The sequence below is a fragment of the Pseudoalteromonas sp. P1-11 genome (genome assembly GCF_001399995.1).
GTDB classification, from domain to species: Bacteria; Pseudomonadota; Gammaproteobacteria; order Enterobacterales; family Alteromonadaceae; genus Pseudoalteromonas; species Pseudoalteromonas atlantica.
The window spans coordinates 1-57671 of sequence record NZ_LJSP01000016.1 but is presented as its reverse complement, the minus strand read 5'-3'; the positions used below and the strand labels follow the sequence as shown (position 1 = coordinate 57671).

The 57671-nt window shown below is 41.3% G+C and carries 46 protein-coding genes and 2 pseudogenes (1 of these 48 running past the window's edge); 21 read left to right on the top strand and 27 right to left on the bottom strand.

Features of this window, described 5'->3' with window-relative positions; genetic code table 11:
* Together AN390_RS18040 and AN390_RS18035 are read right to left on the bottom strand one after the other, a co-directional pair.
* Positions 1–1828, bottom strand: partial view of a hypothetical protein gene (locus tag AN390_RS18040; protein ID WP_055255621.1) — the 5' portion only. It extends 263 nt beyond the left edge of the window; the window shows 1828 of its 2091 coding nt (coding positions 1–1828); it begins with the start codon at positions 1826–1828; the stop codon falls past the left edge of the window.
* Positions 1829–1963: 135 nt separating this feature from the next.
* The gene (locus AN390_RS18035; RefSeq protein ID WP_029772829.1) at positions 1964–3268 is read right to left on the bottom strand and encodes an NAD(P)/FAD-dependent oxidoreductase; all 1305 of its coding nucleotides are present in this window, start codon (positions 3266–3268) and stop codon (positions 1964–1966) included.
* A gap of 503 nt (positions 3269–3771) precedes the next feature.
* Here AN390_RS18035 and AN390_RS18030 point away from each other — a divergent pair.
* The gene (locus tag AN390_RS18030; protein WP_055255620.1) at positions 3772–5700 is read left to right on the top strand and encodes an ATP-dependent DNA helicase RecQ; all 1929 of its coding nucleotides are present in this window, start codon (positions 3772–3774) and stop codon (positions 5698–5700) included.
* Between the two features lie 45 nt (positions 5701–5745).
* A complete protein-coding gene (locus AN390_RS18025; protein WP_004586962.1) occupies positions 5746–6054 on the top strand; it encodes a YkgJ family cysteine cluster protein in 309 nt (102 codons plus the stop codon).
* A 63-nt stretch (positions 6055–6117) separates the two neighbouring features.
* Here the strand turns inward: AN390_RS18025 and AN390_RS18020 are convergent, their stop codons facing one another.
* The 3 genes from AN390_RS18020 to AN390_RS18010 form a co-directional block, all read right to left on the bottom strand.
* Positions 6118–6735 (bottom strand): glutathione S-transferase family protein, encoded by a 618-nt coding sequence (locus AN390_RS18020; RefSeq protein WP_004586963.1) that lies wholly within the window; start codon positions 6733–6735, stop codon positions 6118–6120.
* A gap of 48 nt (positions 6736–6783) precedes the next feature.
* On the bottom strand, positions 6784–7812 hold the full coding sequence (locus AN390_RS18015) for an NADP-dependent oxidoreductase (protein WP_055255619.1): 1029 nt from the start codon (positions 7810–7812) through the stop codon (positions 6784–6786).
* Between the two features lie 177 nt (positions 7813–7989).
* Positions 7990–8478 (bottom strand): GNAT family N-acetyltransferase, encoded by a 489-nt coding sequence (locus tag AN390_RS18010; RefSeq protein WP_055255618.1) that lies wholly within the window; start codon positions 8476–8478, stop codon positions 7990–7992.
* A 147-nt stretch (positions 8479–8625) separates the two neighbouring features.
* Here AN390_RS18010 and AN390_RS18005 point away from each other — a divergent pair, with 147 nt between their 5' ends.
* Positions 8626–9831, top strand: coding sequence for an anhydro-N-acetylmuramic acid kinase (locus tag AN390_RS18005; RefSeq protein ID WP_055255617.1), 1206 nt, complete (start codon positions 8626–8628; stop codon positions 9829–9831).
* A gap of 27 nt (positions 9832–9858) precedes the next feature.
* Here the strand turns inward: AN390_RS18005 and AN390_RS18000 are convergent, their stop codons facing one another.
* Positions 9859–10344 carry a hypothetical protein gene (locus AN390_RS18000; protein WP_024032946.1) on the bottom strand — a complete coding sequence of 162 codons (486 nt, stop codon included), beginning with the start codon at positions 10342–10344 and terminating at the stop codon, positions 9859–9861.
* Positions 10345–11033: 689 nt separating this feature from the next.
* Between AN390_RS18000 and AN390_RS17995 the strand changes: the two genes are divergently transcribed.
* From AN390_RS17995 to AN390_RS17980, 4 genes are all read left to right on the top strand, one after another.
* Complete coding sequence (locus tag AN390_RS17995) at positions 11034–11474, top strand: hypothetical protein (protein WP_157686055.1); 441 nt, start codon at positions 11034–11036, stop codon at positions 11472–11474.
* A gap of 178 nt (positions 11475–11652) precedes the next feature.
* Complete coding sequence (locus tag AN390_RS17990) at positions 11653–12954, top strand: S41 family peptidase (protein ID WP_055255615.1); 1302 nt, start codon at positions 11653–11655, stop codon at positions 12952–12954.
* 119 nt (positions 12955–13073) lie between these two features.
* Positions 13074–13454 (top strand): hypothetical protein, encoded by a 381-nt coding sequence (locus AN390_RS17985; protein ID WP_055255614.1) that lies wholly within the window; start codon positions 13074–13076, stop codon positions 13452–13454.
* Between the two features lie 149 nt (positions 13455–13603).
* A complete protein-coding gene (locus tag AN390_RS17980) occupies positions 13604–14485 on the top strand; it encodes an NAD(P)-dependent oxidoreductase (protein WP_055255613.1) in 882 nt (293 codons plus the stop codon).
* 394 nt (positions 14486–14879) lie between these two features.
* On the opposite strand, the gene AN390_RS17975 is transcribed toward AN390_RS17980, so the two are convergent.
* From AN390_RS17975 to AN390_RS17960, 4 genes are all read right to left on the bottom strand, one after another.
* On the bottom strand, positions 14880–15971 hold the full coding sequence (locus AN390_RS17975) for an OprO/OprP family phosphate-selective porin (RefSeq protein ID WP_055255612.1): 1092 nt from the start codon (positions 15969–15971) through the stop codon (positions 14880–14882).
* 1 nt (position 15972) lies between these two features.
* Complete coding sequence (locus AN390_RS17970) at positions 15973–16560, bottom strand: DUF4956 domain-containing protein (RefSeq protein ID WP_010556048.1); 588 nt, start codon at positions 16558–16560, stop codon at positions 15973–15975.
* 1 nt (position 16561) lies between these two features.
* Positions 16562–17479 carry a polyphosphate polymerase domain-containing protein gene (locus AN390_RS17965; RefSeq protein ID WP_055255611.1) on the bottom strand — a complete coding sequence of 306 codons (918 nt, stop codon included), beginning with the start codon at positions 17477–17479 and terminating at the stop codon, positions 16562–16564.
* A 77-nt stretch (positions 17480–17556) separates the two neighbouring features.
* On the bottom strand, positions 17557–20112 hold the full coding sequence (locus AN390_RS17960; RefSeq protein ID WP_055255610.1) for a CotH kinase family protein: 2556 nt from the start codon (positions 20110–20112) through the stop codon (positions 17557–17559).
* 128 nt (positions 20113–20240) lie between these two features.
* On the opposite strand from AN390_RS17960, the gene AN390_RS17955 reads away from it, so the two are divergent.
* Together AN390_RS17955 and AN390_RS17950 are read left to right on the top strand one after the other, a co-directional pair.
* On the top strand, positions 20241–20699 hold the full coding sequence (locus AN390_RS17955; RefSeq protein ID WP_055255628.1) for a thioredoxin family protein: 459 nt from the start codon (positions 20241–20243) through the stop codon (positions 20697–20699).
* A 139-nt stretch (positions 20700–20838) separates the two neighbouring features.
* Positions 20839–21183, top strand: coding sequence for a hypothetical protein (locus AN390_RS17950; RefSeq protein ID WP_055255609.1), 345 nt, complete (start codon positions 20839–20841; stop codon positions 21181–21183).
* Between the two features lie 93 nt (positions 21184–21276).
* Here AN390_RS17950 and AN390_RS17945 read toward each other — a convergent pair whose 3' ends face one another.
* Positions 21277–22170, bottom strand: a complete 894-nt coding sequence (locus tag AN390_RS17945) for a LysR family transcriptional regulator (RefSeq protein WP_055255608.1) — start codon at positions 22168–22170, stop codon at positions 21277–21279.
* A 137-nt stretch (positions 22171–22307) separates the two neighbouring features.
* Here AN390_RS17945 and AN390_RS17940 point away from each other — a divergent pair, with 137 nt between their 5' ends.
* The gene (locus tag AN390_RS17940) at positions 22308–23384 is read left to right on the top strand and encodes a YeiH family protein (protein WP_055255607.1); all 1077 of its coding nucleotides are present in this window, start codon (positions 22308–22310) and stop codon (positions 23382–23384) included.
* Positions 23385–23410: 26 nt separating this feature from the next.
* On the opposite strand, the gene AN390_RS17935 is transcribed toward AN390_RS17940, so the two are convergent.
* Both AN390_RS17935 and AN390_RS17930 read right to left on the bottom strand, forming a co-directional pair.
* The gene (locus AN390_RS17935) at positions 23411–24718 is read right to left on the bottom strand and encodes a DASH family cryptochrome (protein WP_055255606.1); all 1308 of its coding nucleotides are present in this window, start codon (positions 24716–24718) and stop codon (positions 23411–23413) included.
* 143 nt (positions 24719–24861) lie between these two features.
* Positions 24862–26589 (bottom strand): DUF885 family protein, encoded by a 1728-nt coding sequence (locus AN390_RS17930; protein WP_055255605.1) that lies wholly within the window; start codon positions 26587–26589, stop codon positions 24862–24864.
* Positions 26590–26806: 217 nt separating this feature from the next.
* On the opposite strand from AN390_RS17930, the gene AN390_RS17925 reads away from it, so the two are divergent.
* Both AN390_RS17925 and AN390_RS17915 read left to right on the top strand, forming a co-directional pair.
* Positions 26807–27394, top strand: coding sequence for a DUF4202 domain-containing protein (locus tag AN390_RS17925; protein WP_095206798.1), 588 nt, complete (start codon positions 26807–26809; stop codon positions 27392–27394).
* Positions 27395–27898: 504 nt separating this feature from the next.
* Positions 27899–28177, top strand: a pseudogene (locus tag AN390_RS17915) (zf-TFIIB domain-containing protein); the annotation flags it as partial.
* A 107-nt stretch (positions 28178–28284) separates the two neighbouring features.
* Here the strand turns inward: AN390_RS17915 and der are convergent.
* The 9 genes from der to ndk form a co-directional block, all read right to left on the bottom strand.
* Complete coding sequence (gene der / locus AN390_RS17910) at positions 28285–29751, bottom strand: ribosome biogenesis GTPase Der (protein WP_055255603.1); 1467 nt, start codon at positions 29749–29751, stop codon at positions 28285–28287.
* Between the two features lie 74 nt (positions 29752–29825).
* Positions 29826–31004, bottom strand: a complete 1179-nt coding sequence (gene bamB, locus AN390_RS17905; protein ID WP_055255602.1) for an outer membrane protein assembly factor BamB — start codon at positions 31002–31004, stop codon at positions 29826–29828.
* Between the two features lie 10 nt (positions 31005–31014).
* Positions 31015–31635 carry a tetratricopeptide repeat protein gene (locus tag AN390_RS17900; RefSeq protein ID WP_004586990.1) on the bottom strand — a complete coding sequence of 207 codons (621 nt, stop codon included), beginning with the start codon at positions 31633–31635 and terminating at the stop codon, positions 31015–31017.
* A gap of 19 nt (positions 31636–31654) precedes the next feature.
* A complete protein-coding gene (hisS, locus tag AN390_RS17895) occupies positions 31655–32935 on the bottom strand; it encodes a histidine--tRNA ligase (RefSeq protein WP_004586991.1) in 1281 nt (426 codons plus the stop codon).
* 396 nt (positions 32936–33331) lie between these two features.
* Positions 33332–34450: a flavodoxin-dependent (E)-4-hydroxy-3-methylbut-2-enyl-diphosphate synthase gene (gene ispG, locus AN390_RS17890; protein ID WP_055255601.1), complete on the bottom strand. Its 1119-nt coding sequence runs from the start codon at positions 34448–34450 to the stop codon at positions 33332–33334.
* 5 nt (positions 34451–34455) lie between these two features.
* Complete coding sequence (locus AN390_RS17885; protein ID WP_055255600.1) at positions 34456–35352, bottom strand: RodZ domain-containing protein; 897 nt, start codon at positions 35350–35352, stop codon at positions 34456–34458.
* On the bottom strand, positions 35349–37220 hold the full coding sequence (pilW, locus tag AN390_RS17880; RefSeq protein ID WP_055255599.1) for a type IV pilus biogenesis/stability protein PilW: 1872 nt from the start codon (positions 37218–37220) through the stop codon (positions 35349–35351). The genes AN390_RS17885 and pilW overlap by 4 nt, the downstream gene beginning before the upstream one ends.
* Positions 37221–37346: 126 nt before the next feature.
* Positions 37347–38477, bottom strand: a complete 1131-nt coding sequence (locus tag AN390_RS17875; protein WP_004586995.1) for a bifunctional tRNA (adenosine(37)-C2)-methyltransferase TrmG/ribosomal RNA large subunit methyltransferase RlmN — start codon at positions 38475–38477, stop codon at positions 37347–37349.
* A gap of 184 nt (positions 38478–38661) precedes the next feature.
* Positions 38662–39093, bottom strand: coding sequence for a nucleoside-diphosphate kinase (gene ndk, locus AN390_RS17870; RefSeq protein WP_004586996.1), 432 nt, complete (start codon positions 39091–39093; stop codon positions 38662–38664).
* Positions 39094–39310: 217 nt separating this feature from the next.
* Between ndk and yegQ the strand changes: the two genes are divergently transcribed.
* The 5 genes from yegQ to AN390_RS17845 all read left to right on the top strand — a co-directional run bounded on the left by yegQ (position 39311) and on the right by AN390_RS17845 (position 46554).
* Entirely contained in the window at positions 39311–40702 is a 1392-nt protein-coding gene (gene yegQ, locus AN390_RS17865) for a tRNA 5-hydroxyuridine modification protein YegQ (protein WP_055255598.1), read from the top strand.
* Between the two features lie 8 nt (positions 40703–40710).
* On the top strand, positions 40711–40965 hold the full coding sequence (locus AN390_RS17860; protein ID WP_055255597.1) for a YfhL family 4Fe-4S dicluster ferredoxin: 255 nt from the start codon (positions 40711–40713) through the stop codon (positions 40963–40965).
* 132 nt (positions 40966–41097) lie between these two features.
* Positions 41098–42423: a PAS domain-containing methyl-accepting chemotaxis protein gene (locus AN390_RS17855; protein WP_055255596.1), complete on the top strand. Its 1326-nt coding sequence runs from the start codon at positions 41098–41100 to the stop codon at positions 42421–42423.
* 469 nt (positions 42424–42892) lie between these two features.
* On the top strand, positions 42893–45820 hold the full coding sequence (locus AN390_RS17850; protein ID WP_055255595.1) for a TonB-dependent receptor: 2928 nt from the start codon (positions 42893–42895) through the stop codon (positions 45818–45820).
* Between the two features lie 98 nt (positions 45821–45918).
* Positions 45919–46554 (top strand): isoprenylcysteine carboxylmethyltransferase family protein, encoded by a 636-nt coding sequence (locus tag AN390_RS17845; protein WP_055255594.1) that lies wholly within the window; start codon positions 45919–45921, stop codon positions 46552–46554.
* A 1-nt stretch (position 46555) separates the two neighbouring features.
* On the opposite strand, the gene AN390_RS17840 is transcribed toward AN390_RS17845, so the two are convergent.
* From AN390_RS17840 to AN390_RS17830, 3 genes are read right to left on the bottom strand one after another with little or no spacing between them, the layout of a single operon-like run.
* Complete coding sequence (locus AN390_RS17840; protein ID WP_055255593.1) at positions 46556–48589, bottom strand: bifunctional diguanylate cyclase/phosphodiesterase; 2034 nt, start codon at positions 48587–48589, stop codon at positions 46556–46558.
* Positions 48590–48592: 3 nt separating this feature from the next.
* Positions 48593–49126, bottom strand: coding sequence for a YfiR family protein (locus AN390_RS17835; protein ID WP_095206797.1), 534 nt, complete (start codon positions 49124–49126; stop codon positions 48593–48595).
* Positions 49127–49134: 8 nt separating this feature from the next.
* Complete coding sequence (locus AN390_RS17830; RefSeq protein WP_055255592.1) at positions 49135–51195, bottom strand: TonB-dependent siderophore receptor; 2061 nt, start codon at positions 51193–51195, stop codon at positions 49135–49137.
* Between the two features lie 425 nt (positions 51196–51620).
* Here AN390_RS17830 and AN390_RS17825 point away from each other — a divergent pair, with 425 nt between their 5' ends.
* The 3 genes from AN390_RS17825 (at position 51621) to AN390_RS17815 (ending at position 54269) form a co-directional block, all read left to right on the top strand.
* A complete protein-coding gene (locus AN390_RS17825; protein ID WP_055255591.1) occupies positions 51621–52637 on the top strand; it encodes a kelch repeat-containing protein in 1017 nt (338 codons plus the stop codon).
* Entirely contained in the window at positions 52634–53350 is a 717-nt protein-coding gene (locus AN390_RS17820; RefSeq protein WP_055255590.1) for a Sir2 family NAD-dependent protein deacetylase, read from the top strand. Before AN390_RS17825 ends, AN390_RS17820 begins: the two co-directional genes overlap by 4 nt.
* 121 nt (positions 53351–53471) lie before the next feature.
* Complete coding sequence (locus AN390_RS17815; protein ID WP_004587007.1) at positions 53472–54269, top strand: response regulator; 798 nt, start codon at positions 53472–53474, stop codon at positions 54267–54269.
* A gap of 59 nt (positions 54270–54328) precedes the next feature.
* Here AN390_RS17815 and AN390_RS17810 read toward each other — a convergent pair whose 3' ends face one another.
* Positions 54329–54931, bottom strand: a complete 603-nt coding sequence (locus AN390_RS17810) for a LysE/ArgO family amino acid transporter (RefSeq protein WP_024032917.1) — start codon at positions 54929–54931, stop codon at positions 54329–54331.
* Between the two features lie 105 nt (positions 54932–55036).
* Here AN390_RS17810 and AN390_RS17805 point away from each other — a divergent pair, with 105 nt between their 5' ends.
* Positions 55037–55936 carry a LysR family transcriptional regulator ArgP gene (locus tag AN390_RS17805; protein ID WP_029774178.1) on the top strand — a complete coding sequence of 300 codons (900 nt, stop codon included), beginning with the start codon at positions 55037–55039 and terminating at the stop codon, positions 55934–55936.
* 15 nt (positions 55937–55951) lie between these two features.
* Here AN390_RS17805 and AN390_RS17800 read toward each other — a convergent pair.
* A pseudogene (locus AN390_RS17800) lies at positions 55952–57254 on the bottom strand (M20/M25/M40 family metallo-hydrolase).
* Positions 57255–57671: the final 417 nt, after the last annotated feature.

Below are 57671 nucleotides of genomic sequence, written 5' to 3'. Positions count from 1 at the left end.
TATCAATTAAAAATTGTACTGCCTCAGAAGAAGACGATGCAGCTTGTGTATAAACGTCGCGCCCATGTATATCGGTAATCGAAAAATCAAAACCCGCCTGTGCGAGTGCTTGCCAATGATTTAGCGAAAAGCGGCTTAATCGTGTTAACTCACGCGGTGGCTTAGGGTTTATGCGGTTTTGCCAAGTAGTGATTAAATCATCAGGGTTTAAGAGTAATAAAGAAAAAAGCGTATCGGTTTCGGCTTGAGTTAATACCGTACTGAGACTGTATTCATAAGCTTTTTGATATTCTTTCTTAGATAAATATTCGTTAAATGTGCTTTGGCTTCTATCGTTTGAAAGCTGGTTACTCAGACTACTCCACCAATAATTGACTAAAACAGGGTCTATATCGTGCAAAACACGTACAAAGTTAGATCCGTGCTTATTTTTAACCTGTTGAACTTTGTCATAAGCTTGCATTACTGTGTGCAGCTGCTCTGTATCTTTTAACTGTTGTTGTAACAGCTCACAGTTTTGCCTTTTATTGTTTAGCTGCGCTTTTTGCTGCTTTAAATCTACTGAAAAAAGGGCAACATCAGAATTATCAGGCTCAGTTATTTGGGGTAACGCGTTATTGTTAATTTTACTAATAGGGCTAAAGTAAGCGTATTGCGCTGGGTTGTCCTGCTTATTAATATAGGCCCCTTGCTGGTAAATAAAGTCATTTACAAAAAATACCCCTTTGCTATTTAGGTCTTCATTCGCATTGCCGCTATGTGCTTTGTAACCACGCTTTTTAAGATAATCTAAAAGCTGGGTGTGCTTAGTATCTAATGGGGCTAGGGTTAAGTTACCGCTTTTAGGCAGGTTTACAATAGCCACGTCTAAACCTGTAAATAGGCCTGGCTCGTTGGTTGGCGTAATCCCTTTTTTTTGCAGTGCTTTTACAAGAGGTAAATTAAATTTACTGACCGCAATATCGGCTAAGTTATATAAAACAGTGTTTTTTTCGTATAACGGCAGGGCATCTAGCACGGGAACTTGCTGTAAAAGCGCAATAATATACTCATTTGGAATATCGTTTTTTATAGCGGTAGCCACTTCATTCACTGTAAATTGGTTAGATGAAATTGCCTGCTCAAACTCTTTTGGCGTAAATTTATTTGCATTAAGCACAAACAATGTCGCCGGAGAAATTACCTCACTGCCTTCAAGTTTAATAAAGGTTTTAGAGTAAGTGGTAAATGTATCGGTGTTGTTTAATAAAGCATAAAGGGTTTCTTTTTGTACATTTTCATCAAGGGGTACACTCAGAGTAAGTCCTGGAGGGTTATGCTTATTATCTCCAAGCTGTTGAATCATTTCTTTTACTTTATCATTGGTGAAGCCCTTAATTGCCTCAATACCTTGCCAATTAGCTAACTCGTTTAAAGAGCTAGTAATGTTAAGTTGCTGCTTTTGCTCTGCAATAATGGCATCTTTTAAAAGGGCAATGTATGTACGCTGATTGATTTTTGATAAATCTGTATACTTTAAAAGCGTGGATACCGATGTCCCTTTTTTAAGTTCACTTACAAAAAATGAAACAAGCGATTGATTCAATGTTTGTACTTTATTGCTTTGTTGTTGTGACTGATCTCTACACAGGCTAATCTGTTTTTTTAGTTTATTAACTACCTGTAGCGGTGAGTCCTCATTTGGCTGCTTTTTATTAACTACGCTGGTCTGAGAGGTGGTTGGTTTAACTTGTTCTGCTTGCTCTACAGCTACAGAGTGCGGTTGAGTTTGAAAAAAATAAACAGCTAAAGCAGTGATTATTACAATCCCAAAAAGTACTTTTTTCATTAGCGTCAATCCCTTGAATTACAATTACATCTAACTGCATGGTACTATTTTAGATACGCATAAAGCAAAAAAGCTTTAAAAGATAATTTACATTACCTATTAAAGCTTCTTGACTATTTAGCTGCTGTTTATGTTCTAGTGCAGTTTCATTTTAGGGCGTACTACGCGCAGTACTTTTTCGCTTATCCATAACGCAAAGGTTTTTGCGCTGCCGTGTATGGCGCGCTGGTGCATGCGATACAGTGATATATACATAAAGCGAGCAATTTTACCTTCTATAAAAAAGGTATTGCTGGTTAAGTTACCCATTAAATTACCTACCGTACTGTAGCGCGATAAATTAACGAGTGAGCCATGGTCGCTATATTTAAAGCCGCACAATGGCTGTTGTTTTAACGTGGCAATGAGGTTTTTTTCTACACATAGCGCCATTTGATGCGCCGATTGTGCGCGTGGGGGTACAAGCTTTCCGTCTTCTTGGGTAAAGGCGCAGCAATCACCAATAACAAAAATGCTTTCATCTACGGTGCTTTGTAAAAACTCGTTTACTTGAATTTGGTTACTGCGGGTAAGATCAAAAATACCTAAATCTTTAATAAAGTCTGGCGCTTTTACACCTGCAGCCCATACCATTATATCGGCGTCTATGTGTTCTTCGTCTTTTGTTATAAACCCTTGTTCGGTGGCTTCTTTTACCAGTGTTTGCTCTCGTACGTTTACGCCGAGTTTTAATAACTCGCGTTTTGCGCTATCGGCTATGCGCTCGGGTAGGGCGGGCAAAATACGGGGCCCCGCTTCTATTAAATGAATATGTAAACGCTTAGACGACATATTTGTAAGGCCGTAAAGCTTTAATAATTCAGATACATGGTAAAGCTCTGCTGAGAGCTCAACACCGGTTGCGCCGCCGCCCACAATGGCAATATTTAATGATTGTTGTTGGTTGTCGTCTTGGTGAAGGCGAGTAAAGCTGTCGAGTAGAGAATGCTGAAAACGCTCAGCTTGCTGATTTGAGTCTAAAAAGTAGCAATGATCTTTTATGCCTGGGGTATTAAAGTCGTTGCTTACGCTGCCAATGGCAATAACAAGGTGGTCGTAGCGTACGCTGCGCTGCGGCAAAATAGTGTGGCCTAGCTCATCAAGGTGCGGTGCAAGGGTAATGGTTTTATTGCTTTGGTCTATATCGCAAAATGTACCAAGCTGAAAATTATAATGATGTTTTGCAGCGTGGGCTGAATACACAACGCCATCTAAATCGGGGTCAATAGAGCCTGTCGCTACTTCGTGTAGTAACGGCTTCCATATGTGGGTGCGGTTTTTATCGATTAAAAGAATTTCGGCTTGTTTTTTCTTCCCTAATTTATGCCCTAATTGTGTTGCCAGCTCTAGTCCGCCTGCGCCACCGCCAATAACGACGATTTTAGGTTTAGTTATATTCATAGCAATGCCCTTAAAAAATAATATACCCAAATAATCTGCTTATAACGCTTATAAAAAATCACTTGGGTATACAAAATTAGCTTGGCTGTTAACACCATTGAGCATCTGGTGCGTATTTTGCGCCTAAATAAAACATATGTCAGCAATTGATAAGCTTATTTGTTGTATACTAAGGTCTAAATTGCCTCAGTATGAAAAATTTAGCGCTTTACAGGGCCCTAATATAAAGGCGCTACTTTACATAAAAGACAGCTTGCTTTTAATAGGGTATAACGCTGATATTAAATGCTTTTAATTATTTTAACCTATTGATTTTAAGTAGGTTTTAGTGCTTTGTGGATTATTGCAATAAAGCCGCTAATACTTGCAATCTATGCATTATCTAAATTGCTTTTAATGCCAACAGACACTCTTATATTGAGATGCTTTGGGCTATATGCAAATATTTCATTTACGTTGCACTTTTGCTGTTAAAGCCCATTCCCTAGCCAAAAAGGATATTTATGACCACGCCATTAATTAAATCACTTGAGCAGCATTTTGGTTTTAGCCAATTTAGAGCAGGGCAACAGCAAACCATTGAGCAGCTTTTAAATGGGCAATCGTCACTGGCTATATTTCCTACGGGGTCGGGTAAGTCGTTGTGTTATCAGCTAACAGCTATGCATTTACCAAACTTAACCTTGGTGGTGTCGCCTTTACTTGCATTGATGAAAGATCAAATTAGCTTTTTAAATAGTAAAGGTATTTATGCGGCAAGCCTTGATTCGAGCCAAGACCAAATGCAAAGCAGCACCGTAATGAACGATGTGCGAAATGGTAAAATTAAAGTGTTAATGGTGTCGGTTGAGCGTTTTAAAAACGAGCGTTTTAGAGAGTTTATAAGCCAAGTTGCGCTGTCTATGCTGGTGGTAGACGAAGCGCACTGTATATCTGAATGGGGCCATAACTTTAGACCCGACTACCTTAAACTACCGCGATACCGCGAAGAGCTAAATATTCCACTGGTACTATTACTCACCGCCACAGCCACTAAAAAAGTAAAACGCGACATGAGCGAGCGTTTTAATATTGCCCCTGAGTGTATTGTACAAACCGGCTTTTACCGCGCTAACCTCGATTTAAGTGTGCTAAGTGTAAAAACGGCTGATAAAAACACTGAGCTTACAAACATAGTGCGTGCGCAAAATGGCCCAGGTATTGTGTATGTAACGCTTCAGCAAAGTGCCGAGCAAGTGGCTAATACGCTAAGTGCGCAAGGTATTAAAGCGGTTGCGTATCATGCAGGGCTTGAAGATACACTAAGGTGGCAAATTCAAGATGATTTTATGGCGGGTAAAATTAACGTTGTTGTGGCAACTATAGCCTTTGGTATGGGCGTTGATAAATCAGATATTCGCTTTGTTATTCATTACGATTTACCAAAATCAATTGAAAACTACAGCCAAGAAATTGGCCGCGCAGGGCGCGATGGCAACCCATCAAACTGTTACACCTTGGCTAATTTAGATGGCCTAAACACAGTAGAAAACTTTGTGTATGGCGACACCCCTGAGCTGAGCGGCATTGAATACGTAATTAACGATATTAAAGCCCAGCCGCAGCAATGGGAAATGCAAGAATACAGCTTATCGAGCGAAAGTAATATTCGCCAATTAGCGCTTAAAACATTGCTGGTACAACTAGAAATGCAAGGCGCAATAACGCCGCAGTACGCCTATTACGCCGATTTTAAATACAAGTTTTTGGTTGATAAAAACGAGCTACTGAGCCAGTTTGACGAGCCGCGCCAAGCCTTTTTAACGCAAATATTTAGCCACACCGATTTTAAAAAAATATGGGGCACGCTTAATTTTGACACCCTTACCCAAGCTGCCCAAGTTGACCGTAAACGCGTAGTAGCAGCGCTTGATTACCTAGCCGAAAAAAACCTAATAACCCTTGAAACCAAACGTATTACCCAAGTTTACAAAGTGCATAGTGAGGTTATAAATAACCCTGAACTTGCAAAACAATTACACAGTTATTTTATCGAAAAAGAACAAGCCGAGATTAAACGTATAGCTGCATTGGTACGCTTTTTTGAGCTACAAAGTTGCTTAAGCTATAACTTGGCGCGCTATTTTGACGACCAAAATGCGCCAGTGCAATGCGGGCATTGTAGTGTATGCCGTGGTAATGCTGTAAAACTTGAATATTCAATAGAGCCTGCTCACATTGCCGATGACGTTGTTTATCAAAAAGTGGATGAGTTTTTAGCGCACATGACAACAAAAGGTATTCACAGTGTAGGTATTGAAACCCAGTGCCGCTTTTTAGCGGGCATGAGCGTGCCATTATTTGCACGTAATAAAGTACGCCAACTGAGTGGTTTTGCGCTTTGTGAGCAGATGCGTTACAGCGATATAAAAGCAAAACTACTAGCGCGTTAAATTAGTTACTGTATCCTAGTGGCTTATTCAAAAAAGTAAGTCACTATGCCTAATACTGTTATTCCAAGTAAAACTATTTCCTCTACACCTGAGCCCGTAACCTGCGCTAATTGCCAGGCATGTTGCTGCCAATTAGAAGTGCGCATAGTGACCGACACGGGCGTGCCTTTTCAGTACATTGATTACGACAAATGGGGCAGCGAAGTAATGAAACGCGCAGACGACGGCTGGTGCCAAGCACTCGACCGCAATACCCTAATGTGTACCATTTACGAAAACCGCCCACTTACGTGCCGCGAGTTTGAAATGGCCTCAAACGAGTGTATTACAGAGCGCGAAATAGCGGGTATTTAATAAAAACATATGCACTAAAAAAGGGGCTTAAAAAGCCCCTTTGGTTTATCTGTGTTTAGTTAATTAATCGTATTTAGCTTCTAACTCATTAGCTGTATGAAATTTCTCGTGGCTTTGTAATTGCTCATCGTATTTTACAAGGTGTTTAAAGTGGGCAAGTTGGCCTGAGTTTTTAACTATTTCTACAATAAACGACATCATAATATCGGCACCGGTTAACGTGTCGCCGACTAAATAACGTTTACCTTGTAGTCGGTCGTTAAAGTAGCTAATTACTTTTACGGTTTCTGCATCGGCGTAATTTTCTAAAAACTCTGTTTTAGCGCCATCTTTTAAAACAAACATTTTAAGCAGTAGCGGTAAAATAGCTGAGCTTTCCGCAAAGTGAAGCCATTGTTGATACTCAACATATTCGGCAGTGCCGGCTTTTGGTGCAAATTTACCGTTACCGTATTTAGTAATTAAATAATCGGTGATCGCGCCAGATTCGGTAACAATTAAGCCATCGTCTTCAATCACTGGTGACTTACCTAATTGGTGTACTTTTTTAAGTTCGTCAGGCGCTAAAAAGGTCTCTGTGTTGCGCTGGTAGGCAACAATTTCGTAATCAACATCAAGCTCTTCTAAAAGCCAAATAATACGTTTTGAGCGCGATTTATTTAAATGGTGTAGTTTAATCATGTCAGTCCTTGTTGGCGTTACTACATGTGCAGTAACGCTTTATAAAATTTAAAGTGGCTCGTTAATTTTAACAACGGTTTTACCAAAGTTTTTACCATTTAGCATATCGTTAAACGCGCTAATGGTGTTTTCAATACCTTCTACCATGTGTTCGCGGTATTGTACTTTGCCTTCTTTAAGCCATTTTTGCATGTCTTGTGCAAATTCGTCGTAGCGGTGGCCGTAGTCGTCAAAAATTATAAAGCCTTGCATTTTAATACGTTTAGTAAGCAACTGCCCCATTAGCATTCCCATACGATCAGGCCCATCTGGGAGGCTGGTAGAATTATATTGCGATACTAAACCACACAGTGGCACACGGGCTGCGGTATTAAGTAGAGGTAATACGGCATCAAACACTTTACCGCCCACATTTTCATAATAAACATCTATGCCGTTATCACAGGCTTTTTCTAGCTGCTCTGCAAAGTCATCCGCTTTGTGATCAATACAGGCATCGAAGCCCAGCTTTTCAACAGCATGTGTACATTTTTCGCTGCCACCAGCAACGCCTACCACTTTACAGCCTTTAATTTTGGCTATTTGGCCAACGGTTGCGCCAACCGGCCCTGTCGCTGCAGCTACTACGACGGTTTCGCCTTCTTTAGGTGCGCCAATATCAAGTAAGCCCATGTAGGCTGTAAAGCCAGGCATACCCATAATACCGAGTGCGTACGATGGATTTTCTGGCTCTTTACCTAATTGCATAAGGCCTTCGCCGTTAGTAATGGCGTAATCTTGCCAACCGGTGTAAGCAAGTACCCATTCGCCTTCGCTGTATTTATCGTTTTTAGACTCTTCTACTTGGCATACGGTAGCGCCTACCATTACATCGCCCACATTAACCGGATCGGCATACGACTTTGCATCGCTCATGCGGCCACGCATGTATGGGTCAAGTGATAGGTAAATAGTGCGCAGCAGCACCTCGCCATCTTTAAGCGCTGGTAAATCTACTGTTTTAAGTTCAAAGTTTTCATCGGTAGGGGCACCGTGCGGGCGTGATGCTAAAGTAAGTTGACGACTAGTTGCAGACATAAAAATCTCCTCTTAAGAGTGAATTTACTTAGCGAATGTTTACGCGTTTAAAACCAGGTTGAGCCTAAACAATAATGCGCGCTAAGTTATACGAAAATAAAAATTTGTACCTTAATACACGAGCTTTGGGCGCGAGGCTGGTAATTCAAGCTTTGCAGAGTATTTATTCTAAACGGTTTATTTTAGCTTGCTAAAAATATGGCTATCGTAAAACACACCATTTTTATAAATTGCCTGTTTGAGAACAGCCTCGGCCTTAAAACCGCATTTAGTGAGTGCCTTTATAGAGCCAGTATTGCCAGCAAATACAGCGCCAAAAATACGGTTTAGGTTTGAGCTTTTAAATGCGTCATCGCAAATTTGCGAAATAGCCTGGCTCATTACTCCTTGCCCCCAAAAGTGGCTATTAAGCCAATAGCCTATTTCGCCACTGCGGCTATATTCAAATTCTCCAGGGGTGATACCAATACACCCCGCAAATTGCTCATCTACAACAATGGCCTTAACTATTCCACTTTTAGAGCCTTGGTTTATCCACCAGTCGGCGTCGGCTTGAGTATACGGAAATGGAATTTTAGAGGATAAAAAGCGCGTAACCTGTTCATCGTTTAAGGTATTAATAATATGTGGCGCGTCCTTTGGTTTAAAGTCTCTTAGGGTGATCATTGTTTTAATAAAGTGTCTGTTGCATACGGGTCAACTTAGCAAGCAATTAGAGATTGCACAATCACAAAGATTAACCGTTTACGCCTATAACTTTGTTTTAAAGTACTCTAATATAAGCAAAATATGATACCTGTTTAAGATACCTTTATGCACCCACACATAGCTGCCCTTTATAATAGTGCCCAAAAACCAAGCCGTTTAATTATAGGTTTAATGAGTGGTACCTCGTTAGATGGGCTCGATGTAGCACTGTGTAAGGTAACGGGCGCAGGTATAAATACGCAAATTGAAGTGCTGAACTTTACCACCGTTGACTATAACAACGAGTATAAAAGTAAAATAAAGCAGGTATTTGCCAAACGAGAGTGTGACTTAGAACTTGTTACCTTACTGCATCCATGGGTGGGTAAACTCCATGGCGATATGGTTAATCAGTGCTTACATACTTGGCAGGTGAATCCAGCAAGTATTGATGTAATAGCCAGTCACGGGCAAACAATTTACCACTGCCCACAGTCGCAGCATAATCATAAAAGCTTTACTAATGGCACACTACAAATTGGCGACAGCGACCAAATAGCCGTTACTACCGGCATTACAACGATTGGTGACTTTAGGCAAAAACACATAGCCGCAGGGGGCGAAGGTGCACCGCTTGCGGTATATGGCGATTACTTATTTTTTGCAAACCCCAATGAGAACCGCATTTTATTAAACATGGGTGGTATTGCTAATTTAACGTTTTTACCTAAAAGCGGTGATGCAAATAGCGTATTTAGTAGCGACATAGGCCCAGGTAACACCATTATGGATGCGTACGTACAGCAGAATTTTAAAGGCATGCACTTTGATGATGGCGCTAAAATAGCTAAAGCGGGCAAGGTAAATACAGCCTTATTAAATGCAATGTGTAGCAACACTTTTTTTGAGCTTGCGCTGCCTAAAACAACAGGGCCTGAAGTATTTAATTTAGCGTATTTGCATGCCGCTCAGCTGCAAACAAATACACAGCACTTAAGCCATGAAGATGTAATGGCAACTTTAAATATGTTTAGCGCAAGGGTAATTGCAAATGCGTTAAACGAATGCGCGCAAAGTGCTAAAGAGTGTGTGGTGTACGCAAGTGGTGGCGGTATTCATAACCCATTATTAATGGCGCACCTTAATGCGCTGTGCCCGACTATTAAAGCGTTTAAAAAGACTGATGATTTAGGCATAAACCCCGATGCCAAAGAAGCCGTACTATTTGCCATTTTAGCCAACGAATGCCTAGCAGGTGAGCAACAGCACCTAAATAATACTGCGCAGGGTATTGCTGGGGTCACTATGGGTAAAGTGAGTTTTGCTGATTAAGTTTTTATAAATTTGTATACCAACACATTAAAAAAACGAAAATAAACTTGAGCTCATATTCCGAAAGTATTTTTTAACGCCGTGTGGCTTAGTCTGGCTTTTAAGGGCTTGCTGATTTTTATAACCAGCCTCAAACGCATTTACTTGCATATCAAACTGTAAACTATTTTTTAAAGTGGCATTTAAGCCATGCAGCATCAATTGCATTACTAAGCAGTGGCTTTGGGTAATTTTACTTAATGTTAAATACACATAACCACGCTCTAAGTCGGCGTTAGTGAGTACTTTTTCAGTAAAGTATTGTGCATCACGGGCACTGGGATACGTTGCGCTCAGCGAAATAATATCGTTTTCGTGGGCGTCGTCAGGCAATACGCATTGCAGCGTTATTTCATGCATAGCACTGGCTTGCAAGGTTAACTGCTCGTATTCCATTGTGTGCCCCATAGCCGCAGAGAGAGGATCTTCAAACGATTGTAACGCAAATGTGAGTTGCGTCATTGGTGTGCTCATTTACTTCAACTTCTAGATTATAAAAAATACAGTTCGAGTTTAAATTATCACCTATTTTGATTGCAGTTTTATGACAAATTGCACTTAATCGGATAATCACTGTATTTTGATCAAAAAAGATCGCTATATGTTCTTTCTCATTCAACTTTGGAATGGTTTGTCACACATCTGGCATGAAGAGCTATATGTGGCAAGGCTTGTAGGGATGGTGCTGACGTTCCTTATTTGGGTTTTTCTCATAGACTTCTCTTCATAGGGAATAGAATTTGGTTTTTTAGGCTTTACCTAATCAAAGCATTAAATAGAGATTCTAAATTAATATTCCATACTTTATTTTTCTTGATTTAATACGGTATGGATAGCGTTTATTGTTTAAACTCGTACTAAAAGAATGTTCTGAAAGCTAAGCTATCTGATGTTAAAAATGTAGTAAGGCGTTTATCAGTGATAACCGCTCATTGATATTGGCTAAATATCGTCGTTAATTGATTAGTTAAACTGCTCTTTGCGCATATATTCATGAAAATAAGCGCTACGCGCAAATTGGGTTATTTAACTTTACCTAAAAACTTTAGAAAACTTAGTGATAGTAATACCTTAGGTAATTTGTTAAAACTATATAAAGCGTTAAGTCGGCAGAAATATGCGCGATGAGCGCACTATTAAATTGTTATAAGCCATGGGAAGATATGGAGTTTTTAATTAAGCCTCACGATGGAATTGGACCTGTCAAACTTGGAATGAATAGAGAGCAAGTAAGAGAATTACTTGCGGGCTTTTTCAGTCTGTCAGATGAGGCGAGTGATTTTTATTTTGATAGCTGTCTTCAAATTGAGTTTGAAAACGACTTAGTTAACTTTATCGGGGTTTCTCAAAACGAAAATTACCAACTTATGTTCGGTGATATTGACGTGTTTGATATTGATGGAAGTACTTTGTTTAAAGTAATTTCTGCTAATGAATCGGAGAGTCATTCATTTAATGAGTCAGAGTATATTTTCCCTGACCAAATAGTTACTCTTTGGGAAATGGATGAGCAATATGATTATATCGGCAATCATAAACGTAAAGTTTGGGCTCAGCTCGGTATTGGTACTAAATCCTACCTTAAAGTGGTAAGTGGCTTATAACAAGCAATTAAACAGGGATTAAAAACAGCGGGCTCTTCGCTTCGCTCAATTTTAGCCCACTATTTTTTAACCCGTTAATCGAGCGTTAGCAATTTAATTTAGCATGTGGAAATTTTTTTAACCCCTTTTGGTGTGTTCGGACGTTATTAAAAAATAATAATAAAATTTCAGGAAGAATATGAATAATAAAATACTAAAATCCCTCGCCATTGGCTCATTAGTTTTATGTAATTCAGTTGCTGCGGCAGATTGTCGTGATGTGTCAGAAATTATTGCTAAGCAGCTTGAAGATAACTACGTAATTCAAAATACGGCAACAAAGCTATCTAAGTTAATGCGCTCCAAGCTATTTCTCTCTGATTGCAGTCGCCTAGAATCAGCTGAAGATATAGCTGATTTTATGACTTTAGAATTAAACAAAATTGCTAATGATAAACACCTCTCTGTCGTTTATGACCCACAATGGGTAAATGAACTGAAAACATACCGTTCATCAGCACAAACTAAAGCGTTTTCGGATAGTCGAGCCATGGAGACTCCGACAGATAACTATGGTTTTAAAAAAGTTGAAATGCTTGATGGAAACATTGGTTACCTCGATATAAGAATGTTCTCTGACAGTCATTTAGGTGGTGAGACGCTTGAAAATGGGATGAAATTTTTACAGTATGCCGATGGTATCATTATTGATTTAAGGAACAATTTTGGTGGTAGCTCATTTATGGTAACTTCCTTAGCGAGTTACTTTTTTGACTTAGATACCGTCCACTTATCAACCTTTGAACAACGTGAAAACGGTGTGTTAACTCAAACGCAAGATTGGACGTCTCCATATGTTCCGGGTCCTAGGTTTAAAGATACTCCACTTTATATTCTCACCAGCAGAAATTCTGCATCCGCTGCGGAAGCCTTTAGCTATGCTATGCAAAGTTTGACTAGAGCAACCATTGTTGGAGAGGTAACTGCTGGTGCCGCTCATGGTAGAAGTGTAGAAATAGTCAATAACGATTATATTCTCACTTTACCATCTACACGACCTGTTGACCCTCGAACAAAAGATAATTGGGAAAGAAAAGGTGTAAAACCAAATATAGAAACGAACAGCGACAATGCACTCAATGTAGCTTATGCTGAGGTGCTTAATTCCTTAATCAAAAGTAATAGTAGCAACCTTAGTTTGCATCAATGGGTCTATCCATTGGTTAAAGCAAAATCCAGCCAGTACCAGCCAAGTCAGAGTGATTTCAATCAAATTATAGGTACGTATGGTAAGCGCAAAGTTTTTCAAGAAAATGGCAAACTTTTTTATCAATATTTAGATGATCCAGCTTTTGAAATAGAGCTACTTGATAAAGAAACTATTATTTTTAAAGCGTTTACTGAAGCACGGTTGCAAGCAATATATAAAGATAAAGAAGCCGTAGCATTGAAAATGCTCTCTTTTGGCGAGGATGCACGAGAGTTTCAGAGAACGATGTAAAAATTGCTAACAAGTTGCTTAAATGGACAAAAAACAGCTGGCTTTTGCTCGTTCCTCGCTAATTTTAGCCAGCTATTTTATTGCCGCTTAGCAAAGCGTTATATGCTTTTGAGGAATTCATGCTAACTATCGCTGAACAAAACAAAGAAGTGTATGTGAAGTCTTACTGTCAGAATTGGTTAAGGCTGCTCTCTCTACAAAAGTTCAGCGAAGCCCAGAAACTATTGGATTGCCCAAACAGCTACGGAGAAACTTGGACAGAAGCCAAATTGAAGTTTGCTGTACAGGAATATTACGACAACACATCGCCAGTAACATTCCATAATGTAGACCTTTCCAGATGTTTTCCCGAATATTTGGAAACCGAATCTGGACACCTAATTTTTGGTTTTTATCTTCCGTCTAATAGTGAGATTACGGATCTAACAGTGAAGTTTGAGTTTATCCCGCAAGGTAACGGATTTTATGCAGCAACTATCAACAACGTCCATGTGTTGTAAAAGGCACGCATATAACAACTCAATAAATACACTCACTGCGTTCGCTGGGACGCATACACGTGGGGCGGCTTCGCCATTATGCCTCACATGTCTGCGCCCGTTATTGAAAAGTTAGCTGCTTTGAGGTCAATCATTAGTAAGGTGTCATAGTGAGAATTTTAGTAACAGGCTCTGCCGGTAGAGTCGGGCGTGCAACCTATATTAAATTAATGTGCACCCATGACGTGGTCGGCATTGATAAAACGCCTTGCTCAACAGCCGATTACATTGGTGATATTCTTGATAGTGATCTGATTGATCGGGCTCTTAAAAATGTTGATGTCATCATTCATACAGCGGCTCTTCACGCTCCACATGTTGGTTTAGTACCTGATTCAGAGTTTCAGTCTATCAACGTAGACGCGACCGAGAAACTCGCTCTGGCTGGATTAAAAGCAGGTATTAAGCACTTTATTTTTACCAGCACTACTGCATTGTACGGCTATGCTTCAACACCTAAAGGTATTGCAGGTTGGATAAATGAAGACGTCACACCTCAACCCAAGTCGATTTATCATAAAAGTAAAATTGAGGCTGAAGCTAAGCTAGAAGAAATTTCAAAGTTGTTTCAGCTTCCAGTTACTGTGCTGCAAATGTCGAGATGTTTTCCTGAACCTGCGGATTTAATGGCAGTATTTCGCCTTACTCGTGGCATAGATGCTCGTGATGTAGCAAACGCTCATTTATGTTCTGTGGAAAAACGCTTAAGTGGTTTTAATCGTTTTATAATCTCAGGCGCTACACCTTTTCAACTTTCTGATTGTGAAGCTCTATATACTGATGCTGCATCTGTCATCGAGCATCAATGTCCTGACATCGCGCTAGCATTTAAACAAAGAGATTGGCAACTACCTCAAAGCTTAGATCGCGTATATGATTCATCATCTGCATGTGACAAATTAGGGTGGTCACCTATACATGGTTTTAAAAGCGTTTTGGAAATGTTAGATACTGAAATACCTGAAGTATTGCCAATTTTGAAACGCAGCTAACAAAGCAATTAAGAGTGATTCGGCATGGGCAGCGTTTTTACTATGCATTGCTTTTAACATTAGGCAAAGCGAGTTCGCCCTCAGTACACTCTTTTTTAAAAGTTTCATAATTTGTGCCTAAACTCGTTTGCAAGTTTAGTTTTTCGATAGCTGCCTGTATTAGCCCTTGTCCATCTTTTGTTCACTAAATGCTGGTGTTCATTTTTATTGAACGATATTAATTAGTGAACAGGTAAACTTAAATCCCTTACTGTAATTAGTCGAATAAGTACAAGCCTGATAAGTTACCTTTAGAGAGTTTATAACTGCTCAATTAAATAGCCCCTATGTTAAACGTAACGTTTAGCACAGGGCTTTGTGGTTTTAGGCTAACCGGCTTAACATGCAAAGCGCATTAAAACGAATACTGCAGCCTTAATGAGATTGCATTGCCCGATGTGATAGTACCGCCTGCATCAAAGTAGTCGGCTTTAATGTAGTCGGCCATAAACTTTATGTTTTTGTTTACGGTGTAGTTAACGCCGAGGGCGTAGGTTTTTGCGTCTTGGTTTTCTTGCTTGAGCCTAAGTAGGCTGTAGCGGCCTGTAATTTCCCAGCCTGGCTCTGAGCTTGCGCCGAGTTTTGCGTTTTTATACTTACGGTATCCGCCCGATAGTTGATAACCAAATTGCAAATAGCCGCCTTCGTAATCGTTAGTTGTATTTTCAATACTGGTTACTTGTGCTTGTTGCCACTCGGCCATCATGGTAAATCTGTCTTTTAGCCATAGTAGCTCTACGCCTTGTTGCGAAAGGCTATCGGCATTAATTTTATCGCCTTCTATTAATGAGTCGGCGGTATAAACTTCAAGAGGTTCATTTACTCTAAATTCGTTACCGTCGTACTGCCTCTCACTAAATGCTACCCCAAGGTGTAAAAGGTTGGTGTTTTGCTGCCATGGCACCCAAGTTACGCGCCCTGTAATAGCAGACGTTGCTTCGTCTTCATCGGGCTCGTAATAACCTAGCTGCCAATTTACTGAGGCTATGTCCCCGGAAAGGCTAATACCTAAGCTGCGTCCTGGTGAAAACGCTTCGCTTATCATGCTGCGTTCGAGCATTAGCAATTTACGCGAGCTAGTTAGTTTTTCTAGGCCAAAACCTTCTTTTTGTTGGCCTATGGTTAAATCGGCATATTTCCAGCCAGAGTATTCTAGGTAGGCGTCTTTTATTTCGGTTTCGCCATCGGCAAAGCCAAGCTGAAATTTACTTTTCCAGTTTTTGTTTATATCTGATTTAAAACTTAGGCGAGCGCGGCGTATTTCAGAGGTACTTTCTGAGCTGCTGCTGTCGTATTGCCCCTCTAACAAAGAGGTATCAAACTTGTTGTAGTCGAGCATGATATAGCCGCTTAGGTCTATGTCGTCGTTAATTTTGGCAAAGGTTGCGTTACTAACAAGGCAAAGAGCTGAAAGTGCCGCATAGGTAATCGTTTGTTTAGAGGTCATGTTAGGCTGCCTTTGTTTGTTTTTCGGCTAAGTAACTTACTTTTAGTTGCGCTACGTCTCTTAAAAAGTCGATGTGCTCTATATCTACGGCAACTACATTTAGGCCTGTGCGCTGTTTTAAATCATCGATTAGTGTGGCTTGGTTTTGCGGGGTTATGTTTTCTATGCGCTCGTAGCAAACGCTTTGTACTTCGTAGCGTTTTACAAATACGCTTGAGTCAATCAAAAAGGCAATTAAGCAAATAATACCATTAAGAATACTTAGCTCAATTAGGCTCATTTGCCCTACAGAGGTCAGTAAAGCAATGGCAGTAACAAGGAATAAGTAGGTCATTTCTTTAATAGAAATAGACTCAGTGCGATACCTTAGCATGGTGAATACAGCAAATAGCCCAAATGCAAATTCCATTGACATATCAACGCCGTGCAGCAAAAAGGTAATAATAAAAACGCCTACGCCAAATAAAATAAACGAGCCTGCTACCACTGCATTTTTACTTACGCGAAAGTAACAGCCATAGCAAAGTACAGCCAGCGATAGGATGTTTACTAAAAAGCGGGAAAGAAAAATAAGATCTAATTTGGTCATTTTAATTATTCTCTAAAGGTAAAGGCAGGTTAGTGCGGTTAAGGTGTTTTAAACGGGCTAAAACAGGTTTAAAGCGGTTTACTTTTAAGCGCTCGGGGTAGAGCAAAGCACAGCCAATGCAGTATTTACTAAACGAGGCAGGGAATATGTGGTGTTTGCTCATAAGTTTATAAAATGGCGAGCGTTTTGTTTTTTTACTTTGTTTAAGCTCGGCAATAAAAAAGCCCGGTAAGGTTATTTTGTTATCGCCTTTTGGGGTGTTGTACCACAGGTTAAAATCAAGCGTTAAACGCTCGGCTTTTTCTTCGTTAGCTAGGGCTATGCGGTTATAGCCGCTTTGCTGGGTTACATTTAAATGTGCAAAGCTGTTTTTCATTTGCTCTTTAATAAACGCCGTGCTGTTAGCTTGCTGGTTGTTAGTTTGCGCGAGCTTTATACGTGTTTTTACGGTGCGGCTTTGGCTGTTTTTTAGTTTTACTTCTAGGTATTCGGTGGCGGTATCAACGTAGCGCCTTTGGCGTACTTTGTAGCGATTAAGCTTACCGTTATGGTGAGCTTTATATAAATCAAGTTCGGGCGTATCAAAGTACTGATTATAGTAAGAGAATAAACGCTTGCCTTGTATATCAAGTACCCGATACTGGCCTTGTATATGAGTAAGCAGCTCAGGTAAAAACGATAGTGGCAGCATAAACTTACTGTCTACACGGTTCATTAAATTAGCGTTATTAAGATCGTTTAATCCGTAACCTTCAAACGGAATAAGTAACTCGTTAATTAAGCTTGTTAATGAGCCATGCGCATCTGGTTTTTCAGACTGAGCCTGCTTATTTTTAGTGTTTATAGCAGTAATTGCTGCTGGTGAGGTAGAAGTATCCTTTTCAAAAAGTTCATCCTTAAAACGTGCTTGAATTGTCATAATTTTCTCAGATTATTAAATTGCAAAGTAATAGAGTGCAGTGCCAGCGTGCTGACACCGCATCAAGGATGGGTTGTTTATCTAGAGCAAAATCCGCTGCCATCACCCGCTGAGGGCAATGTGCCATCAAGCTGCGCGGCCATATTTGCTACGCGGTACTCCATAAAAGACGTTAAGCCGTAAAACTGCCCCGTGGTAGAGGTTAGGTTTTGCTCAAAGTAGGTTGAGCCATAAAAGCTAGTTGGGTCGTTTTGTACGTGCTCACGAATTAAATCGGCTATTTCATTTACGCGTGCGTTAAATGTGTCGCTTGAAAGTGAGCCATTAATAAGCTGTGTTAAGTAACTGTGGTACGTATCGAGGTGGCTTTGCTCGGCAAATACATTAGCAATTAATGGGCGCTCGCTTAATGCGCCGCTTACAGGCTCATCAATGTAGAGCTCTCTTACATCTACGCTATTACAATCCATGTTAAAGGTGCCGAATGACTCGTTAAAATCCCACGGCAAAATGCTAAATACGCCATCGTCATCGTAAATATAATAGTTATGTGCAAGCGGGCCGTGGTAGCTATCTAAATTAGACAGTGAAGTGCTTACCGACATATAACGCAGCAGCGTGTCTATATCTATGGCGGTGCTTTCGCCTTTATCGAGCGATTCAACAAAGTTAATAAAGGCGCCGTTATCGGTGGTGTCTTCGTTGGTTTGCAGGTTTATATCGGTATAGCTTTGTATGTCGTCACCTAGCCATAATAAATCGCTGCCTGTGCCATCTGGCTTGTATAAATCGCCATTACTGTTGGCAAAGTGTTTTTCAACAAATTCGCCATCTACGGCTTCTACCATTAAATACAAACCAAATAGTTCGCCGTTTACATAAAAGTTAACGTAAGCATGCTCAGGCGTTGGCACACCCATTTCATCCATAAGCTCGTAGGCGATTACTTCACGCATGTACGACGGGTCGTTAAACGAGTTTTGTAGTGTGAATTTTTTTAGCCCAAAAAACTTTTGCCCCGACACATATTCGTTAATATCAACCTTAAAGCTGTAACGGTCGCTGCTAGAGTTGGCAACGCTGCTTAAACTTGAGCCGCCTTTAGTGCGAATAGCCACGCTATCGAGTGTTACCCCATTAAAGGTAATAGCGGTTTCGTGGTATTCCTCATCAAGTGGGTTATCTAGAATGTCTTGCCAGTTTTCATCGCTAATTGTAATAGAAAGCGTATTAACGGCCGTAGGTGTAAAGGCGGTTGCAACTGTATTTTCACTACTTGGGGTAGGTGTTAAAAACGCATGAGTAAAGCCTGTACCGCTACTTAGGCCGTAACTAAAGCCTGTGGCTACATCACTTTCATCCCAGTCAATGTAGTCAATTACTTCATCGTTGAGTATTAAGCTTAGCCCGTCTTCTTTGCCTAGTTTAAAAGGGACGTAGTAAGTGCCTGGGTCTTCATCGGTGGCATAAATAGTAATGTATTCACCTGCGTATAAATCTATGTCGGGCAGGGTTACGGGGTCTATGTCGTCGCTTTCATCAATAACTTGGTAGTTGGCTAAGTTAATTGTATTTTCGCTGTTGTTGTATAGCTCAAACCAGTCGTTGCCATCGTCTGCGGCGCTTGCCACTATTTCGTTAATAACGAGTGGCCCGTGGGTTGCTTGGCTGTTTGAGCTAAGCTCTGTTGGAGTGAGTACCGCAGTTGCATCGCTGCCATCTGGGTAGCGGCCATAGCTGTAACCACTCAGCGCTTGGCCTTTATTCCACGATAACTGCTCTATAATTACATTGTTACTGTAAAGGCTTACGGTATCGCTTGCGCCTAATTTAAACGCTACGCTTGGCAGGTCGCCTAAATCATCGGTGCTTGCGTAAATGCGGTAAAACTCACCAGGCGATAACGTAATATCAGGTAGAGCAAATTGCTCGTTATTGTCATCACTTAGTGTGTAGTCAGCTAAATAAACATCGCTACTGCTTGTTACATAAAGCTCTATCCAGTCCTCGCCGCCGCTGCTGTCTTTTGCTACTACTTCGTTTATACGCAGTGGTGCATCTTCAGCAATTAGCGTTGTAACAAGTGTAGAGGTATCGGCTGTTTGGTTAGCTGCACCCTCTGTTGGCGTTAGTGTTTGCGCGGTGCCGGTGCCATCGGTATATAAGCCGTAACTAAAGCCTTCAGCGGCTTCGCCTTCTTCCCAATCAAGTACAGACACCGCAGTGCCGTCCTCATATAACGTAACCGCATCGTCGCTCCCTAGTTTAAAGGTAACGTAATAACCGTTATCGGGCGGGGTGTCGGTTTCATCAATGGCTTGAATAACAATAAATTCACCTTGGGAAAGCGCTACTGCGGGTAAAGCTTGAGGCTCTCTGTCGGCGTTATCATCAACAAGTGAAAATACCGATAGGTCGGCTATATCTTCAGTGGCGTATAGCTCAATCCAGTCGTAGGTGGTATCGCTTGGGCTTGCGACAATTTCGTTAATAACTAAGCCCGTGGAGGTGGTTGTTGATGATGAGTCAGTTTGCTCTGTGCTGCTATCGGTTGTTTGCTCAGTTTCGCCACAGCCATATAAAAATGTAGTAGAGGCAATAACTGAATAAAATATAAAAGGTTTTATATTCATGTATGCACGCTTATTATTTTATTAAAGTGGGCAAACTATAAAAATAGAAGGTGCAAACAATGTGTAAACATTCAGTAATATTCAGTATAGTGAGCTTAATTACTCACTTTAAAAGTTACTTTAACCTTATGTTTAAACAATTAATTTTATTGTGCGCGTTAAGCATGCCGCTTGTAAGTAATGCCGCTACTGCGCCATTTTCGGGCGATATTACAACTGATGTACTATTAAGCGATTACGATAAGTTTAATAAGCAGTACAACGCATTTACGCCAACCGAGCAAGATATAGCCTTAATGCAAAAGCTAGAAGGCAAGGCATTAGTTGTATTATTTGGCACTTGGTGTCACGACAGCCAACGCGAAGTCCCAAAGCTTATTAAGTTACTTGATGCGTCTAAGGTAAAACTTGCAAGCGTTAAATATGTGGCCGTGGGTTACAACAAGCAAGACGACGCTGGAATAGCACAGGCGCACGACTTGCAATACACGCCAACGTTTATAGTAAAAGACGATGGTAAAGAGTTAGTACGCGTAATTGAAAAACCAACGGGTACATTGGCACAAGATTTAACGCAGGGTTTGTGAGTAGAGCTTGGGGCTGTGAGAGCTTACTGATTCAGCCTAATAGACTTATAAGTTAGCTTGTGGGCTGTTATGAATGATCTCTTAGTATTTCAATATGAGAGGTCAGGATTTTACCCCTTTGTTTTTTTAAGGAGGAAGTATGTTTTTAAAAAGTGATGTAGAAAAGCTTGAAGAAAACTTTAGGTTAGCTAAGCAGGCATTACCTGATATTGATAGTTCTAGTGGCTACCCTAATTATCCTGAAGTTATTTCTGAATTTATGAATAGTCTATGTTCCCCTCCGTGGTTAAAAATTGATTATGACCCAAAAGAAGTAAAAAATATCATTTCAAATATAGATAATGCTTCCCCTGATAATTTACGTAATATATTGACAGATGCAAATCGTATTGAACGTTTTGGTTGTGGGCAATGGGCAGTAATTTTAGGCGGAGATTTTTTTCCTTTAGTTATAGCTCGTGCTTATGAGCTCACAAAACCCTAACAAACATAAGCGATAGAGGACAAACTGTCTCACACATCACGAGTTATCAACGCTCGCTTTAACGTTTATGTAAATTTACGACGCGCGTTAAATTCACTCATTTAAAAATTGAGCACTAAATAAACTTTTTTCGAATGCTTGCGCAGCATGCGAAGACGGTCTGTCTTTATAATGCAGTTGATAAAGAGGGCGAGAGAGTTGCTCGTTATTTTTTTGGCTCAGGCGCGTTAATTTGCCTAACTGCACTAAATCTTCTGTGACTACGTTTGGCAATAAAGCGACCCCCATACCTTGAGCAACAGCCCTTACAATGGCTTCGTTGCTGCCTAATTGCATACTTTGCTCAGCCTGTACGCCATGCTCTGCTAATAACTTTACAGACATTTCTAACGTGCCAGAGCCTGGCTCGCGTAATAGCCAAAACTGCTCGTTTAACCACGCTTTTAAGTCTTTAGTGGGCTTAAAGTTGCTCGGTATAACCACACTCATTAAATCATTTTGCCAGTGCTTACTAATAATGTGCGGCTCGGTAGGTGTGCCTTCAACCAGTGCTAAATCGATAGTGCATTCAAGTAAGGCATGCTCAATTTGCGCGGTATTAGCCACTTGTACTTCTACTTTTATATGCGGGTACTGCGCACAAAATTTGGCTAAATAAGGCGGTAGCCAATAACTGGCAATGGTGGTGCTGGTGCCTATAACTAATGTACCGCGCTTAAGCCCTGTGCGCGATTTAATATCTTCAATGGCGGCTTTTTCGATAGCAAAAATACTGCGGGCGTGATCATACAAAGCTTGGCCGCCTTCGCTTAAGGTGAGCTTTTTACCCTTAGATGCACGTTCAATAAGTTGAATATTTAACTGATGCTCTAGCTCTTTTAGCGCTTTAGAAACAGCGGGCTGGCTTATACAAAGCGCTTCGGCTGCGCCTGAAAAGCTACCCAATTTAGCCACTGTATAAAACACCCTAAGTGCATGTAAGTTCATTGTATAACCTTAAATTGCATAACTCTAAATTGTATAACTTTAAGTTATCAAATCATGATTTTAATATATTGGAGTTATATTTTGAGCTTTCTTACAATTAAGTCAACACATCAATATGGTTTAAGTGAGGGAATATTATGCTTAGCGCTATTAAAAATAGTTTTCAGCCTTTGGGTATTAATACTAAGCAATACGGCGATACGCGCTGGTGGTTAGGTATGCTGCTGGTGGTTGTGTTAGCGGGGGCATCTGTTGCATTAAGTAAGTTACCTATAATGCAAAGTGCGCAATTTAGCTCCTTAACAATTGGTATTGTGCTTGGCATTATTGTGGGTAACAGTGTGTTTTCGCGTATAGCTACGCGTACAGATGTAGGCGTTGATTACGCTAAAAGTATATTACTCAAAGCGGGCGTTATTTTATTTGGGTTTAGAATTACTTTTGCGCAAGTAGCGGATGTAGGCTGGCATGGCCTATTAACCGATGTGGTAATGCTGCTTGGTACGTTTATATTAGCAGTACAGCTAGGTAAGCGCGTTTTTAAGCTTGATGAACAAACAACCATACTAATAGGTGCGGGTAGCTCTATTTGTGGCGCCGCAGCGGTAATGGCAACTGAACCAGTTATAAAAGCACAAGCGCATAAAGTATCTGTAGCGGTGGCAACGGTTGTGGTGTTTGGCACGTTAAGTATGTTTGCCTACCCAATTATGTTTGAATATATGGGTGTGAGTGAGCATGCGTACGGTATTTTTGTTGGTTCAACCATTCATGAAGTTGCGCAAGTGGTAGCAGCAGGGACTGCGGTAAGTGCCAATGCAGCCGACACCGCCGTGATTGAAAAAATGCTACGCGTAATGATGCTTGCGCCATTTCTAGTGGGCTTATCGTTTTGGCAAAGTAAAAAGCATGCAAACATAAACGCACATGGCGGCGAGCAAAAATCAGGAATTACAATCCCTTGGTTTGCAGTGTTATTTATAGTGGCAAGTGGCGTGCATTCGTTATCGGTTATTCCGCAAGGTACTACAAGCGCTATTATATGGTTTGACAATATACTACTTACCATTGCCATGGTCGCACTTGGGCTGCGTACACATGTTGGCGCTATTCGCCAAGCGGGTATAAAGCCACTGCTATTAGCTGGCTGTTTATTTTTGTTTTTAACCTTAGCTGGCTTTGCCATTAATATAGGCATTGCGCAGCTGTTTTAAATATAACCTGGTGGAGGTAGATTGGCTTAAATAGGCCAATCTACTTCGTTTAGGTGATCGAGCTGCTGTGTTTTATTACTGTGCCCGTGCCATTTATTGGTATAAATACCATTTGGATCATACTGCGCCGTTTGTTTTTGTATATTAAAGTGGCGGCCGCCACGCGGATCAACCCCCACACCGGCTATGTACTGCCAGTTGCCCCAGTTTGCTGCTACATCGTAATCAATCAATTGTTGCTCAAAATAGGCTGCGCCGTATCGCCAATCAAGGCCAAGCTCGTTTACTAAACAGCTTGCTGCAATTTGCCTTGCTCGGTTTGAAATGTAACCCGTAGCGTTTAGTTCTTCCATAATGGCATTTACAAGCGGGTATGGCGTTGTGCCGTTACACCAAGCAGCAAAGCGTGTAGGTGTAAAAGTAGTAAGCGGTTTAGTTTGTTTTTGCCCTTTAAAGCTAAACAGGTTGTTACCTGCTTTAAGTGCGTGCCATTTAAAATACTCTCGCCATAGCAATTCAAATTTAATCCAGTAAGTAGACTCGTTTGCTGTATTGCATTGCTCGTAATTTTCTACGGCTTTGTAAACTTGTTTTGCACTTATACAGCCAAAGGCAAGCCAAGTACTAAATTTGGTGGTGTTGTTAAAGCCATCAAGCTCGTTGCGAGTCGTTTTATAAGTACTTGGCATTGCGCCTGCAAAGTATTGCTTTAAATGAGCTTGCGCACTGTTAAGCCCGCCATGCATTACGCCTTTATTTGTTATACGTTCTATAGGTTTTTTTGCGCATAAAATTATTGGCTTAGGGAGCAAACCGTTTGGCAAAGTAGAAGGTGTAATGGGGCTATTGGCGGCCTCTACCTTTTTACGAAACGGGGTAAAGTGATTAGGTAATTCGCTTAAATCAAAAGGGAGGTCGCTTTGTTTATAGAGCGTGTCTTGCAGCGTTCCTGTAAATTGTGTATTGGGGCAATGTGCTTTGAGTAAGTTTATTTGGCGTTGCTCGTACACGCCAAATTGTTCGCTGTATACAACTTCATCAATATTTTGCTCATTAATACGCGCTTTTAAAAGCGATACGGGTTCGCCCTCAAGCACATACAGGGTTTGCCCGCGCTCAATAAGTGCTTGTTGTAGTTCGTACAAGCTTTGCATTAAAAACTGCTGTTTGTGTATGCCATAAGGTTTTTGTTGGTAGTTATTATTTTTAAACCAGTGCGGGTTAATAACAAATACAATATCAAGCGCGCATTGCTGCAACATAAGGTCACTAAAAATTGGGTTGTCGGTTAGGCGTAAATCGTTTTGTAGCCAATATAAAATGCGTTTGCTCATACTCATGCTCTGGTTTTTGTAATCATTAAGTTTACGAAGCAAAAGCGGGTAGGGATTAGTTTTGAGGTATTTAATGCGGTTTTGAAAAGGGCGATAAACTTACCGCCCTTTAGTGTTTAAAAGTCGTGTTTAAAAGTATTGTTTTAACTTACTGGTTTTTGTTCTGCTATCCAATCGTTTATAACGTCCTCAAGCACTGCCATAGGCAATGAGCCTTGGCCAATAACAGTGTCGTGAAAGCTGCGTATATCAAATTGAGCGCCGAGTTCTTTTTCGGCTTTTGCGCGAAGCTCTCGTATTTTTATTTCGCCCATTTTGTACGAGAGCGCTTGGCCTGGCCATGAAATATAACGATCTATCTGATCTTCCACTGCGCTTTGTGGTAAAGCGGTGTGACTGGCTAAGTAATCAATTGCTTTTTGGCGGCTCCAACCAAAGGCATGAATACCGGTATCAACCACTAAGCGCACTGCACGCCACATTTCGTAACCTAAACGACCAAAGTCACTGTACGGGCTTTGATAAAAACCAGCTTCTTTACCTAAGCGTTCTGTGTATAGTGCCCAACCTTCGCCAAATGCAGAGTGGCTAAGTGTGCGTCTAAATTCGGGGACATTTAGCTCCATAGCAATGGCGTTTTGTAAATGGTGCCCGGGTATGGCTTCGTGCAGACTAAGTGCTTCTAAATTATATAAAGGCTGCAGTTTAGGTGTTGAGGCTAAAAAGTAAGTACCAGGTGAGCGGTTATCTGGTGGTGGCATATAAAACGCACCACGACTTGCTGAGCCCTTAATAGTAAAGGTGTTACGCGGTAAGTGGCCAAAGTAAGTGGGCAATTTTCCATACATTTTTTGCGTAATGAACGCGGTTTTTTCTAGCAAGTCTTGCGCGTCTTTTGCGTAAAACTGCTTATCGCTCGCTAAAAATTCTAAAAACTCACTATAGGTGCCATCAAAGCCTACTTCATCAATAATATTTTGCATTTGCGCTTTAATACGCGCGACTTCTTTAAGGCCTAGTTGATGTATTTGTTTAGGTGTGGCGCTTGTTGTGGTGTAGTAATTAACCGTGTACTTGTAATAATCAAGCCCGCCTTTCAAGCTTGCTATGCCCGGCTGCGCTCTACAGTGTGGCATATAGTCATTTTCAAAAAAGTCGTAAAAATGCTGATACGCAGGAATTACTTTATCTTTAATTACGGCTTGGGCTTTTTGTTTTAAGTTTGATTTTTGCGCTGTATTAAATGTATTAGGTATACGCGTAAAGGGCTCGTAAAGGGCGCTGTTTTCGGGGTTTTTAACTATGTGTGCGCTAATGCTTTGGCTGTAATTTTCAAAGGTTTTACAGTAATGGGTAAATCCTGTTTTTATTCCCTCTTTCATTAAATCAATATTTTGCTGATTAAAGCGCGGGTAGTCGGCAAGGCTGATTAAAAATGCGTTGTAATCATCAGCTGTTAAAAAAGCCATATTAGCGGGTGCTTCTGCAAAGTAGGTATGCCAGCCACTTAAAAAATTTACCGGAAAATACTTATCTTGATAAAGGTAGCTTTGCTGCTCGGTTTCTCGCTCATATTTAAATAAGCGGTAGTTCATTAGCTGATCCTTGTTGAGCGTTTTTGGATCAATGTTGGCTAAGCTTTCTAGTACGCTGTTGTTATAAGCTTGGCGCTTTGCAATGGCTTGCTCGCTCCAATTTGGTAATGTGCCGTTTGGTTTCCAACCGTCTGGATCGGTTCGAAAAAATATTTTTTCAGCTTTGGCATTTTGCCAGTGGTTATCAATAATTGTTTTTAAATCGCTGTTGCTGTCGGCAAGGCATGATAGCGAGGTGGCTGCTAAGCAAATAGCTAAAATACGTTTTTTAAACATAGTGATCCGTTATTGGCGAGTTAGTCGCGCTTTTTTATTTTAATTTGTGCTCAATATAGTACCAAGTTAACTTAATCAATGCGCTTACTTTTACAACCTGTATTTATTGGTTTTGTATTATGATTGAGCAAATTTCACTGCATAACTGAGTGGCGCACTAGTTTATTGTTTTATCAGCGTTTAGAATGATAAAAACTTACTATAAAAAATGACCGTCATGTTTAATAAAGTAATCGCCTTAATTGATGAAGCAAACAACCAAGACCCAAACAGTGAGCAATTTAATGGGGAGAGTGTTCCTAAAGAGTATTTATACTCACAGCGTATGAGCGATATGCTAACTCGCTTTAAGCCTGATGCCGATGAACTCATGCAAATTGCAGTGCGTGGGCAGCATATACAACGTTGGAAGTCGCCGCGTAGCGACTTTGCAATGAACAAGCAGGGCTATCATCAATGGCGCAGTGCGCTTTATATATTTCATGCAAGTAGTGTTGTTGCACTTATGGAGCAAGCTGGATACAGCGATGCTGAGCAAAACAGAGTGTACGATGCAGTTGCTAAAAAAAATATTAAACGTAACCCAGATAGCCAATTAGTAGAAGATGTAGCAAGCCTAGTATTTATTGAGCATTACATGCTCGGGTTTGCTAATAGTAAGCCTGATTACGATGAGCAAAAATGGATAGGGATTATTCGCCGTACATGGCAAAAAATGTCAGACGACGCGCATGAGTTTGTACTTGCAGGTAATATTACATTACCAGCGCCGCTTGTTGGGCTTATTCATAAAGCACTTGAGTAAAGTAGTGTAAGTTAAGTATTAAAATAAAAGGATTTTAGAATGTTATGCCCACGCACAAATACCTCTCTTGAGCCGTTATTAATTGGCGGGATTACTGTTTTTACGTCAGCGCAAGGCGGCGTATTTTTTGATAACAGCCAAATTTTTAAGTTTAGCTCGCCTGAGTTAAAGCATGGTCAGGTTCTACTTAAGTATTTGAGTAATTACATTGAAGGTGAGGGCGATGTATCATCGCGAGTAAATTGCCCAAAGTGCTTAGGGTCTGTTGAACTTTGCGGATTAAAATTTGTTCAAACTAGGGGCTATTTAATCACGGCGCGAGGTTTGTAACCTAGTGGACTAAGTAAAAGCCAAGCAACAAAGAGTAAATAGTCCCTAGGAAGAACCCTTTGGGTAGCGCCTGTTTGGCATTAATGCTACGTTATCGCCTATTTATGGGTGCCTTGCCTAAATACCAAACAGGCTGCTGCAAATTTAACCTTGAAAGATCAACAGACCCTAGATATAGTGATGATGCGCCGGTATTTTTCACCGCTCAAAGTTGTTGAAATAGACGAGTGCCCAGGTTGCGCTGGCATATGGCTTGATAGCGGGGAGCTTGCAAAAATACACGAAAACCATTTAACACCCAAAGAGCGAAAACTGCTAGCGCATGAAATGGCCACCAATCATGGGTTTGTATCTATTAAGCCGCCAAAATCTAAGTATTACCCCAAAGCGCCTAAAAATACCCAAGACACCACAGTTGAACGGCTGGTGCAATTGGCATTACTTAATCTTTAATACCCAGCCTCAAAATAAAACACTCAATTAAACTAATTGGTATAAAGCATAAAAAACGGCGTACTAAAAAGTACGCCGTTTTTTGTAGTAAATTAACTCTGACGAATTTATTTATTACGGTTTTCTTTGGCAAAGGCACGTATTTTACGTTTTTGCGAAAGCGTTACTTTGTTAGTACGCCCTGCAAATGGGTTATCACCTTCTCTAAATTCAATTTTGATTGGGGTGCCCATAATTTTAAGTGCTTTACGGTAGTAGTTCATAAGGTAGCGTTTGTAGCTATCTGGTAAATCGTGAACTTGGTTACCGTGAATTACAATACGTGGCGGGTTATAACCACCGGCATGCGCATATTTAAGCTTAACACGACGACCACGAACAAGTGGCGGCTGATGATCGGCCTGCGCCATGTCCATAATACGGCGTAGCATTGCGGTGCTAATACGTTTAGTTGCTGACTCGTACGCTTCATCTACCGATTCAAATAAGTGGCCAACACCTGTACCATGAAGCGCAGATATAAAGTGTAAGCGCGCAAAATCAATAAACCCTAAACGGCGATCAAGCTCTGTTTTAATGCGATCTTTAACGTAATCATCAAGCCCATCCCATTTGTTCACGGCAATAACCAATGAACGACCTGAGTTAAGCGCAAAACCTAATAAGCTTAAGTCTTGATCAGAAATACCATCGCGAGCATCAACAACCAGTAATACAACGTTTGCATCTTCAATAGCTTGAAGAGTTTTAATTACTGAGAACTTTTCAACTACGTCGCTTACTTTTTTACGCTTACGAACACCTGCGGTATCTATTAAAATATATTCTTTGTCGTTACGAGTCATCGGAATATAAATAGAGTCGCGGGTGGTGCCTGGCATATCGTATACAATTACACGTTCTTCACCGAGTATACGGTTTGTAAGTGTAGACTTACCTACGTTAGGGCGGCCAATAATAGCCAGTTTTACTGGTTTATCGGCAAACGCTTGGTGGTCTGTATCGTCGCCTTCGGCTTCTTGATAAAGGTCGATTAACTCTTCATCGTCATCAGTAACGTCTTCATCTAGTGCTGCAAGCTCTGCAATTACAGGCTGTAAAGTGTGCTCTAAAAGCTGTGTAATACCACGCCCATGTGCTGCTGCAATATGGTGAATATTACCTAATGATAATTGATAAAATTCTGCACAGTTTGAGTCGGCGTCAATGCCATCTGTTTTGTTGGCAACCACAAAGCTTTTTTTCTCTTGCTTGCGCAAGTGATTAGCAATGGCTTGGTCAGCAACGGTCATGCCTACGCGGGCATCAACCAAAAACAACACAATATCGGCTTCTTCAATGGCAAGTAACGACTGGTCGGCCATTTCGGTTTCGATGCCTTCTTCAGAGCCATCAATACCACCCGTGTCTACCACGATAAATTCATAGCCATCGTAATTAGCTTGGCCATATTTTCTATCTCGTGTTAAACCTGGAAAATCGGCTACGAGTGCATCACGAGTACGTGTTAAACGGTTAAATAATGTGGATTTGCCCACATTGGGTCGCCCAACTAGAGCGATCACGGGAAGCATAAACTACCTCTTTAAAAAACAACAAAAGGCTTCGCAGTGCGAAGCCTTACAAAAAACCTTTAAGTGTTAGCTAGTTAGTTAGGGGTGTTTACCACACTAACTTCACCATCACGGGTGTATAAAATTAGCTTGTCGTCGGCTACAACCGGCTCAACAAAAAAGCCTGAGCTGTCAAATTCTTCACGAGATACTAACTCGCCAGTGTCTTTGTTTAGCCAATGTAGGTTACCTTCTTGGTCACCTAAAGCTAAGTGGCTACCTGCAACTGCAGGGCCTGTTAGGTACCAACCACGTAGAGCGGGTTGGCTCCAACGTTCAATACCTGAATTTTTATCTAATGCGTAAATTACGCCTTCGCTATCTACTAGGTAAATAGTTTGTGCATCCATCGCTATTTCGCGGTAGCTGCTGTATTCACGTTTCCATACAACATTACCAGAGCGAATATCTACCGCTGCTAGGTTACCGTTGTATGCAATAGCATAAGCGTAAGGGCCGCTAATAATTGGTTGTGTGTCTACATCAACTAAGCGCTCAAATTCTGATGCACCTTTAGCAACGGCAATTTCTGCACTCCATGCTGAATAACCGCTCTCAGAAATGAGTACACTTAATTTACCTGTTTCTAAGCCTACTAACACACCACCGTTTGCAACTGTTGGTGAGCTTTGGCCACGCAATGTAAGCGGTGGTACTTCTTGTTCGAAGTTCCAGCGTTCTTCGCCTGTATCTGGGTGCAGCGCTAATAGTTTACCCGAGCCTAAATTAACAAAAATTAGGCCATCGCCCGCAGCTGGTTTTGATAACGCTTCGCCTGGCACATTTTTACGCCATACTTCTTCACCCGTTTCGCGGTCAAGAGCAATAATAAATCCGTGCTCAGAGCCTACGTAAATTTTACCATAAGCTTGTAATATACCGCCTGATAATTTAGCTGTGCCGTTATCTGACCATGGCCAAAACGATAAGTCTTCACGTACGTCGGTTTCCCATAACGTGTCGCCATTGGTAAGCGAAAGCGCTTCAATTTGGCCTTCGCGGCTAGCTACATAAATAGTGTCTTTGTATACAGCAGGCGATAAGCGAGAAAAATAATGTTCTACACCACTGCCAACCGACTCTTGCCACACTACGTCTGTTTCAAATTGATTAATAATTTCAGGAAGTACTAACTCGTCTTCGTCATCACTTGATGAACAACCCATTAGCGTTGCCATGCACAGTGCGAGAGTTGCTGTTGTTATTTTTTTCATACCTAAAACCTTATGCCGCTGGGCTAGTTACTGCTAGGTCGTCTAATTTAATTTGTAATAAAGGGTTTGTTGTTAACCCGCCTGCATCGGCAGCTGCTTGATACGCAGTGCGAGCTTGGTCTTTATTACCTTGTGCAATGTAAATATCGCCTTTTAGCTCAGCTACATTGGCGTTATATGCCTCTGGTAGTGGCGAGTTTAATGTACTTAGGGCTTCGTCAAATTTACTTTGCGCAAGTTGAATACGTGCTAAACGCGTAATGGCAATGGCTTTAAGCTCTTCGCTTTGGGCGTTTGTAACAATCCAGCTAAGTTTTTCGCTAGCAAGGTCTAATTTTTTTGCATCAACAGCGTCTTTTGCCGCAACAAAAGCGGCTAAAGTTGCATAGCTTGTGTCTTGGTTGTTTTTAATGAATGTATCGGCTGCGCCAAGTACATCGTCACTTTGTACAAGTGTTGTATATTCGTCAGACGCTTGCTCAGCAGTTGTAATTTGGTTTTGGTTGTATGCTTTCCAACCGTATAAGCCGCCTAAACCTACAATTACACCTAGCGCAAGTGAAATACCGTTTTCGCGAAAAAAGCGCTTAATGGCTTCTGCTTGTTGTTCTTCTGTTGAATAAATGTCCATTATTACCTCTTAAGTTAGCTTAGCTATTGATAAGCTCAGCTAATAGCGCTTTAGCTTGTTCTAATTCTAGTGTGACTTGCTCTTTACGCTCACGTAAATATTTTATGGTCACAACGCCTTTTTCTAATTCATCTTCGCCAATAATAACAGCCACTAGTGCATCGCTTTTATCAGCTCGTTTTAGTTGTTTTTTAAAGTTACCGCCGCCGGCATGCACCATAACGCGTAAACCGGGTACGTCGCTACGCAGTTGCGCTGCAATGGCAGGGGCTTGTACGCTGGCTTTGTCGCCCATTGCCGCTAAATATACATCAGCATTGCGGCGAATGTCACCTACGCACTCAAGTGCTTGGAGTAACAGTACTAAGCGCTCTAGACCCATAGCAAAACCAACTGCGGGCGTTGCTTTGCCGCCAAGTTGCTCAACTAAGCCATCGTAGCGTCCGCCAGCACACACTGTACCTTGTGCGCCTAGGCTATCTGTTACCCATTCAAATACTGTGCGGTTGTAGTAGTCTAAACCACGTACTAACTTTTCATTAACCGTGTATATGACGCCAGCTGCGTCTAAACGTTCACATAAATTTGCAAAATGTTCTTTTGATTCAGCATCTAAATGCTCAGACAATTTAGGCGCATCCACTAAGATTGCTTGCACGTCTGGGTTTTTGCTATCAAGTACACGCAATGGGTTTGAGTACATACGGCGCTTTGAATCTTCATCAAGCACGTCGGTATGCTGTTCAAGGTAGGCAACGAGTGCATCGCGGTAATCAGCACGCGCTTCGTTAGAGCCTAACGAGTTAAGCTCTAAACGTACGTGTTCGTTAATGCCAAATGCTTTCCATAATTGCGCGGTAAGTAAAATAACTTCTGCGTCTATGTCGGCTGTGGCAATACCAAATGTTTCTAAACCAAATTGGTGAAACTGACGGTAGCGGCCTTTTTGAGGGCGCTCATGACGAAACATCGGGCCCATGTACCACAGGCGCTGCTCTTGGTTATAAAGCAAGCCATTTTGGTTACCTGCACGTACACACACTGCGGTGCCTTCTGGGCGAAGGGTTAGCATGTCGCCGTTACGATCGGCAAAGGTATACATTTCTTTTTCTACTATATCGGTTACTTCACCAATAGAGCGTTTAAATAAGTCGGTTGATTCTACAATAGGAAAACGAATTTCTTGATAACCGAACGATGCTACTGTCTCGCGTAAAATGTTTTCTACTTTCTGCCAAACTTGCGTGTCGCCCGGCAGACAATCGTTCATACCGCGAACTGCCTGAATTTGTTTTGCCACTGATAAATCCTAATTACTGTTTATGTGTAATAAAAAAATGCTTACACAACAAGAATGCTAAAAATTGACCCGTCATTATATACCCAAATGACCCCATGATGCGAGCGTCGTTTGAATTAAAAGCGATTTAGGCAAGGCATTGATTGAAAGTAATAGTGGTTCTATTGTTAAAATCAATAACGCAGTATAAATCGCTTTTAAACCAACCCGTTGGGCGGTTCACATACACTTACTCTCATCGTTGTTACTTTTTAAAAGGGATTGCCATTCTTGCAAAGTAACGCCTTGATATTAAGAGCCTGTGAAACGCTGAATTCTGTACCTTGGGGTCGTTTGGGTATCCTCTAGCTATAAAGGTAAACGCCAAACAACGTGGTTTGGCGCTTTATACGGTATTTATTCGACTATTTTAATGTCGATAGGTGTTTGCTGCTCTTTTTGAGCAATAAAGTCGCGCACGTAGCCTTCAAGCTGGTCAACAATATTGTTGTTATCAATACGCGCTTTTTGACGCTCGCCATTAATGTATAAACCTGAGCGGCGGTTTGCACCGGCAAGGCCAATATCACTAACTAGGGCTTCGCCTGGGCCGTTAACGACACAGCCAATTACCGAAACAGACATTGGCTCAACAACATCTTCTAGGCGCTCTTCAAGCTGGTTCATGGTGCCCACTACATCAAACTCTTGACGTGAGCAGCTAGGGCAGGCAATAAAGTTAATACCGCGAGAGCGTATACGCAGCGATTTTAAAATATCAAAACCTACTTTGATTTCTTGAACTGGGTCGGCAGCAAGTGATACACGTAGCGTATCGCCAATACCTTCGGCAAGTAACATGCCTAAGCCTACAGCCGATTTAACCGAACCTGAGCGCATACCGCCGGCTTCGGTGATCCCTAAATGCAGGGGTTGCTCTATTTCTTTAGCAAGTAAACGATAAGCGCCTACAGCTAAAAATACGTCTGATGCTTTTACCGATATTTTAAATTGGTCAAAATCAAGGCGGCGTAATATATCTACATGGCGCATTGCTGATTCAAGTAATGCCTCGGGAGTTGGCTCGCCGTATTTTTCTTGTAGGTCGCGCTCTAATGAGCCGCCATTTACACCAATACGAATAGGGATATTATGCTCGCGTGCTGAGTCTACAACGGCTCTAATACGCTCTTCACTGCCTATATTCCCTGGGTTTATACGTAGGCAATCTACGCCATATTTTGCCACTTTTAACGCTATGCGGTAATCAAAGTGAATATCGGCTACAAGCGGTATACTAACTTGCTCTTTTATACTTTTAAACGCTTCTGCTGCATCCATAGTTGGTACAGATACACGCACTATATCGGCGCCGGCATCTTGTATTGCTTGGATTTGCGCTACCGTGGCATCTATATCCATGGTGTCGGTATTGGTCATCGACTGTACGGCAATAGGGGCACCGTCACCAATAGGCACGTTGCCTACATTGATGCGGGTTGATTTTCTGCGTTTAATTGGAGATTCTGAAAACATAGCGACTACTCTGCTAATGGTAATTTAAATTTGGCTAAACGATTTTTAGGATAACCAGAAATATCAACTGGTTCGCCGTTTAGAGAAACACTAACTACGTCGTGCTTACCCAGCACAACTGAAAAAGGCGGGGTACCGCTTACAGCCATTTTATAGCCTGCTTTTTTTACGCCAAATGCTATGCGCTCACCTTCGCCATCGTGTATTTCTACCCAGCTCTCATCGTTAAACACCATGTTAATTGTACTGGTGTTACTTTGCGTGGCGGGCTCGTTAGTGGCTGTTTGGGTGCTAGCGGCAATAGGCGCCGTGGCATTAGCGGCTTCACTTAAGGGGACTTGTTCAGCACTTATAGGCATTACAGCCGGTGTGCGCTCAACTGCCTGCGTTGCTTGCATTTGCGAGGTGTTATCGCTTTCGTTATTTAGCGCGTTGTTATTTTGCTGGTTATCTAAAATTGAATTTTCAATATTGATTGTGCTTGTTTGCTCATCGATAGGCGTAGCATTTTGCCAAAACCATAAGGCAGATGAGCCAATAACAATGGCTAAAATAATGTAGCTCACCAGCATTAGGCGGCTGTCGTGGGCTTCTTTTTCTGTGCGGCGCGAAAAGCTTTGCATGTTAGCCGGCTTTGTAGGCTCGGGCGGTGCTGGCAATTTAGCTAATATAGGGGCGCTATCGACGTGTAGTTCACGGCAATAGTTTTTAATGTAGCCTTTTACAAAGGTAATTGGGCCTAACGTTTGGTACTGATCGCTTTCTAAGCGTTGCAGCTGAGAAATAGAAAGCTTAAGTGGGCCAGTAAGTGACTCTAAGCTTACATTAGCCTGCTCTCTATGCGCTTTTAATAGTTGCCCAACACTTGGTTCATCGCTTTGTTGCGTAGTTTCTTCTGTCATAATAGGTACGAATTTGGATCCACTAGTAATAGTCTGTGCCCAGGTGTAAGTTCTATATCTGGACTTAATTTATTCCATCGCATTAATTCATCAATTAATACATGCCGCTGGGTAGCTATGTCGTAAAGGGTATCGCCAGCTTTAATCTCGTAATAAATATTAGGATCGTTTAAATAAATTTTACTTCCGTTGATAACACGATCCGACTCCTTTAGACCATTCCACTGCAGGAGTTTTTGTAGTTTAACATTGTATCGCACTGAAATGCTAAATAGGTTTTCACCAAACTCAATAATATGAAAAGGCACCTTTAAAGGGGGGACTTTTGGATTAAGCATGGGAGGCTCTTGTTTTACACTTGGTTGGTAGTTTTTTAGTGTAATGTCGTTACTGTCGCTGTATGGGTTATTACTAAATACCGCACTGTCTTTTTTAGCCTCATAAAATACTACCGAATTATTTAAGCCCGTATTTTGTGGGCCATTTGCAGCAGGGCGTGTATTTTGTGGGGTGTTAAAGTTAGCTTGTTTTGGCGCACCAAATGAAATTATTTTTACTTCGTCATCATCTTTGGGTGTTTGTTTAGCGACTGCTTTTGGCGGCTCAGCTGTGGGTGTAGACGTTTGTTGCGCTTGGTGATCCGTTGTTAAAGCCAAAAGCACCGCTGCGGTATCTGTTTTAGACTCTGCAGGCACAGATGTTGTAGTTGTCGTTGCTACTTGGGCAGTATTTGTTACGGTTGGAGCGGCTGCCACAGCTGGCACTACTGCTTTTGTTGTTGTAACTACTTTAGCCTGCGTTGGTTGAGCCGCAGGCGTGAGAGTGGCAGCGTCATCATTTTGCTCAGCAACGGTTTTTTGTTTGTTTGCTGCGGCAATGGTTGCCTGTGCTTTTGCCGTCTCATTTAATACTGGGCTTGAAGGCTCAACCCCTGGAGAAATTAAGCTGGTCGAATTATCGGTAGTTGGGCGCTTTTTTCGGATAATTTTAATTTTCGGTTGCTCAACACTGATTTGCTCTTCGCCATACTGCTCTTGAAGCTCCTCGAGTTGCGCTTTACGGTATTTTTCGCGCAGTATTTCAAACTCAGTTTGTTTAGTACGATTATCGCGAATGGCATAGGCTTGCTTACTTGTTGGGTAAGTTTGCATTATGGTGGCGGCAATTTTTTCTGCTTCTTCTATTCTGCCCATGCGCTGCTTAATTAAATAACCAAGCAATAAAGCACGTGCAGACACTCGGCCGGTGTCGTCATGACGCTTTAATACTTCGCTGGCTTTATGTAAATCGCTTTTAGCATAAAAAAGGGCGGCTAAGCTTATTAGGGTCGATGTACGTTGCGAGCTGTGATTAAGTGCTTGTTTAAAGTAACTCTCTGCATTTTCAAAGTCGTTAAATTCTATGGCACATAATGCAAGGTTTTCGTAGCTTTCGGCAACGCGAATATAGCTTGGAATATCAATTGCTTTTAAAAATTGATCGGTCGCGCGGTCATACTCTTCAATACTACATAAAAACACACCGTAGTTATTAAGCGTGTTCGGATCGTCAGGCTTAATTGCTAATGCTTTTTGATAGGCTTTATCGGCACGCTCTTTTTCGCCTACTTGTTGGTAATAATAAGCAAGAGAGTAATGTACTTCAGGTAGATTTGGGGCAAATTCTATAGCTCGCTCTAGGTTATACTTTGCTTGCGAATTGTTGCCAGTTTCTAAGTATTGTAAAGCGAGGGCGATACGAGTGCGTGCTGCGCCTGCATTATTGATTTTGTTTTCGACGACGGGTTTGTCACTGCCGTTATAACTACTTTCACTTACGCACCCTGTAAGGGCAAGTGTTGAAAGTGTTAAAGCAAGTAAAGATCGCATTACCTTGTCTCTGTTTTTCTATCCATAGCGCCTATCTTACCTAAAACCCTTAGTGTTGCATCATTTATTTAAAAATAAACAACTTAACCACCCTGCATAGGAAATATACGCAGGGTGGTTACAGGCTTATGCTTGCTGGATATTTACGCTAATTGCGTTATCGTCGCGCATTTTCTTTTTCGCCATACGTTTAGTACGGTCAACAACATCGCCGGCTAATTGCCCACAGGCGGCGTCAATATCGTCACCACGAGTACGACGAACAATACACGTAATACCCGCAGCTTGTAAAACCTTAGAAAAACGGTCAATACGGCTGTTGCTAGAGCGTGTGTATTCGTTACCCGGGAACGGGTTAAACGGAATAAGGTTAACTTTAGAAGGTGTACCTTTAAGCGTTTTAACCAGCTCATGTGCTTGGTCGGTGCTGTCGTTAACGCCATTTAGCATAACGTATTCAATGGTCACGTCTTTATTTGCTTTAGAGCCATCGATATAACGACGACACGCGGCTAAAAATTCTTCAATTGGGTACTTTTTATTAATTGGTACAAGTACGTCACGCAGTGCGTTATCGGGTGCGTGAAGTGAAATAGCAAGTGCTACGTCTATTTTTTCTTTTAATAAATCAAGGGCAGGTACAACCCCTGAGGTACTTAATGTTACGCGGCGCTTAGATAAGCCAAAGCCCCAGTCGTCCATCATTAGTTCCATTGCCGGCACTACGTTTTTAATATTAAGTAGGGGCTCGCCCATACCCATCATTACTACGTTGGTAACAGGGCGTTTTTCGCTGTTGCCATCAAGGCCTATGTCTTTAGCTACACGCCAAACTTGGCCAATAATTTCAGACACTTTAAGGTTACGGTTAAAGCCTTGTTGCGCAGTTGAACAAAACGTACACTCAAGGGCACAACCGACTTGCGAAGATACACACAAGGTGGCGCGGTCTTTTTCTGGGATCCATACAGCTTCAACTTCTTGGCCGCCATCAAGCACTAATGCGTACTTAATTGTGCCGTCGCTTGCTTGCTGGCGAACAGAGATTTCTGGCGCAACAATTTCGCATTCGTTTTTAAGCTTTTCTTTAAGCTTTTTATTAACGTTGCTCATGTCGTCAAAGTTATCAACGCCAAAATGATAAATCCATTTCATCACCTGGTCGCCACGAAATGGCTTTTCACCGAATGATACAAATAGCTCGCGCATTGCATCTCGGTTTAAATCTAATAAGTTAATCTTTTTTTGCTCGGTCATGAAACAACCTCAATCGGTGACGGTGGAGATAAAATTTACAAGGGCGAATTGTACACAATTCACCCACTTTAATCATTAAGTAAAATATCAAAAATGCACTTAAGGATACTTTACGTAATGACTAAAAAAGGGCTCGAAAGCCCTTTTCTTACTTTGCATTACAGCGTTAACTGTAAAACTCGAATTAACGAGTACGTGGGCAAAGCTCTTCGTCAGCGAAGAAGTACGCGATTTCGCGAGCAGCAGATTCAACAGCGTCAGAACCGTGAACAGCGTTTTCGTCGATGCTATCAGCGTAGTCTGCACGTAAAGTACCTGCTAGTGCTTCAGCTGGGTTAGTAGCACCCATGATTTCGCGGTTTTTAAGAACAGCGTTTTCGCCTTCAAGAACGGTAACCATTACTGGACCAGATGTCATGAAAGATACTAAAGCACCGAAGAAAGGACGCTCGCTGTGCTCTGCGTAGAAACCTTCAGCTTTCTCTTTTGAAAGGTGAACCATTTTAGCTGCAACGATTTTAAGACCCGCAGTTTCGAAACGGTTGTAGATTGCGCCGATGTGGTTTTTTGCTACTGCATCAGGTTTTACGATTGAGAAAGTACGCTCTAAAGCCATCTTTATGCTCCAATAATTTTTAAATAAAAGTGTGAATATTTACGGGCGCGAATTATACGCGTTTTAATTGAAAAAACCTAATTTTATTAAAAACCAGTTTGGTTGCAGTTTTATGATCTTGATCAAAAGCACAATGTTTAGCGCATTTATAATGCCGCGCTTGTAAATTAATTAATCATGCAACCGACTTATACTCGGTTAGCTGTACGGAGCGCATATGCCAGCTGTTTTTTCTGTAACTTCTTTTATTCCCGAACTGTTATGCCCTGCGGGGAGTTTAAAAAACATGCGCTACGCCTTTGCATATGGAGCTGATGCTGTTTACGCCGGCCAGCCTCGCTACAGTTTGCGGGTACGTAATAATGAGTTTGACCTAGACACATTACAAATAGGGATTAATGAAGCCCATGCGCAAAATAAAAAGTTTTATGTGGTCTCTAATATTGCTCCGCATAACGCAAAGGTTAAATCGTATTTACGTGATATAGAGCCTGTGATTGCTATGGGACCCGATGCGCTGATTATGTCAGATCCTGGGTTAATTATGCTGGTACGTGAAAAGTGGCCAGCCATGCCTATTCACCTATCGGTGCAAGCAAATGCAGTTAATTATGCAAGTGTTCAGTTTTGGGCAAAACAAGGTATTGAGCGAGTTATTTTATCGCGCGAGCTCTCGCTTGAAGAAATAAAAGAAATACGCACGCTTTGCCCAAATACTGAGCTTGAGGTGTTTGTACATGGGGCGTTATGTATGGCGTATTCTGGGCGCTGTTTGCTCTCGGGTTATATTAACAAGCGCGACCCAAACCAAGGCACCTGCACGAATGCCTGCCGCTGGAATTACGATGTAAAACCGGGCGTTGAAAACGAAACGGGCGACATGGTGCATAAAATTGACCCTAACCAAGTTATACCAAGTCTGGGTGAAGGTGCGCCAACAAATAATATTTACATGCTTGAAGAGCAAGGGCGCCCAGGGGAGTATATGCCAGCCTTTGAGGATGAACACGGCACCTACATTATGAACTCAAAAGATTTACGCGCCGTGCAGTATGTTGAACAGCTTACAAAAATGGGCGTACATAGTTTAAAAATAGAAGGGCGTACTAAATCATTTTATTATGTAGCGCGCACCGCGCAGGTATACCGTAAAGCCATAGATGATGCGGCCTCGGGTAAACCATTCGATACTCACTTATTCAAAACACTTGAGAACTTAGCGCATAGAGGCTACACCGAGGGCTTTTTAAAGCGCCATGCCCACCAAGATTATCAAAACTATGAATACGGTCACTCGGTATCAACTAAGCAGCAATTTGTAGGTGAAGTGCTAGGGCGTGACGAAAATGGATTAGTAAACATAGACGTAAAAAATAAATTTTGCATAGGCCACTCACTTGAGCTGATGACACCACAAGGTAACTTTACTTTTGAGCTTGAATATATGCAAAACAAAAAGGGCGAAAGTATTACCGATGCCAAAGGCTCTGGGCATATTGTAAAAATTCCGCTAAATGAGAGCGTTAACCTAGATCACGCAATATTAATGCGCAATTTAGATGCTCACCAAGATACCCGCAACCCCTATAAAAAAGTAGCAAGTGAGTAAGCGCTAGCATGGCACTATTTATAAATAACAAGTGCATTAACTGCGATGTATGTGTAGATGAGTGCCCCAACAGCGCGATTTTTATGGGGTCAAAAACTTATCAAATAGACCCAGATAAGTGCACTGAATGTGTGGGGCATTACGATAAACCAACGTGTGTCATAGTGTGCCCTATTAATTGCATTAAAAGCGATCCTTTAAATAGGGAGTCACTTGAGCAGCTCGCACAAAAGTATGTAAACCTAGTTGAAAGTGAAGGCTGAGTACATAAAAAGGAACATATGCTTACAAATTTAGCAAAAAATTAGCTTAAACTACTTATTAATTATCGCGTTATCATTAATACCTCCTATACTGGAAGTAACTTGATTTAGTGTTTTTTGGTAGGGAAATTAATGTTTTTTTCAAAAGGTAAGCAAAACGAAATAGCCGCTTTAAAAGCTCAGTTGTACCCTTTAGAGCAAGTGTGGGATGGGCTTTACAAAGAAATGCTGGTACTTAATGTACTTTATGATGGGCGAATTTCGCATGCTAACGATAACTTTTTAAACGCATTAGGTTATAACGAAGATAATTTAACAAATAATCAGCTAGGCGATTTTATTGCTGAACAGTCGCGGTTATCACCTGAATACGAAGAGCTTGAAAAAGCATTCCAAAAAGAAGGCCACTGGAGTGGGGCTATTGAATTTGTTCGCCAAGATGGCAATGCAGAGTGGCTAAGATTAATTGTGCACCCAGTGGTGGGTGAGCAAAATCAGTTATTGTATTTTTCGGTGTTTGGCACCGTACTTACTAAAACCATTACAACCTCTCGTGAACAAAGCGACACAATAAAAGCGATTTATCGCTCTATGGCTGTGATTGAGTTTGATTTACAGGGGCATGTATTAACGGCAAACGATCAGTTTTTGTCAGCCATGGGGTACAATGAATCAGAAATAATTGGCCAGCATCACCGGGTATTCTGTCAAACCGAAGAAGCTAATTCGGCTGAATACCAACAGTTTTGGAGCAAGCTTAGGCAAGGCCAATTTATTGCCGACAGGTTTAAACGTATAGATAAATATGGCAATGTAATTTGGTTAGAAGCCACCTACAACCCTATTTCGAATGATGCGGATCAGCTTTATAAGGTAATGAAATTTGCCACCGTAATTACTGAGCAAGTAAACCGTGAAATTGCTATTTCGCAAGCAGCCGAAATAGCCTATGGCACCTCTACAGAAACAGATAAAACCGCAGAGCGTGGCAGCTGCGTATTACAAGAAACCGTATCTGTTATGAACGAGCTGGCTGTAAATATGGAGCAAGCAGCTAACGAAATTTCGGCGCTGGATCAACAATCACAACAAATAGCCAGCATAGTGCAAAGCATAAGTAGTATTGCCGAGCAAACCAACTTACTTGCACTCAATGCTGCAATAGAGGCCGCGCGTGCAGGAGAGCAAGGGCGCGGGTTTGCTGTGGTTGCTGATGAAGTAAGGCATTTAGCGTCAAGAACATCAAAAGCAACAGAAGAAATTGTGGAAGTGGTACAGCGTAATCAGTCACAAACCCAAAGTACGGTAGCGGTTATTGAGCAAGGCAAAGAAAAAGCAGAGCAAGGTTTAGCGCTTTCTAAAGAGTCGGGTGAGGTTATGGCAGAAATTCAAGATGGAGCCCAAAAAGTGGTTAATGCGGTAGGCCAATTTACCAGCCAATTAAACTCTAATAACTGATTGAGTAAATACCTTAAAACAACAAGCATAAAATAAAACCGCGAAAGCGGTTTTTTGCTTTAACAAGAATGCGTACCGGCACATATTAAGTAATTTGAACTGTGGATAATAAATCTATCTCTGGCTAGAGAAAATAAATTTAACTATCACTGGAATTTAATCTGTTAGTAAGTCTCTTAACCGGAGTTTAGGTTAAGTAAAGCGGTGGGTAATATTTTTATAACAAGGGGTTATTTTCACCTTAGCTAGCATTAAATAGCTTAAAAACGGGCGCATAAACCCTAATAAGGTTAAATAGTGAGGTGTGAGTTATTTTTAACCACAGTTGAGACTAAATTAAGCCAGGCGTTAACAATACATTAAGTTTCGCCATGTAAACTTTGCAGCAATTTGCCATTACGTACTGCAATACGCTAATGGATCACTGATTTGCTTAGCCTAAGCAATGTAAATGGAATAGCTGTAAAAAATGATTAATTGCCTACGTCATTATCCTTTATCTAAAGTATATAAATCTTTATTTTGTGCATCACTTATTACCTCAAGCCCATTTAGCTTAGCTGATGATGCTGCCTCACAAAACGCTAAAACACTGCTTAAAAAAAATATGGAAGTAATTGAAGTACGGGGTATACGTTCAAGCATGGCTGAGAACTTAGATGTTAAGCGAATGTCTGGCTCTGTGGTGGATGCAATTACTGCCGAAGATATTGGCAAATTTCCTGATAAAAATGTAGCGGATTCGTTGCAGCGAGTACCTGGCGTTGTTATTGAACGCGATGGCGGAGAAGGGGCATCGGTAAGTATTCGTGGTTTGTCATCTGAGCTTACATTTACTCAGCTTAATGGCAATTTTATAGCCTCATCACCTGGGGAGCCTTCACGCTCGTTCGATTACACTTTGCTGCCCTCTGCCATGATAGAAAGCGTAGAAGTGTATAAATCGCCAGAAGCGCGTTTAGATGAAGACGGCGTGGGCGGCACAGTATTAATGCATAGCCGCAAGCCTTTAAGCATGGAGGCAAACTCAGGTGTATTTAACGTTGAATCTACTTACGCCGATGTGACAAAAGAGTACGAGCCGCAATTTAGTGGCTTATATTCGTGGAAAAATGACGACGACACCTTTGGCGTATTGGTGGGTTATACCTATCAAGAGCGTACTAATCGCACTTTAACAGGCAGTACCGGTGCAAATGTATGGCGTTACACTGGTGGCGGTCAACCGACTGATATTAATGGTAATGCCGTTGATAACAATAACGGTTGGGATACGATAAGTGATGCCAGCGGTAATCGTTATGATGGCGTGTGGTTTCCGCAAGTTGTACGCGGCTCAGTGCTTAATGAAAAACGTGAGCGTGAAGGTATTCAATTTAGTACACAATGGCGCCCAACTAATCGCTTAGAGCTAGGGTTTAACTACTTTGGCTTTACACTCGGGCAAGACCGAACTGAATCAGTCATTGATATACCTGAGTGGTCACTCAACCCTGATTTTTTAACCGCAGTAAACTTGGATGAAACAGGCACCATTGCAACGGGTATGCAATACAATGCCAGTGCTAGCGGTGTTGAAAACGATATGCAATTTCCGTGGATGCGTGGCAGTTATGTACGAGAAGAGTCTACCTCCGATACTATCGATTTTAATTTAACCTATGAAGGCGATAGCTTTAAAGCCCGCTTTGTTATTGGTAACACTCAATCTGAGGGCGGCCCTGAAGAAAGCTGGGAAGCCGCTTATAAAAGCTCAAACGCCGGTGAAAACGAAACCGTTATTCAAAACGCATCGCAAAGCGCTGCGTGGTCTTTAAATGAAAATAATGTGTCGCTGAGTATTGACCCCAACACATTAGCTAACTTGCAAAGTGGCTTAGGCGGTGGGCGTGATGCTGGTTCGTCAAATTCAAGCTTTGTGCGCAGCGAACTCGAAGAGGATTATTATCAAGCCGACGTTGACTTTTATGTTGATTGGGGATTTTTAAAAACGATTAGAACCGGGGCTAAATACCGCCATGCTAACTTACACCGCGAGACCGGCAATACGTTTTTTTTAGATCCTAACTTTGATATTGCTGCAGGTGAAGCGAGTGAGCAAGGTATAACGCAATTTGATAGCTACCAATGGAATGGCGGTATGCCCCTTGCCGAGGATGTGTTTATTAATCAAACCAATATAGTTGGCGGGTTTAATATAAACCAAATGCCCAGCATAGATTGGGATAAATACCGAGATTTAGTAACCGACAACTACACGCCTTATACCCGCATAGAAGATAACTTTGTATACGATATTGAAGAAAAAATATCAGCGTTCTACATTCAAGGCGATTTTGAATTTAGTGAAGTAAGAGGTAATTTAGGTGTGCGCGTAGTACAAACTAAAACCTTAACCTCTTCTACCGATTTATATACTTATCAACTTGATCACACCAATGATGAAACAGGTGAGCCGGTAACTGGTGATGCACGTTTTGTAGAAGACTATCAGTTGGTTACACAAAAAAACACCGACACACAAATTCTACCAAGCTTTAACATAGCGTGGGATGCCACCGACGATTTAGTAATTAGAGGCGCTATTGCTAAAGTGATGGCGCGACCAGATTACAGCGATTTAGGCTCGCAGCAGCGTATTACGTTTGTATCAAATGAATGGGCAGAAGACAGAGCCGCATTCAACGAACTTGCAGGTTTTAGTGGCAGTGGCGGTAATAAAAATTTAAAACCTTTTGAATCAGTGCAGGCCGATTTATCTATTGAATATTATTACGCCGAGGGCTCTGCATTGGGGTTAGCGTTGTTTCATAAAAAGGTTGATAACTTTGTTGTGCCGCTGGTAATAGATATGCAGCAAGAGTTTGCAGGCAAAGAAAATATAGTAGAGAGCGGTTTCATTACCGTTGCGCCATACAGCACAGTGGGCAATGGCACCGATGCGGTATCAAAAGGGGCTGAAGTATTTATTCAACATGCATTTGCAGGTGGTTTTGGCTTTTATGCTAATTACACCTATAACAAAACCAATAAAGCCGATGTAAGTGTAAATGGCGAAGAATTTGGCCAATCGCCATTAATTGGAAGCGCTAAATACCAATACAACACCTCCGCTTATTACGAAGGCGAGTACTTTACTCTTCGCGCGTCGTACAATAAACGCGGCGAAACAGTACTTGGCTTAAACAGCGGTTTAAATGTATACCAAGACCCTTACGAGCAAGTTGATGTAAATGCCGCCATTAATATATCTGATAGCTTAAGTTTAACAGCCTCTGTTATTAACTTAACTAAATCGGAAACTGTTACGCGTTTAGGTGATGATAGCGAAGCGCGTTTATTAAGTTCAAGTTACTCAGGTAGGCGCTACTACGCGGGTATAAATTATAGTTTTTAAATAAAAGCCCACTATACGTTTTTAGCACACTAACCTTGTTAATGAATAGCATGACCATTATGATGAAATTATTATAAAAGGATGAAGAAAATAAATTAATGAGTTACCAACCGTTTATAGATGATTCTGCTTCGCTAATCGAATTTACGCGTGTGTATTTAGCGCTTTTTTATACGTTTGTGGCGGGGTTTTACACCGTTAGAATTATTTATAAAAATCGTTCAACGCCTGCGGGTGTTATTTTTCCTGGCGCTAAGTTTTGTACTAGCTGGTGGAATCATATGGCGTTTAAGTTTTTTAGAGCTGCTATATGGTTTGTGTGTGTGCTGCGTGTGTTTGTGCCTGCCACCGATAACTACTTAGGTATGTTTTATACCTTAAATGGGTGGCCGGGTGTTATGTTTGGCAATATTATGCTCACGGCGGGCTTTGTGCTCAGTATGGTTGTTCATTTTCATATGGCGTCACTTTGGCGCTCGGGTATAGACCCAAATGGGCCTCAAACGCTTAAAACTACCGGGTTATATAGTTTTTCGCGCAACCCTATGTATGTTGGCGTGGCAACTGCTCAGTTGGGGTTCTTTTTAGCATTACCAAGCTTATTTAGCTTAATTTGCCTTGCTGTGGGCTTATATGCGCTTTATAAACAAATAGCCGTTGAAGAAGCGCATTTAGTCACGCGTTTTAATAATGACTACCTAAAATATAAGCAAACCGTACCGCGCTGGTTGTAGGTTATTCAACGGTTGCTTTTATTTGCAGATGGCTATTTATAAAATCTTGCTTTGAAAGCGGCTTAGAATATAAGTAGCCTTGAATGTAATCACAGCCCAGCGCGATTAATTGTGCTTGTTGGGTTGGGGTTTCTACCCCTTCGGCGACCACTTCTACCCCTAAGTTATGCGCCATAGTAATTATGGCTTTAATTAGCGCTATACTGCTGCTATTAGCTTCAATATTTTGTATAAACGATTGATCTATTTTAAGTATATCAATGTCTAACTGCTGCAAGTACGCAAGCGATGAGTACCCAACACCAAAATCATCAATGGCAATGTCTATATCAAGTGCATTAAGGCGTTTTAAATGATGCTGAATCGCGTTATCTGGGTCCATTAAGCTGTTTTCAGTTATCTCAATTAATATTGTATGAGGTGGCAAATTATACAGTTTGCACGCCTCTACCCATTGGGTAACCCAAATACCGTCGCGATCAATTTCTAAAGGCGAGGTATTTACACTAATTTGCACCGGTGTATAGCTTAGTTTATTAAACTGCACCGCATCGCGAACAGCTTGCGATTTAACCCATTCGCCTAGCTCTTTTATCAAGCCATTTTGCTCTGCTATATCGATAAACTCAACAGGGCCAATAATGCCTCGCTCTGGGTGGTTCCAACGGATCAGCGCTTCTGCTTTTTTTAGCGTACGTGAATGGGGGTCCCATATTGGCTGATAGTAAAGTTCAAATTGATTGTTATTTAAGCCAATGCGTATTTCTTCTATAAGGCGGCGCTTTTCAATCGCCAGTTCTTCCATTTCGTATGAGAAAAACTCAAACCTGTTTCGCCCCTTACTTTTTGACAAATACATCGCTTGGTCGGCTCGTTTAACTAAGGTTTCGACCGATATGCCGTCATGCGGAAAAAACGCCACGCCTATACTCGCGGTTACCTGCACATGTTCGTTTTTTATGGTTATTGTTCGGGTCAGGCTTTTCATTACATCGTGTGCAATGTGCGAAACCGCTGTTGTATCGCTTATTCCTTTTAGTATTAGAGTAAACTCATCACCGCCTAAGCGCGCCACTATGTCTTGCTGTTTTAAGCAGCGGCGAAGTCGCTTAGCCACTTCGTGAAGTAATAAATCACCAAAGTCGTGGCCTAAGCTATCGTTTACTTCTTTAAAGCCGTCTAAATCAATAAATACCAAAGAAAATGGTTGTTCAGGTGTGCTTACAAGCTGTTGCAGGTGCTCATAAAAATAACGGCGGTTAGGTAGGTCGGTTAAGCCATCTTGATAGGCATATTGATGCAGCTGAACATTGGCATTTTCAAGCTCTTTTGTTCTTCGTTTTACTTGGTTTTCTAGCAGGTTATCGCGCTGTTCTATAGTTTGCAGCATGGTATTAAAACAGCTAGTTAGTTTACCCACTTCATCCTTTGAAAGCTCTTTTGCACGTAAGCTATAGTCGTTAGATGAGGTAATTTGCTCTGCTGTTTGTGCTAAATATAAAATGGGGTTTAAAAAACGTTTTCTGAGCATTAGCGATACAAGCAAACTTAAAATAAAGCTAAAAATCATTAATACAATAATAAACCGGCCATAAAAAGCGGCTCTGTCGTTTAGGTCACTGTCGTCGGCGCGCACAATCAGCGTACCGTAGCGTTGAGCGTCAATTGTTAATGGTGTTTTTACTTCTATTGTATGCGGGGCTGAGCTTACTTGGCTGTATTTAGGCGAGGTTACGCTTGCAATTTGTTGGCTCAAATTGTTTATCACTTCTACCGATACAATATCGGAGCGCATTAATAACGGCTCAATCAGCTCTTTTATTGCGGCGGTGTCGTAAAATATTAAAGCAGTACTAATATTGGGGGCTAATATTTGCGAGAGTGATTGTAGGCTTTGTGTTTGTTCTTGTTTTGCGGTTTTTAGCTCATACGCGCTAAAAACAGCAGTAACGGTAGCGGTAGAAATAAGCGCAACGCTCATTAAAATAAACAGCAGCTTTTTACTCATTGAGTTGAGTGAGAAGTAGTTTTTCATTATTTACCCCTCAACAACACGTGCTAGGCGCAGCACTTTTGAGCTCATAGTAATGCCTGCCTTTTTAAGCTTGCTTGGGGCAACTTCAAAGCGCACCTTACTACTTGAAAGAAAAAATCGAATATGTCCTTGTGCGGCTATAAAGCCATCGGTTTCGCCAACTATCATTGTATTTTTTAAATTAAGCGCGGGGTGGGCATCTAACCACATGTTATAGGTATTATCAGTAATAAATACTATATCACAGCCCTCAAGTGCAGTTGCCTCGAGGGGAGTTAGTTTATTTCGTAAGTGGCGTTTATGTACTTTTCTGTTTTCTAGGGCGGCATTTGCTATTGCTATAAATTGGCTGTCGGGGCTACAAATTAAAAAGTCGGAGCCGTTTTCGGGTGCAGATTGCCATTGCCCTAAGCGGGCAAAGTTATATAAAAAGCCTGCTTTAAGCACATATTCTTTTTGCACCGCAAACGCGCTTGAGCTTGTACAAAGCGCAAGGCAAAAAAATAGGTAAAGCAATCGATTTAAAGGCTTAAGCATTGGCTCTCTTAAAATGTTGCACTAACAGAAAACGTGACACACTCGTCTATGTAATTAGGAACCGTAAATGTTTCGCGAGTATTGGCGTATTCTATGTGTGAGCCTGCAAATAAATTTTTGCCTGATACTGCTGTGGCCCAGTTATTGTTTATTTTCCAGTTCCATGTAAGGTCTACAGCGGTGTAGTTATCTGTATTGTAAGTACTTGAGTTTTCGGCTCTTAGCGTGGCAAAAATAGAATGCTGCTCACTTAATTGGTAATTCAGTTTAGTAAATAATTGTCTGTTTACTGAGTCGTAGCCAATAGTAGGGCGCGTTGCATTAGGTAAGTCGTAATCTATTTTTGTATAGCTGTAGCCAACTTCGCTGCTTAAGTCGTCCATTAGTTGCATCGAGAACAATAAATCACCGCCGGTTGTGGTGGTTTCACCTACCGAAACAAAGTCGTAATCTAAGCTTGTTGTTTGAAGCGCCGCAAATGCTTGCGATACTTCCCCGGCTAAGTAAAAGTTTAATGCAGGTATAAATTGTTCTACATGAGGGTTTAAACTAATTACGGCCACATCATCCGCTTGCGTATTAAATGCAGAAACATCTAAAGACCACTCCGCCTTTGATATACGGTAGCCTAGCTCGTACGAGATATAATTTTCGGCTTTTACGTTATCGTTACCATTTAAAAATGTAGCTATATGGTATTGATCTATTTCAGCAATACCCGACTGCATGCCAATTACGTCTGAGATTTTTTGGCCATTTACTCTAAAGTTATCGTTAAATTCAATTAGTGTAGGAATACGCACGCTTCGTGAAATTGAACCCCATGCTAGGTGCTCGCTATTTGGCTGATAGGTAAAGCGGGCAAGGGGTTGATTTTCCCAACCGGTTAAATCGTTATGCTCTATTTTTGTGCCTACAATGAGGTTTAACGTATCTGGAATAACACTGTATTGCGCTTGCAGCATGGCACCGTATTGATGAAGGTCTTCTAGGTCTTTATCGCTATTAATAAAAATGCTGTCTTGAAAAGAAATATCATTAAATCGATAATTAAGCCCCCAATCTACCTGGAGTGCACCGGTAATAAAGTTCATTTGATAATCAACGTCAATCGATTCAAAATCTTCATTTATATAGGGTTGTTCACCATGTTGTTTAAGCCACGACATTTGCAGCATTTGGTTTGCATTATCTGAAAGGCGATGTTCAACACGGGTCATTAATCGCGTATCGCGCCTATCTGCTATAGTTGGAAATTGCTGACTGCGGTTAGACGCATCCAATACCCCAGTAAGGTTTTGCCCGTGCTCTGTGTGGGTATGATCCCCTTGCAGGAGGATTGACCACTCATCGCTTGGCGTAAAATCAGCTCTAAAGCCGCCAGCGTGCTGTTTAGTAAAGTCATTAGGTTTAATGCGGCTGCCTTTTTTAGAAGGTGCGGTATTTTTAGTATTATAGTAGCCCCTGTAACTACCAATATCAGAAATATCACCACCATGGCGAAGGCTTATGTCGGCATTTATTTGATTACCTGTAATTGCTTTAGTGTAAGTGTTGCGTGTATCTAAGCTATTTTTAGTAATGATATTGATCACGCCGTTATTTGCGTTATTACCCCATAACAACCCGCCTTGACCACGAATAACCTCAATACGTTCTATATCGTATAAAGGCACATGCAACGACTCCCAATACACAGCCGCAAATTTGGGGGTGTATAGGCTTTGCCCGTCTATCATTACTAATAATTTGCTGGAATACCGTGAAGCAACACCGCGTGCAGAAATAGCCCATTGATTGTTATCAAGTTGTCTTACGGTCAGGCCTGGCACCATTTTTAATGCCTCAGGAATAGAGGTAGCGCCCGAACTTGTAATTTGCTCTTTGCTTAGCACATAAATAGAAGAGGCGGTGTTAAAGGCCGATTGTGCTCGTTTCATTGCAGAAGTTGCTTGAACATCCATTCCCATTAACGCGTCAAGGTCTAAGTCATCGTCGTTTAATGGTTCTGCAGCAAGTATTGGTAAGGCAATAATAAGTGAGCACAATAGCTTTTTAGGTATTTTCACCTAGGTTTCTCCACAGGGATCAAAAATCAAAAACAGGATATATTTTTGTAAAACATTTGTTACAACAAAATATTAGCATACTTTATATTGCTAAAAGTACACTTTATTAGGCTAACTAGCATAAATTACTAAGTAGTAAGGATGTTTTAAAACTTAACGCTAAATTATTAAAGTTTTGTAGTTTTTAAATAAAATTAACAAATAAAGCCTCAAAATCAAGTAATAAGGCGTGTAAATTAGGCCTGCTTGTAAATACGCTTATCTAATTTAGCTCGCTGGCTACACCATTAATTATTAGACGGTTTGTAAAACGCAGCACAGCTAAACACACGCATTAATAAGGTAAATTACCTATAGTTAGCTGGTTCATACAGGCAAAATAATTTACCCTAAGTGTATTAGTCACTTTTATATTATTTGTTTTTATGAGCCTTCTTTTTTCTATTGCGCTAGCAAGCCTTCCTGCTTTACCCGAACCCGTTGCAAACAATGCCGTAGCTAAGGTTACTGTTGAAAACCAACGCTATTTTTTGAGTTTTATGGGGCTTGGTAAAAACAAACAACATAGCGATGTACACAATAAGGTATTTTCGCTAAAACTGGGCGATAGCGCATGGCAGCAACAAGCGAGTGTGCCTTCAAGTTTGCCATTAACGGGGCGCTTAGCCAGTACTGCTGTTGGCTTAGGTGAATACGCTTATATATTTGGTGGCTACACGGTAGATAGCGACCATACTGAAATTTCAAGCCCCGATGTGTACCGTTTCGATATAAAAAACAATACGTATAAACACCTTGCAAGCATGCCAGTACCGGTTGATGACAGCGTAGCGCTAAGCTACAAAGAGCGTTACATATACCTTATTAGCGGCTGGCATAACGATGGCAACGTAAATTTAGTACAGGTATACGATACTAAAAACAATACATGGCAGCAGGCGTCGCCTTTTTTAGGTGAGCCAGTATTTGGCCAAGCGGCTGCTATTAGTGGTAATACCATTGTTATTTGCGATGGCGTTAGAACCCAAGCAAATCCAGATTCTCGCCGCTCGTTTGCAGGTGTTGCTCAGTGTTTAAAAGGCACAATAAATGCCAACAATCCGCTAAAAATAGATTGGCGTACTTTGCCCCACCCTACGGGGGAGTCGCATTACCGTATGGCTGCTACTAGCTACAATAACAATATTTACATGCTGGGCGGCTCTAATAACCCCTATAACTACAACGGTATTGGTTACAATAAACAGCCCGCTCCGTCGAGCAACCATGTGTGGCGTTTTAATATAAAGCAAAACACGTGGCAGGTATTACCTAATGTAGCTGTTGGCAGTATGGATCACCGTGGCCTACTTGAGCACAATGGGGCTTTATATCGTATTGGCGGTATGAATAACCAACAGCAAGTAATAAGCGATGTAACAGGTTATGAGGTAACACAGTGAATACACTTTATATTACCGGTGCAGGGGTAAGCGCTGCCAGTGGCATACCTACATTTAGAGGCGAAGATGGCTTTTGGACTATAGGCAGTAAAAATTATACGCCCATGGAAATGGCCACGCGTGCTATGTATCAAAATAATCCACGCGAGTTTTTAGCTTGGTATTACAACCGTTTTGCAGCCTATCGTAACCATGGCCCTAATGAAGTACACCATTGGCTGAGCGATAAAAACTTAATAACCCAAAATATAGATGGCCTTGATGGCAAAGCCGGTAACAAAAATTACATTGCTATACACGGCAGGCTCGATCAAATGACGCTATTTCATGAGCAAGCCGAAGCCGTTAAACCGCTTATGACTCCATGGGATAGTGTAGATGAAAGCCGCCTGCATGAGTCTCTTTTTGAGCTATTTAACATTCAAAACCAAACACCTGAGCTTAATCATTCATTTAAGCCTTTTGTGTTGTTGTTCGATGAATTTTACACTGAGCTTTACAGAATAACCGAAGCACAACAGCGTATGCTCAACGCCGATAAGATTGTATTTATGGGCACCTCGTTTAGTGTAAATATTACCCAAATGGCATTAGAAATCGCCCGTAATTACGACATACCTGTAGAAGTGGTAGACCCTAACCCTGTTCACATAATGCACAGCAATGTAACGTACAAAAAAATGAATGCATTAGAATACATTCAATCTAATTAGAAAGTGCTATATTTTAAAGAGATTGCTAATGTTTTCTTAAATATTACAATCTCTTTATATAATATTAACGAGTCAACAATGTTATTATTATCCTTATTATAACAATACTAAAGAGACTTGAATGAGCGACCTAACTGCAATAGCAAACTTGTCCATTTTACTTGTAGAGCCTTCAGAAGTTCAGCAAAAAATAATAATAAAATCGCTTGCAGAAAGTGGTGTTAAACAAGTAGAAACTGCGGCTACTCAAGCGCAGGTTTTATCGTTACTTGAAAGTTACCACCCAGACCTAGTAATAAGCTCGATGTACTTATCAGACGGCACAGCCGACTCATTATTGCAAAAAATAAGACTTAACCCCGCCACTGAACATCAACCTTTTATGCTTATATCGAGCGAGCGTAATAAAAAGTACCTTGAGCAACTACGCCAGTCGGGTGTGTTGGCTATTTTACCTAAGCCTTTTAGCGCAAAAGCCATTACTCGCGCACTCAAAGCAACTCTCGATATAATAAGCGAAGAAGAAGTAGATCTTGATCATTTTGATGTAACGCTACTTCGCGTACTTGTAGTAGACGACAGCCGCTTTGCTCGTAAACACATAATACGCGTGCTTGCTGGCATGGGGATCCCCGAACCGGTAGAAGCCGAAAACGGAAAAGAAGCCATAGCGCACCTTAGTGAGCAATCGTTCGATTTAATCGTTACCGATTACAACATGCCAGAAATGGATGGTCGCGAACTAACCGAAACTGTACGTGGCTCAAATGCTTACTCGCATATTCCTATTTTAATGGTGAGCTCAGAGGCAAACGACACTCACCTAGCTAATATTGCGCAAGCAGGAGTTGATGCCATTTGCGATAAACCGTTTGAACCGGCCACAGTGCGAGAATTACTTTATAAAATAATGTCTTAGTCTTTTAAAAAATGGCTAACAACAGCGGTAGTTAAATACATAACTACCGCTGTTTTGGCTTATTGGCTTGGCACGTTATATAACTGAAACGCCACAAAACATAAAATAACCGCAATACAGCTATCAAATACGCGCCATCTAAATGGGGAGCTTAAAACCTTTTTTAATTTTGGCGCAAACAACACTAAGCTACTAAACCAAATAACAGAGGCCACACAAGCACCAATAGCAAAGTGCATAGGCGCGGGTTGTAATGCGCCAATGCTGCCAAGTAGTAATACGGTGTCTAAATAAACATGTGGATTTAGTAAGCTTATAGCAAAGGCCGCAAGGGCCGTTTTCCACCAGCTCACTTTTATTACCTGAGTTACTTTTAACCCTGATGTGCCTTTAATTGCACTGCGCGCAGAGCCAAATGCTAAGTAAAGTAACATAGCTATACCGCCCCACGTTAACCACGGTAATAACCCCGGCAGCCATAGCTTTAACTCATTAGCGGCAAATACACCTACAATAATTAGCGTGGCGTCGCAAAGTATACAAACCGCAGCTAAAACAAAACGGTTAGCGCCCGCCATACATTGGCTTAAAATCCAAATATTTTGCGCCCCAATGGCAATAATTAAACTCAGCCCTAACATCACACCCGACAAAAACGACATACTTCTAATCCACTCAAATAAAACCAGTTACCCAATGCCTTGCAGGGTAGGGGGTATTCTGTTACAAATCCAATGAATATATTTATTGTTATATGCGTAAAACTCATGATTGATTACCAGTTACTCAATGCGCTTAGTGCCGTTATAAGTGAAGGCGGATTTGAAAAGGCCTCAAAAAAATTATTTATTACCCAATCGGCGGTGAGCAGGCGTATTCATCAGCTAGAAGCCAAACTAGGCGAACCCGTATTAATAAGAACCCAGCCGCCAACGCCCACGGCACTTGGTAAACGTTTACTTAACCATTTACAGCAAGTATTACAGCTAGAAGTGGCCCTTAATGTAGAGGCACTTAACGAGCACACAGATTTAAACACCCCGCTTAGCGTAAAGCTTGCTGCTAATGCGGATTCGCTTGCCACCTGGCTGCCCGAAGCACTCGCCGTATTAGATACAGAGCTAGCGTGCAAATTACGCTTTGAAGTCATTAGCGAAGATCAATCCATTGCCCATAAAAGAATGAAAGACGGCGAGGTTATGGTGTGTATTAGCTCATCCCCCGAGCCCGTTAATGGCGGCCTAGTTAGCCCACTTGGCGCCATACGCTACAAAGCCATTGCAAGCCCCGATTTTATAAAACAACATAAGCTTACTGAGCTTTCGCAATTAGCGCATTTACCGTGCTTGGTATTTAGTGAGTATGACAAGCTACAACACCAGTTTTTAGAAGATATTAATGGCTCAGCCCCACTGTTTACCCATATTTACCCTTCGTCAGAGGGATTTAAACAAGCCATGATAGCAGGCCTAGGTTATGGGCTATTACCTACATTACAGCTAGGAGATTCGCTGATAAAAGGCGAGTTAGTCGATTTATTCCCAGAATATTATATTGATACACCTTTGTACTGGCACTATTGGCAAACCGAAAGCCCGCAGCTTAAAACGTTGCGTAAGTTTGCATTGCAAGTAGCAGGCAAACGGTTAGAGCCTATTAGCCCATAAAGGCTAAGCCTGCGTTTATAACTGCCCTAATCTGTAAATAAGCAGTGCTGTTTTAGCGGTGTTTTTATTAAGTGAGGTTAAATCGGCGGTTTCGTTTTTAGTGTGTGCGCCATTGCCCATTAGGCCTAGTCCATCAAGCGCCATATCAACATGGTTTGCAGCAAACGAAATATCAGCAGCACCGGCATTACGTGGGTTTGCAGCCTCCACTTTGTTATAGGCTTGCTTGGCTATACAGTGCAAGCAGCTTTTTATTACCCTCGGTGAGCCCCATTGGTGGGTAGCCGTCTTCAAAAATAAGCTCAGCTTGGCTGCCATTTAAGCTTTTAGCCACTATTTGCTGCATCACTTTTTTAGCGCCTTCTACCTGCTTTGGCGAAAGCGCCCGTAAATCACCCGCTACATGCACGGTTTGCGCAATTACGTTACTTTTACCAAACGCCGTGGCTGACGAGTTAGCGCTGTCGTAATCGGCATTTGTACCGCCTACAATAAGCCCGGGGTTAAAGGTTAAATTAGGTTGTGTAGCTAGTTGCTCTCTAAAGTCATTTAAAATACGCGACGCCTCGTAAATAGCGCCATAGCCCACATTGTCACTAAATATTTGTGATGAATGTGCAGCATTGGCCGTTACATTTAACGTCCAGCCGGTATAGCCACGGCGCGCCGCCATCGCGGTTTTAATATTGTTATCGCCGTTCTCAAAACCTAGCGCTACGTCAGCCCAAATTGCGCCATCAACAATCGCCTTTTTAGATAAACTAAGTGGGCGGCCGCTGCTTTCTTCATCGCCGGTAAGCAGCACTTTTACGCTTACGTTTTCAAGTAAATTGAGCGCTTGCAGGCTTTTAAGTGCGGTAATTATAATAGTGTTACCACCTTTCATGTCGGCTACACCTGGGCCTCTGGCGGTGTGTTCATCAATTTGTTTATAGGTAGTAAAGTTATCGTGTTTAGCAAACACGGTATCAAGATGGCCGATCATCAGTATTTTTATTGCATCGGGATCATTACTCTCATGGGTTGCTAATACATGCCCTGCGCGGTTAAACGCACTGCCATCTAACCACTCAACCTTAAAACCAATCGCTTTTAGTTGCTCGCTTGCCAGCGCGCCTACCTTTTTTACGCCTTCAATATTTAGTGAGCCGCTATTAATGTTTACCGCTTGTTCTATTTCTTTAAGCGCTTGCGGCATGTTTTGCTCAACTTGTTTTACTATTTCACGCTCGTTTTTATTAAGCGCCGCATGGCTTGTAAGCGAAAGGGTACTTGCAAGTGTGAGAATAAGTGCATGGCTAAACTTTAAAACTGACATAACAGCCTAATAATTGAGAAATAGTTCAGCTAATATGAAGTAAAAATACAAAGGGTTCAATAGAAGTAGATTGTGATTTTTAACTAATTTTATAAGCAGTAACGAGTTGCATGGTTAAGGGTTAAAGGGGTATGCGTTACTGGTTTAAACTCAGGTATTTAAAATATGATTTGTTAATTAATAACCAACCGGTATAACTAAACAACGATTTGTCTGATATTACTGATCTCCACCATTTTGGGGTTTTGCTGCATTTAAGAAAGCTAAGGCGAAGCTAACTATTTGTTTACAGGTGTTTATTTTATAGCTAGGATAAAATCACTGTAATATATGGACATTTGTCGGTTTGTAAAACGACAAATGTCGTAGACTAAAATGTTATGCGTATCGGAGAATAAGAAATCAGCTCATTTTTCA

What these genes read in the sequence shown, in the direction of transcription:
- AN390_RS17930 (WP_055255605.1), bottom strand. Translation starts at nt 26,589, where the DNA reads ATGTTTAAAAAACGTATTTTAGCTATTTGCTTAGCAGCCACCTCGCTA.
- AN390_RS18020 (WP_004586963.1), bottom strand. Translation starts at nt 6,735, where the DNA reads ATGATTAAACTACACCATTTAAATAAATCGCGCTCAAAACGTATTATT.
- AN390_RS17815 (WP_004587007.1), top strand. Translation starts at nt 53,472, where the DNA reads ATGAGCGACCTAACTGCAATAGCAAACTTGTCCATTTTACTTGTAGAG.
- AN390_RS17875 (WP_004586995.1), bottom strand. Translation starts at nt 38,477, where the DNA reads ATGACCGAGCAAAAAAAGATTAACTTATTAGATTTAAACCGAGATGCA.
- AN390_RS17925 (WP_095206798.1), top strand. Translation starts at nt 26,807, where the DNA reads ATGTTTAATAAAGTAATCGCCTTAATTGATGAAGCAAACAACCAAGAC.
- AN390_RS18005 (WP_055255617.1), top strand. Translation starts at nt 8,626, where the DNA reads ATGCACCCACACATAGCTGCCCTTTATAATAGTGCCCAAAAACCAAGC.
- AN390_RS17825 (WP_055255591.1), top strand. Translation starts at nt 51,621, where the DNA reads ATGAGCCTTCTTTTTTCTATTGCGCTAGCAAGCCTTCCTGCTTTACCC.
- AN390_RS18000 (WP_024032946.1), bottom strand. Translation starts at nt 10,344, where the DNA reads ATGAGCACACCAATGACGCAACTCACATTTGCGTTACAATCGTTTGAA.
- bamB (WP_055255602.1), bottom strand. Translation starts at nt 31,004, where the DNA reads ATGAAAAAAATAACAACAGCAACTCTCGCACTGTGCATGGCAACGCTA.
- AN390_RS17975 (WP_055255612.1), bottom strand. Translation starts at nt 15,971, where the DNA reads ATGACCTCTAAACAAACGATTACCTATGCGGCACTTTCAGCTCTTTGC.
- AN390_RS18015 (WP_055255619.1), bottom strand. Translation starts at nt 7,812, where the DNA reads ATGTCTGCAACTAGTCGTCAACTTACTTTAGCATCACGCCCGCACGGT.
- AN390_RS17985 (WP_055255614.1), top strand. Translation starts at nt 13,074, where the DNA reads ATGCTAACTATCGCTGAACAAAACAAAGAAGTGTATGTGAAGTCTTAC.
- AN390_RS17810 (WP_024032917.1), bottom strand. Translation starts at nt 54,931, where the DNA reads ATGTCGTTTTTGTCGGGTGTGATGTTAGGGCTGAGTTTAATTATTGCC.
- AN390_RS17885 (WP_055255600.1), bottom strand. Translation starts at nt 35,352, where the DNA reads ATGACAGAAGAAACTACGCAACAAAGCGATGAACCAAGTGTTGGGCAA.
- AN390_RS17990 (WP_055255615.1), top strand. Translation starts at nt 11,653, where the DNA reads ATGAATAATAAAATACTAAAATCCCTCGCCATTGGCTCATTAGTTTTA.
- AN390_RS17935 (WP_055255606.1), bottom strand. Translation starts at nt 24,718, where the DNA reads ATGAGCAAACGCATTTTATATTGGCTACAAAACGATTTACGCCTAACC.
- AN390_RS17850 (WP_055255595.1), top strand. Translation starts at nt 42,893, where the DNA reads ATGATTAATTGCCTACGTCATTATCCTTTATCTAAAGTATATAAATCT.
- ispG (WP_055255601.1), bottom strand. Translation starts at nt 34,450, where the DNA reads ATGTTTTCAGAATCTCCAATTAAACGCAGAAAATCAACCCGCATCAAT.
- pilW (WP_055255599.1), bottom strand. Translation starts at nt 37,220, where the DNA reads ATGCGATCTTTACTTGCTTTAACACTTTCAACACTTGCCCTTACAGGG.
- AN390_RS17840 (WP_055255593.1), bottom strand. Translation starts at nt 48,589, where the DNA reads ATGAAAAACTACTTCTCACTCAACTCAATGAGTAAAAAGCTGCTGTTT.
- AN390_RS17855 (WP_055255596.1), top strand. Translation starts at nt 41,098, where the DNA reads ATGTTTTTTTCAAAAGGTAAGCAAAACGAAATAGCCGCTTTAAAAGCT.
- AN390_RS17945 (WP_055255608.1), bottom strand. Translation starts at nt 22,170, where the DNA reads ATGAACTTACATGCACTTAGGGTGTTTTATACAGTGGCTAAATTGGGT.
- AN390_RS18030 (WP_055255620.1), top strand. Translation starts at nt 3,772, where the DNA reads ATGACCACGCCATTAATTAAATCACTTGAGCAGCATTTTGGTTTTAGC.
- yegQ (WP_055255598.1), top strand. Translation starts at nt 39,311, where the DNA reads ATGCCAGCTGTTTTTTCTGTAACTTCTTTTATTCCCGAACTGTTATGC.
- AN390_RS17970 (WP_010556048.1), bottom strand. Translation starts at nt 16,560, where the DNA reads ATGACCAAATTAGATCTTATTTTTCTTTCCCGCTTTTTAGTAAACATC.
- der (WP_055255603.1), bottom strand. Translation starts at nt 29,751, where the DNA reads ATGCTTCCCGTGATCGCTCTAGTTGGGCGACCCAATGTGGGCAAATCC.
- AN390_RS17805 (WP_029774178.1), top strand. Translation starts at nt 55,037, where the DNA reads ATGATTGATTACCAGTTACTCAATGCGCTTAGTGCCGTTATAAGTGAA.
- AN390_RS18010 (WP_055255618.1), bottom strand. Translation starts at nt 8,478, where the DNA reads ATGATCACCCTAAGAGACTTTAAACCAAAGGACGCGCCACATATTATT.
- AN390_RS17940 (WP_055255607.1), top strand. Translation starts at nt 22,308, where the DNA reads ATGCTTAGCGCTATTAAAAATAGTTTTCAGCCTTTGGGTATTAATACT.
- AN390_RS17845 (WP_055255594.1), top strand. Translation starts at nt 45,919, where the DNA reads ATGAGTTACCAACCGTTTATAGATGATTCTGCTTCGCTAATCGAATTT.
- AN390_RS18025 (WP_004586962.1), top strand. Translation starts at nt 5,746, where the DNA reads ATGCCTAATACTGTTATTCCAAGTAAAACTATTTCCTCTACACCTGAG.
- ndk (WP_004586996.1), bottom strand. Translation starts at nt 39,093, where the DNA reads ATGGCTTTAGAGCGTACTTTCTCAATCGTAAAACCTGATGCAGTAGCA.
- AN390_RS18035 (WP_029772829.1), bottom strand. Translation starts at nt 3,268, where the DNA reads ATGAATATAACTAAACCTAAAATCGTCGTTATTGGCGGTGGCGCAGGC.
- AN390_RS17950 (WP_055255609.1), top strand. Translation starts at nt 20,839, where the DNA reads ATGTTTTTAAAAAGTGATGTAGAAAAGCTTGAAGAAAACTTTAGGTTA.
- AN390_RS17860 (WP_055255597.1), top strand. Translation starts at nt 40,711, where the DNA reads ATGGCACTATTTATAAATAACAAGTGCATTAACTGCGATGTATGTGTA.
- AN390_RS17835 (WP_095206797.1), bottom strand. Translation starts at nt 49,126, where the DNA reads ATGCTTAAGCCTTTAAATCGATTGCTTTACCTATTTTTTTGCCTTGCG.
- AN390_RS17900 (WP_004586990.1), bottom strand. Translation starts at nt 31,635, where the DNA reads ATGGACATTTATTCAACAGAAGAACAACAAGCAGAAGCCATTAAGCGC.
- AN390_RS17995 (WP_157686055.1), top strand. Translation starts at nt 11,034, where the DNA reads ATGGAGTTTTTAATTAAGCCTCACGATGGAATTGGACCTGTCAAACTT.
- AN390_RS17955 (WP_055255628.1), top strand. Translation starts at nt 20,241, where the DNA reads ATGTTTAAACAATTAATTTTATTGTGCGCGTTAAGCATGCCGCTTGTA.
- AN390_RS17965 (WP_055255611.1), bottom strand. Translation starts at nt 17,479, where the DNA reads ATGACAATTCAAGCACGTTTTAAGGATGAACTTTTTGAAAAGGATACT.
- AN390_RS17960 (WP_055255610.1), bottom strand. Translation starts at nt 20,112, where the DNA reads ATGAATATAAAACCTTTTATATTTTATTCAGTTATTGCCTCTACTACA.